Below are 57,479 nucleotides of genomic sequence, written 5' to 3' on the forward strand. Positions count from 1 at the left end.
GGGGTGGCCGAGGACCAGGACCGGCGCTACTACGCGATCACGGTCAGGCCGCAGGTGTTCATCAACCTGGTGCCCGACCACGTCATCTTCCACCGTATGTACCCGGTGGCGCACGATCGTACGGTCGTGGAGTGCGACTGGCTGTACCTGCCGCACGTCGTGGAGAGCGGCAAGGACGTGACCCGGTCCGTGGAGCTGTTCGACCGCGTCAACCGCCAGGATTTCGACGCCTGCGAGCGCACCCAGCCGGGCATGAGTTCCCGGGCGTACGCCAAGGGCGGTGTTCTGGTGCCCAGCGAGCACCACATCGGCGCCTTCCACGCCTGGCTGCAGCAGAAGCTCGAAGGGAGCCCCACCGGCTGACCCCGCACCCCGGTACCGCCCGTCCACCTGCCGCCGGCGGCCCCTCCGGCAGGTGGACGGGCGATCACGCAGCCCGCCTGCTGTCCGCCCGGCCCGACCCGAGCCCATCCTCAGCGAACTGGTCACCGACGCCATCCGCTCCGGCTCCGACCTCATCCGGCTACGGCTGCTGTACGACCGGAACAGCCTGATCCGCGAGGCGGCCGACGGCAGCAGCACCTCCCCGCACTGCGCCGGGCGGCCACCACCGACGAAGGTGATCTGGTGCCTGTTGTGCCATGCGCAACCTTATGCGTATGTCGAATCCGTTCCGGCGTCATCCCTTGACAAGCCATCGGCGCGACGAAAGCATGTTGCGTATAACGCGTCTCGTTGTGCGATGCGAGACAGGCTGTTCCGACTCCCCGAACCCGGAGGCTGCCCATGTGCCGTCCCGCTGCCGCACACGTCCATTCCCGGCCGGAGGGCTTGCTCGTCGCATGCACCGCGGACACGGCCTCGTCCGGACTGACCACCGAAGGGGGAGCGGCATGAGGAGCATCACCGTCGTCGGAGCCTCGCTCGCGGGCCTGAGCACCGTCCGCGCCCTGCGCACCGCGGGCTACGACGGCGAACTCATCGTCGTGGGCGAGGAGTTGCACACCCCCTACGATCGGCCGCCGCTGTCCAAGGACTTCCTCAAGGGCGACGTCGACGCCGACGCGCTCGCCCTCGGCGACCCCGCCGAGTACGCGGAGCTGGACGTGCAATGGCTCCTCGGCGAGCGCGCCCGGGGGCTCGACACCGCGAGCCGCTCCGTCGTCCTCACGGGCGGACGGCAGGTGCGCACCCACGGCGTCGTCATCGCGACCGGCGCCAGCCCCCGCACGCTGCCCGGCACCAAGGGACTGGCCGGCGTCCACACCCTGCGCACCCTCGACGACGCCCGCGCCCTGCGCACCGAACTCCTCGACGGCCTGCCCCGCGTCGTCGTGATCGGCGCCGGCTTCATCGGCGCCGAGGTCGCGTCCACCGCCCACCGTCTCGGGCTGCAGGTCACCGTCGTCGAGGCGGCCGACCTCCCGCTGGAACGCCAGCTCGGCCGCCAGATGGCCCGAGTCTGCTCCTCGCTGCACACCGACCACGGGGTGCGCCTGTTGTGCGGGACCGGCGTCGCCGGACTCGAGGGCAATGGCCGCGTGACCGGCGTACGACTGACGGACGGGCGCGTCCTGCCCGCCGACATCGTCGTGGTCGGAGTGGGCGTCCGGCCCGCCACCGACTGGCTGGCCGGTTCCGGGGTCCCCGTGGACGACGGAGTGGTGTGCGACGCCGGATGCGCCACCGGCGTCCCCGGCGTGGTGGCCGTCGGTGACGTGGCCCGCTGCCCCAACCCCTTCACCGGACGGCACGCCCGCATCGAACACTGGAGCAACGCCACCGAGCAGGCCAAGACCGCCGCCCGCACACTCCTCGACGGAGTCCCGGCACCCGCCCCGCTCACCGCCCCCTACTTCTGGTCCGACCAGTACCAGGTGCGCATCCAGCTCGCCGGCCATGTCGTTCCCGGCGCCGAGCCGGAGGTCGTCGACGGCGACCTCGACAGCCGCACCTTCACCGCCGTCTACCGGCGCGGAGACACCCCGGTCGCCGTGCTCTCCCTGAACCAGCCCAAGCAGTTCAACCGGCTGCGCCGCACCCTCACTCCCGCAGCCGCGGTCGCCGCGCCATGAGCATCCCCGGTCACCTGCGCCACCTGGGACCACGCATGGCTCGCCGTGGACAAGGGCGACGCCACGGTCGGCATCACGGCGTACGCCGCCGAGTCCTCCGGTGACGTCGTCGACCTCAGGTTGCCCGAGGCCGGCAGCTGGGTGGAGGCCGGGGAGGCGCGCGGACGGATCAGCTCCCCGACCGCCGTCAGCGAGCTGTACGCCCCCGCCTTCGGCAGGGTCCTGGAGGTCGACACCGCCCTGGCCCGCGACCCCGGTGCGATCAGCGCCGCACCCTGCACCGGCGGCCGGCTGTTCCGGCTGCGCGCCGAGAACACCGCCGGTGCGCTCTCCGCCGACGCCTACGCCGCGCACATCCGCGGAGCCCGCCGGTGACCCGGCGCACCCACTGAACGACGACACCTCCCGCGGAGGCGTGACCCTCACGCCTCTCCTGTCCCACGGAGTATGGCGTGGCAATCAGCGTCTTCGACCTGTTCTCCATCGGCATCGGCCCGTCCAGCTCGCACACCGTCGGCCCCATGCGCGCCGCCCGCATGTTCGCCGTCCGGCTCAAGCAGGACGGCCTGCTCGCCCAGACCGCCGCGGTACGGGCGGAGCTGTTCGGCTCCCTCGGCGCCACCGGCCACGGCCACGGCACACCGAAGGCGGTACTGCTGGGCCTCGAGGGCAACGAGCCGCACACGGTCGACGTCGCCCAGGCCGACCTCGACGTCGGACGCATCCGCGAGACCGGGCACCTCCGCCTCCTCGGCGCCGAGATCGGCCCCGACCACGAGATCGACTTCGACGCCTCCACCCAGCTGGTCCTGCACCGCAGGCGCTCCCTGCCGTACCACGCCAACGGCATGATCCTCTTCGCGTACGACGCCGACGGACTGCCCCTGCTGGAGAAGACGTACTACTCCGTCGGTGGCGGGTTCGTCGTCGACGAGGACGCCGTGGGCGCGGACCGCATCAAGCCCGACGACACGGCGCTGCCGTACCCCTTCAGCACCGGCGACGAGCTGCTGCGTCTGACGAAGGAGACCGGCCTGTCGATCTCCGCGCTCATGCTGGAGAACGAGAAGGCCTGGCGCACCGAGGACCAGATCCGCGCCGGTCTGCTGGAGATCTGGCGGGTGATGGAGGCCTGCGTCTCCCGGGGCCTGGGCCGCGAGGGCATCCTCCCCGGCGGCCTGAAAGTCCGCCGCCGGGCCGCGGCGGCGGCCCGGGCACTGCGCAGCGAGGGCGACCCGGCCGGCCGCGCGATGGAGTGGGTGACCCTGTACGCGATGGCGGTGAACGAGGAGAACGCGGCCGGCGGACGGGTCGTCACGGCTCCGACGAACGGCGCGGCCGGCATCATCCCGGCGGTGCTCCACTACTACCTGTTTTTTGTGCCCGGCGCCGACGAGGAGGGCGTGGTCCGCTTCCTGCTGGCGGCGGGCGCGATCGGTCTGCTCTTCAAGGAGAACGCGTCGATCTCCGGCGCGGAGGTCGGCTGCCAGGGCGAGGTCGGCTCCGCCTGCTCGATGGCAGCCGGGGGCCTCGCCGAGGTGCTGGGCGGCACCCCGGAGCAGGTGGAGAACGCCGCCGAGATCGGCATGGAGCACAACCTGGGCCTGACCTGCGACCCGGTCGGCGGCCTCGTCCAGATCCCGTGCATCGAGCGCAACGGCATGGCCGCGGTGAAGGCGGTCACGGCCGCGCGGATGGCCCTGCGCGGCGACGGACGCCACCACGTCTCCCTGGACAAGGTCATCAAGACCATGAAGGAGACGGGCGCCGACATGAAGGTCAAGTACAAGGAGACCGCGCGCGGCGGACTCGCCGTCAACGTCATCGAGTGCTGAGAGAGCGAGGCACCCATGGGACGGGTCACGGAGCGACGCCGTGTGCTGCGCGTCCGGGACGGAGCGGCCGCCGTCCGTCCGGACACCCTGGTGGCCGAGGAACCGCTGGAGATCAGGCTCGGCGGCAGGCCGCTGGCGATCACCATGCGCACACCCGGCGACGACTTCGCGCTCGCCGCCGGATTCCTGGTGAGCGAGGGCGTGGTGAGCCGGGCCGAGGACGTGGCGAACATCGTGTACTGCGCCGGGACGAGAGAAGACGGTTCCCACACCTACAACGTCGTCGATGTCCGGCTCGCGCCCGGGGTGCCGCTGCCCGACATCACGCTCGAACGGAACGTGTACACCACCTCCTCCTGCGGGCTGTGCGGAAAGGCGAGCCTGGACGCCGTACGCACCACCGCCCGCTGGCCCATCGCCGACACTCCACCGGTTCGTGTCACACCTGAGCTGCTGGCCGCCCTGCCCGACCGGCTGCGGGCCGCGCAGAAGGTGTTCGACCGCACCGGGGGCCTGCACGCCGCCGCACTGTTCTCGCCCGCGGCAGAGCTGCTGGACCTGCGGGAGGACGTCGGCCGGCACAACGCCGTCGACAAGCTGATCGGCCGCGCGCTGCGGGCCGGTGAACTGCCGTTGTCCGGAAGGATTCTGCTGGTCTCCGGGCGGGCGTCCTTCGAGCTCGCGCAGAAGGCGGTCATGGCGGGTATCCCGCTGCTCGCGGCGGTCTCCGCGCCGTCCTGTCTCGCGGTGGACCTGGCGGCGGAGACCGGCCTCACGCTCGTCGGTTTCCTGCGCGGCGATTCCATGAACGTGTACGCGGGCGGGCAGCGCCTCGTCCTGCGCACCGCGAAGGGAGCTGAGCACCTGTGACGCGGCCCGCACGGGCCCGCCCCCGCCACCTCGCCATGCTCAGCGTGCACACCTCGCCCCTGCACCAGCCCGGACCCGTGACGCCGGCGGGATGAACGTCTACATCGTCGAGCTGGCCAGGCGCCTCGCCGACATCGGCATCGAGGTGGAGATCTTCACCCGGGCCACCTCCGCCGCGCTCCCGCCCTGTGGCCGCCGGCGAGCTGTTCAACCAGCGCGCCCTCGAACTCCTCCAGAACGTCGTCGTCGTACTGGCCGGCCCGCCTGGACGTCGGCGCGGAGCGGGGCCGGCCGAGTGGTCACGAGGTGGAAGTGTCTGGCCCGAAGACCGAATCCTGAAAGCACTTCGGATCACCTTCGGTGTACTGCTCGTACCAGTTGTGAGTATTGATCTCGGGGCACTTGTCCGGGTGGAACTCGGCGTACAGGAAGTGCTGCGACCAGCGCCACCGGTCACTGAACCGCTCCATGTAGGAGTAGCTCCACTCTGACGATCCCGGCGCCGATTCGGCCAATTCAGCCCACTGCCCCTTGACCACTACCTTCGCCAGGCGGATGGAGCCCGCCTCTTTAAAGGTGGAATCGTTGGTACTGCCGAACACCTCGCCGACCGACTGCGCGCACGTCCCTGTCGCCCGGTCCTCTAGCCCCTTGCGGAATTCCGGGGTCATAAGCGCGCAGACGCTCTTGCCACTGCGCAGGCGAAAGGCCATGGCTGTCGCCTGCCAGGTATCACGCACGCCGGCTTCGCCCTCAGCGGCGCCGACGTCGGAGAGCGAGACCGAGTTGGCTTCAGTGACCCAGTACGCGGTGCCTCCGGCACCGGAAAGCAGGACCGCAGCCGCGATTCCCCAAAAGTTGATCTTTGTCTTGTTCCGGTTGTGGGTGAGCTGACCAATGCTGCCGGCAGCGATGCTGCCGCGGTTGGCGGTGATGGTTGTGTTTCCGGCAGGGTCGTGCGGTGTGGCTTTCGGGCCTGCAGCAGCGCCGGGTACGGTCAGCCCTGATGCGGACCCGGCTGCTGAGGGTTTGGGGCTGACCCGAGCGTCACGTTTCCCATCCTCAACGAGGCCGCTGAGCCGCCGTTGGCGCGGATGTCCACGTTCCCGCCGACGGCCTGGCCGTCATTCGACGCGGACACCCCGCCTGTGGATCCGATGCCTGCTCCGGCTTGAAGTTCCTCGACCAGCTTCTCCAGTGCCTCGGCAAAAGCCCCGTCCCGCTCAGCCGCGTCCGCCAGGGAGTCCGCCAGTCGCCGTCGTGTCCGCTCCGAGGGCTCTGTCTGCCCGGTTTCGGCTTCCTCACGGGCACGTTCCAGCGCAGGGTCCTGCCCGAGTTTGCGGCTGACCAGGTCGTGCAGTCGGTCCATTCCGGTGTCCAGGCCGCGGTCGATCTCCGCGTCGGCGCGACCTGCCACCCGGCGTCCCTTGGCCACCAGCCAGGCGAACACATACCCGACCGCGATTTCCACACCCGTCACCGCAACCTCCTGAAAGCCGCTGTGTCACTCTCGATACGCCTGTTCCTACGGCCCGCACTGCCGCAAGCCCGCCACGGCATGACAAACACCGCCAACTCCTTTACGGCCACCCTGTTGTGCCCCTTTCAAAGACGATCTCGCGAGCACGATCCGGTGGGGCACGGAAGCGGGAAGCAGCGCATCGGCCCCCGTCGCTCGCCGAGGACGAGGACTGCTCCTGACCCCCAGTCAGACGTTCGACCGATATGGGAGACGCCAACGTCGCGCCTAGGTTCAAACCCTCCTGCGCCGCGCGTTCCGCGAGCCGACCGACAATCGTGCTATCAGCTGCCGAGTCCGAAGTGGTCCGTGACTCACTGATGAACGTGGTCCCCCCTGAGATGGCCACCATGACCCCATCCCCGTGCTCGGCATCCGACGGATTCGTGGCGTCCCTCGTCCTTGTACCCATGCCCCGTGGTCTCCGTCTCCTACGCGTGAGGGTTCTCTGCGGACAGCCCGGCGGCCGTCATCCGTACATGCCTCCGCCGGCCCCCCGGGCCGGGCCGGTGGAGCAGCCGCATGACGGCAGCGCGCGACAACTCCGACGCCGCCGACCTCGGCCTCCGCTGCTCAGCGGAGCGATTGACCTTGAGCATCGGAGACGGCGACGGTTGTTCGCCACTCTGCAAGAGCAGCCATAATCAACCAATCAATCTGAACATCCGGGGAGGGGGACAGAGTTGGCGGGCAGGCCAGGGCGTCGGGAACAGCCGCTCGATCCACAGGCGGGTCCGCTGGAACGCTTCGCGCTAGGGCTGCGCTCACTCCGTGAAAGGGCCGGACTCACCTACGCGCAGATGGCCGATTCGGCCCGTTTCTCTCCCAGTACCCTGTCTCAGGCCGCCGCTGGGCAGCGGCTGCCCACTCGAGAAGTACTCCGTGCCTACGTCCGTGCCTGCGGCGGGGATCCACACTCGTGGGACGAGCGCTGGGAGCAGGTGCGGCGTGACCTGCACGGGCCTGAGACGCATGGGAATGCCGCCCATGTCATCCCGCATGACTTCGGTGATGTGGAAGCCACCAGTTTCGTGGGCCGCGAATCCGAGCTGACCGCCGGGGGCGACCTGTTAGAGCGATGCCGGCTGGTCACGCTGGTCGGGGTCGGCGGTGTGGGTAAGACGCGGTTGGCCAAGCGAATCGTCCGTGAGGTAGCCGAGCGGTTCGCGGATGGTACGTACTGTGCGGAGCTGGCCGACCTCGGCAGCGATCACGCCGTCGCCGAGGCGGTCGCCTCCGCCGTTGGCGTGGTTGCCGGGGCGAGGCAGGACCCCTTGTCCGCACTTGCCGGGGCGCTACGGGGACGTAGTGTCCTCCTCCTGCTCGACAACTGTGAGCATGTGCTGGACGGATGCGTGCGCACCGTCCGTGACCTGCTCGCGCTCCTGCCGGACCTACGCATCCTCGCCACCAGTCGGCAGCCCCTCGATATCGGTGCCGAGCATGTGCTGCAGGTGAAACCGTTGGGCCTGCCTACCTGGGTGAATGGTCGCCTGCACGAGACAGGCGCCATGGACGAGGGTCCCGTGACCTCACTGGCCATGAAGCTCTTCGTGGACCGCGCCGAGGCTGCCGTCCCCGGATTCCAGAGCACCGAGGCGAACCGGCACACCATTGCGCGTGTGTGCCAGAGACTGGACGGCCTGCCCCTCGCCTTGGAAATCGCCGCACGACGGCTGCGCACCCTGACCATCGACGACCTTCTGGAGCGACTCGACCAGCGGTTCCTCCTGCTCGGCCACCGCGGCGGCGACCGCACAGCACACCCTCGTCACCAGGCGCTGCGCGCACTCTTCGACTGGAGTTACGAGTTGTGCACCGAAGCCGAGCGAACGGCCTGGCAGCAGCTGTCGCTGTGTTCCGGCGGTGTGCTGCTCACCGATGCCGAGCAACTCTGCGCACGTGCCGAAGAAGGCGAAGTCCCCGATGCCGCCGCAACCGATGACGCGTTCGAAGCCCTGGCCGGGCTCGTGGACAAATCACTCCTCACCAGTGTCGAGACAGACGGTCGCACCCGCCTGCATATGCTCGAAACGGTCCGGGCATACGGGCAGGAGCGCCTGGCGGAAAGCGGCCGAGCACAGCTCGCCGTGCGTCGCCATCGTGCGTGGTATCTCCATCTTGCCGCGCAGGCGGGCATCGCTTACGGCTCCTCCGAACAGGTCGAGTGGCTGCGTCGCCTGCGCGCCGAGCACCCCAACCTGCGGCAGATCGTCACCGCACCGCCACCGACCGGTGAGCCCGCGGAGGCCGTGCTACGCGCGTCCCTCGGCTTCTGGCTGCACTGTCTGACCTCGGCCAATGTGGGCGAGGGCGCACACTGGATGCGAACGATCCTTGACCGGCACCCGCAGCCTCCCTCCCCCGAGACCACTGACACGTGGTGCCAAGCCGCATGGGTGGCCGGATTTTTGCTCCTTCTCCATGGAGACCACAAGAGCACCCACGAGGTGATCAGCCGCAGCGAACAGGTCCTGGCCGAGATGCCCACCGCTTCCGGCACTGAAGACCCCCCAGCGCGCTGGGCGTCCAGAGCCGAACTCACCGCCGCTTTTCTCCAGCTGCGGAGCTTGGCGGCATTGGTCACCGGGGACACGGAGAACGCAACACGGCACGCGAACTCCTCCCTGGCAACTGGGTGCTGGTCCGCCCAGCTATTGACACAGCAGCAGTGCATCGCCCAACTTGGCTTCGCCGCAGTTCTTCAAGGTGACCGCGCTCGCTCCACCCCGCTGCTCGAACAGGCCCTGGCGATGTCCGAGGCCCAAGGAAACACGTGGCACCAGTGCTACCTGCTGTGGGCCCTCGCCGTCGACCGCGGTGAAGCCGGGCAGCCGGAGGTCGCCCTGCAACTCCTTGAACGTGCGCTTCGGCATACCAGGGAGATCGACGAACACCTCGGGGAAGCAACCCTCAGCGAGACTTTGGCCTGGGTGCTCTCCTCCTACGGCGATGCACGCTCGGCGGCGGTCCTGCTGGGAGCCGTGGACCGCGTGTGGCACCCGTCCGGCACTCCCCGGCTCTTCGGTTTCGCCCTATTGACCGCCCACCGGGAACGCGGTCTCGAAAATGCCCGTAGGTCGCTCGGTGAGACCGAGTACACGCGTGCGTACCGGGAAGGACAACGCCTCGGTCTACGCCACGCACTGGAGAAAGCGATCCGAGAAAATAAGCATTTCCACCACGACGCTACTCCAGGGACGGCGCATGACTTGAGAACAGAGCAGGGCACACAACGGTGGGGCGACGGTGATGCGCCCTGAGGGGCGAAGGCGACGCCCGTCGGCCCGACTCCGACCTAGAGCCTGACTCTTTGATGGGCTCATCAGTTGATCGGTTGTGACTGTCCGATGAGTGATCACTGATGCGATGTCGGAACGGATCGCGCCGTTGATGCCGGCCGATCCGGCCCGGGGGCGGCGGTGGGCCGACCACCGCCGCAGGCTCCGGCTCACGCGCGTACTGCCTTCGGGCCTCGTGCAGGACCCGCTCAGTCCCCGCAGCGCGTCCTTGGCGCACCCGGGTCCTCGTCCTCCAGCGTGCTCATGGTCCGGGCATGCCGTTCTGCGAGGTCGGGGCGGCGGGCGAACTCGATGCCCGTCTTCGCGCTGTGGTGCCCGAGTTCGAGGTAGCCCGGCTTCCTGCCCGAGGCCGGCAGGCACCCAGCTCCGCCACACTCAGCGACTGCCACTTCAGTGCCTTTGTGATCGCCTCGTCCTTCGTCCGCCGTATCTCCGCCGGCCGATCGGGGTCGACCACGGCGAGGGCCCCCGCAGCGTCCGAGTGCGAGGCCCTGGGAAGGCTGTGGACGGTCCGGTCCGGCTCACGGCGACTGTTCGGGCGTCTCGGACTGCCGCAGTGCCGAGGTCTTGTCGTCCAGTGGCCAGCGGTGGCAGACCGCCACGTGCAGGATCACGCCGAACGCCAATGCGTTGATGCATGCATGTCCTACCCACGCCTCAGCGTTGGAGGTCGACCAGGCGAGCGTGTTGGCATAGGCGAGCAGCCCGGTACAGAGCCCGGCACCCACCGCCGCGGTGACGGCAAGGGTGGCCACCCGTTCCCAGGCGGCGGACAGGTACGGGCGCAGCGCTCCTTCGAAGAGCATGCCGACAAGCACACCGGCAGCACTGAAGCTGGTGGCGGCCGCCAGGATGGCGGGAGGCTCCACCCCGCCCGCGCCGTACGCGAGCGCGTAGGTGAGCGCCGCGCCACCGAGCACCAGCCCGTTCCCCACGACGATCCGAAGCCATCGCTTCCGCAATGCGTTCATGGGCCAACCACGCCAGACGATGAACAGCCACACCTGCCACGAACCGCACACGGCGAGCACAACGGAGATGTGCTCCCGGGAGAACGGCCCGCTCCGGCTGAACAGGCCGGAGCCCGGCGGGGCGGGAAAGTCGAGGGCGACGTAGTGCACCAGGAGAGCGACGGCCCAGGAGAGCGCCAGGGCCGCGATCCCGCCGGCGAGCCGCGGCAGGCGTTTGAGCGGCCAGCCCTCGAAGGCGAGGGTCAGTTGCAGGATCGCCGTGAAGGCGGTCAGTCCCAGGGGCAACGAGGCGGGATACAACGGCGAGTGACCAGGCCCCGGAGTCGGATCGAAGATACCGGCGGCGTCGACGTGACCGATCACCCGCTGCCCCGCCACCGCCAGGGCGATGCCCGCTGCCGCGATCAGGAGTGCGTCCACGCATGCTGACCACTTGGGACGCAGGCTGGAACCCGGCCAGTCCTCCCACCAGAAGGCGATCACTGTCAGGGGCGGCAGCGCGAACGTGACGAGGGGCGAGAGGACGACAACCGAGTCCTCCGCGCCGCCCAGCCCGAACGCGAACAGCAAGGCGACCGGAACGACCACCAGGAGGCCGGCCACGCCGAGGCCGGGCTGCGTGGCTATGCGGGCACGCTCAGCATCGAGAAACGCTTTGGCGTGCCGGTGCGTCGGAGTCGTCACTGTCGGCTGGTCCGGCAGCTTGCCGAACTGAGTACGGGACGTGGACGTCGGTTGTTTGTGGGGCATGGCCCTCCCTTTCATGAATGCGGTGGCACTCCCGCAACCATGGCGCGGATCAGCCCTCGGGACATCAGTCATGTGACCAGATGTGCAAAGCCCGACAAGTCAGTCTGTTTCACCGTGCGGCCCACGGGGTCTGTCACATGACGGACCATGAGACAGCCGAGGTGTCATGGTGAATGCGCGCGTGCCCGTCCTTGTCAGGGGCGGCCCCGAGCCGCAGTGGCGATCGGCGAAGAGCTCGGCGACGATCGACGGCACCGCCTCCTCAGATGGGCGCGCGTCGAGGTCAAGGCCGATCGGTGAACGAAGTGCTGGTCACAGCCACTCGTTGATGGCTGCGACCAGCACTGTCGCTTCGTAGCGGACGGCGAGTTCGTCATACCGAGTGGCGACGGCCCGGTGGCGCTTGAGCCGGTTGATCCCGCACTCGACCGCGTGCCGCTGCTTGTGGTCGTCCTTGTCGAACGCCGGTGGACGCCCGCCGCGCGAGCCGCGCTTGAGGCGGTTGCGGACGCGGTCCGCAGGGACAGGGATGGTGGCTTTGATCCCGTGTCTGCGCAGGACAAGGGCTTTTCCCCTGCTCGACCGCGAGGTGGATGTTGCTGGTCAGTCCGCCGCGGGAGCGTCCGAGGCCGTGGTCGGCCGGCTCGACGAAGATACCGCCGGGTGGTTCCTTCTGGAGATCCCCCTTTTCGCTGCGCCAGCAGCGTGCTGATGAGCCCGGCAGACGGTGGAGTCGACGTTCACGTCCCAGGTGATCAGGCCCTCCGCGTCCGCCTCGGCCTGGAGCTGGGTGAGGATCCTCGCCCAGGTGCCGTCCCGCTGCCAGCACCGGAACAGGTCATAAACCCGGTCCCACGGCCCGTAACGTTCGGGCACGTCACGCCATGGGGCACCGGTCCGGGTCCGCCCCCGTATGCCGTCCATCAGCTGCCGCCGCGTCCACACCTGCGGACGACCCGGCTTGCCGACACCCGCCTGGTAGTGGCATCCGCCCGGCCGGCCCCGGTAACAAGGCGGATGCGCATGTCTGGCGGGAGTCCAACCCGCCCGCCCTCGCGGCAGGCACGATGGTGATCGCGGACGGCGCTTACCTGGGCACCGGGCTGATCGTCCCGCACCGCAGGAGAGCCGGGCGCCCCCTCCTGCGCGGCCAGGAGGAGGACAACGCTGAACACCGGCGCGCGGCTGACGACCACGATGCGGGCAGAGCCCGCGTCACGCAGCGTAGCGTGCAGCGCGCCGGCCAGGGCGAAGTGCCCGAGGAAGGTGGTGGCGAGCTGCATCTCCCAGTCCGCGTCCGTGACGGTCCGCTCTGGAAGCGCCATGATCCCCGCGTTGGCCACGAGGATGTCGAACAGCCCGCGCGGGGACGGCGTGAACGCGTCCACCGACGCCAGGTCTTCCGGTCCAGCGTCGCGGTCGGCACGAGGCCTGCGGCGGGGACGTCGGCGAGTTCGCGTGTTCGTCACCCGCTCCCGCATCCGGGCAATGGCCGAGTCCAAGGTCTTTATGACTGGGGTCACTGCGTTGCTGTCCTGTACCCGATCAGCGGGGTGGACGGACACGTTGCTGGCGGCAGCGAAGGTTGCCGCCGGGCCGTCGGGCGTAATGCCGAGTGCAGTGGCCCTCTCGGTGACAGCGTAGGAGAACTCCCGGGCGCCCGTCCCGACCTCGTCGAGCGGGAGGTGAAGAGAGTGAAAGCGTCGCCCGGACCCGTCAGCGACAGATCCAGCAGGTTCACCAGGGCGCCCTGTAAGCCCTCGGCGAAGACCTTGCGGTCGGCTTCCAGCAACGGGCTCGTCATGACAAACATCGCATGTTCTCCGCTGTCAGGGGAGGGCTTCGTCCTTTTCAGGTGCTTTGCCGGAGGGGTGCAAGAGTTCGGAGGTGCGATGTGCGAGCCGGTGCCGGAAATCGGCGTCGAGGGTCAGGGGGTTCGGCCGTGCCGGTCGTCTCTCGTCCAGGTACTGGCCGGCCCACCTCCCGGTGGACAGGGCGGCATTCACCACGTTGTGAGCTCCGTGCACGACCGAGTCACCGCCGATATCGAACATGGCGTGCAGAAGCTCGGTGCTGATGACTCCCGGGTGGAGACTTACCGTGTCCGGCTGCGGCGGGGCCGCTTGTTCAACCAGCCACCGAGCGTGCGCCACCAAGGCCAGCTTGGAGCGTGCGTACGCAGTCGTCGCGCTGTAGTGGGAGCGCTCGAGATTGAGGTCGTCCGGGTCGAGCGAAGCGGACAGATGGGTCGCCGAAGCGACATGTACTACTCGGCCGCTGGATGCAACGAGCAACGGGGTGAGACATTCCGTGAGCAGCACGGCCGCCAGGTAGTTCGTTTGGAGAGTCGCTTCGTTGCCGTCGTGACTGAGCCTGCGTCGCGGTGCTCCCGGGCGGCCGGCGTTGTTGATGAGCAGGTCGACCCGATCCGTGATCTTCGAGATCTCTGAGGCGAGTGCGCGCACCATGGCCAGGCTGTCGAAGTCAGCGTGCACGTAATGCACCTCCGCTGGGCCGGCAGCGCGGAGCTCCTCCAGCTGTCCAGTAACTTCTTGTGGCCTTTGCGGACCATGGAGGATCAATCGGGTCACCTGCGGCGCCAGCAGACGCGCGGCGGCTTGCCCGATGCCGCTGGTCGCGCCGGTGAGCACCACAGTCATGTCATGTGTTCTCACTCGAATCTCCGGTCGTTGTCGGTTCTCTCATGCGATCTGTTCGCCGTCGGGATAGTCGGTGGACTTCGACAGCTCGCTCCACGCGGCTGTCTCGGCGTCGAAGGCGGAGCGGGCGTCGGCGACGAGCCGGAGCGCGTCGCTGCCGAGGATGAGGTGGGTCGGCGGGTTCTCGGCCTCGACGACAGCGAGCAGGGCGCGGCCGGCTTGGGCGGGGTTGCCGAGCTGGTGGCCGCTCATGGCGAGGCGGCGTTCGCGGGTCGCGGAGAAGATCTTGTCGTAGTCGGCGATGGTGCTCTCGACGCGGTGCATCGAGCGGCCGGCCCAGTCGGTGCGGAAGGAGCCGGGCTCGATGGCGGTGACATGAATGCCGAGCGGGGCAACTTCCTGGGCGAGCGTGGCGGCGATGCCCTCGACGGCGAACTTGGAGCCGTGATAGGCGGCCAGGCCGGGGAAGGCGCGTAGACCGCCCATGGAGGTCACGAACAGGATGTGACCCGTACGGCGCTCCCGCATGCGGGGCAGGACGGCTTGGGTGACCGCAACGACGCCGAAGACGTTGACGTCGAACTGGCGGCGGAAGGTGTCGAGGGAGGTCTCTTCGAAAGTGCCCTCGACCCCGTAGCCGGCGTTGTTGACGAGCACGTCTATGGGGCCTGTCTCGTCCTCGATCGCCGCGACGGTCGGCGCGATGGCATCGGTGTCGGTGACGTCGAGCACGCGGGCATGGGCGCGTCCCGGGGCGAGCTGCTCGAAGGCGGCGGCGTGGTCCGGGGCACGAACCGTGCCGACGACGGTGTGACCCGCCTCGAGGGCGGCGGTGGCGAAGGCGCGGCCGAGGCCGCTGCTCACGCCGGTGATGAGGAACGTGCGGGGCATCTTCTCTCCGTTGGCGGTAGGGGCGGGTGAGTTTCAGTTCGCGGCGGCGAGCGCCTCGAAGTCCTCATCGGACAGCTGGACGGTCGCGGCCGCGATGTTGTCCTCCAGGTGCGCGACCGATGAGGTGCCGGGGATGGGCAGCATGACGGGCGAGCGCTTCAACAGCCAGGCGAGAGCGAGCCGGCCGGGGGTGTGTCCGGTGCGCTCGGCGATCTTCGCGAGGGGGCCGCCGCGCACCGCGAGGGCGCCGGTCGCGAGCGGGTACCACGGGATGAACCCGATGCCGTTGGCCGTCGCATGGTCGAGCAGTTCCTCCGCCGAGCGGTTGGCCACGTTGTACATGTTCTGCACGGTCGCGATCGGCGCGACCTTCTGCGCCGCTCGGAGGTCGGCGATGCTGACCTCGGACAGTCCGATGTGGCGTATCTTGCCCTCGTCCTGCAGCTTCTTCAGCTCGCCCACCTGGTCCTCGAGCGGCACGGTGGGGTCGATGCGGTGCAGCTGGAAGAGATCGATGCGCTCGACCCCCAAGTGCCGCAGGCTGAGCTCGGCCTGCTGACGCAGGTACTCGGGGCGGCCGAGCGGGGTCCAGAGGTCCGGGCCCTGCCGGCTCAGTCCCGCCTTCGTGGCGATGACGAGGTCGTCCCTGTACGGGTGCAGCGCCTTCTTGATGAGCTGCTCGGCCACGAACGGCCCATAGCTGTCGGCGGTGTCGAAGAAGTTCACGCCCAGCTCAACGGCGCGGCGCAGCACACGCACCGCCTCGTCCGGGTCCTTCGGGTCGCCCCATACCCCCTTGCCGGTGAGCCGCATGGAACCGAATCCCAGACGGTTCACCGTGAGGTCGGTGCCGATCGTGAACGATCCCGACGCCGCGGCGGTCACTGTCGTCATGTCGAACTCCAGATTCAGAAGGTGCTTGGGGGTGCTCAGGCATCGCCGAGCAGACGCTCCACGAACAGGTCCCAGTCGAACCCGTCCAGTTCCGTACCGGGGGGCACAAGGTCGTAGGTATTCAGCAGCCAGGTCTCCAGCGTGGACAGGCTCACCTCGAACAGTGCCGTCATGCCGCGCGACTCAAGCTGCATGTACATCACGGACTGGGGCTGAGTCGGCGAGGGCCACAGTCTTACGTCGCCCATGCCGGTGTGCCCCTGTGTGCCCTCGAAGAGCAGATCACGCGAGATGACCCAGGTGACGGTAGGGCCGTGGGGAGGACGCAGACACACGTCCACCATCAGAGGATCGCCCGGGTCGTAATGGAAAGCGACCCGCATGGGGATACGGATCGACGGCCTCAGGATCCGATGGACACGCATCGGCAACGAGCTGATGGGATCGAGAGCCGGTCGGCCGGCCGTGCTCTCCGGTTGTTTGTCGGGCATGGCCCCTTTCTCTTTTCGTCGGTGTGTTTCCCCATGCGACCCACCGCATCTGTCACATGACACCGCAGGAGACAGGCCCGAGCCGCCGGGCCGGTATGAAGTCGGTTGGGGGTGCTCCTCCTGCTCCTCCTGCTCCTCCTGGGCCGTCCTCAACGGTTCTCCGCCCGCATCATCCAGGCGTGCTTTTCCAGGTCGTCGATGATCGCGTGCAGGAGGTCGGCGGTCGGTGGATCTTCCGCGTCCACCTCGTCACGTGCCTGCCTGAGCGTCCCGGCTGTGGCACGGAGGCGCGTGTCGAGCAGGGAGGCCACGGTTGCCGTGTCCTGCTCTCCTGCGGGAACCTGGCCGTGTCGACGATGTCGTCGAGTCGCAGATGCAGGTCACGGAAGTTGCGACCTACGACATTCCAGTGTGCCTGCTTGCCCTGCAGGTGCAGCTCGATGAGATCGACGAGCACCTGCTGAAGGGCGCCGGTCAAGGCCGGTGACGCGGTGATCAACGGAACGTCCTCGTTCCGCCTTTTCGTCACGGTCGAGCCTATGGTTGTCACACTCTCTCCGTTCAACAGCCGAGGAAGCGCACGGAAGTGCCCCTGCCAGGACATCAGGCGGGACGGCATGAGGGCCTTCCGGTCACCGCTGCGGATGTGTCATCCGCACCCCGCCAGAAGGCCCTCAGCCATTCAAGGCGCTCGGAGGAGATCCGCGTCAGGCGATCTCCGTGGAAGGAACACCTAGATGGTGATGTCCCAGGCCTCGGTCTGGCTCTTCTTGAGCATGTCTTCGACGAAGCCCGGCACCACGTTGCGGAACTTGCCCGTGTCGCTGGGCACGATGCGCACCATCGCGTCGATCATCTCCTGGGGGTCGAGGCGACCTTCGTCGGTGCCGAGCAGCGAGTCGAACCCGGCCTGCACGTCGGCACGCTTGTTGAAGTTCTTGTCGTCGTCGAGCCACCTGAAGGCCGTCTCGGCCATGGTCTCGTTGAAACCGGTCAGGTAGGCGCCGGGGTTGACGGTCTGCACCTTGATGTTGTGCGGGCGCAGCTCGTCCCGGAGCGCCTCCGCGAGGGCCTCGAGCGCGTGCTTGGTCGACACGTAGGGGCCGAAGCCGGTCGGGGTGAACAGACCGCCCATGGAGGAGGTGAAGACCACCTTGCCCGGCCGGCCCTGGTCGATCCACTTGCGGGCGAACTTCTGAGCGAGCTCAAGGGGGGCGAACACGTTCGTCTCGAAGTTCTTCCGCAGCAGCCCGACGGGGATCTCGCTGACCGGACCGGCCTCACCGATACCGGCGTTGCTGAAGAGGACGTCGATGTCCCACTTCAGCGCGGCCGCGACGTCGTACGGGTCCAGGACGTCCAGCTTCTCGACGCGCAGGTTGTGCAGACCGAGCTCGCGGGCCTTCAGCCGGAGCGCCGAGACCTGGGGGTAGACCTGGGCCGTGGCGATGACGTCGTGGCCCTCCTTCGCCAGGCCGATGGCCGCACCCTCACCGAAACCCGATCCGGCACCCGTGATCAGAATCCGCTTACCGCTCATGATGATGTAATTCCTTTACTTGGTTTTTGTGCGTTGTGATTTTTCAGAAACCGATCGGCAGGACCGGTTCAGGGCCCGCCCCAGCCGGGGCGGAAAGCTCAGGCCGACGCGGCAGCGAGCGCGGCAGCCGCCGCCTGGGCGATCTCGGCATCCTGGGCGACCGACCCCCCGGACACACCCACGGCCCCGACGACGACGCCCTCGGCGTTGCGAATCGGCTTGCCGCCGGCGAAGACCACCAGTCCGCCGTTGCTGTTCTCCAGACCGAACGACGTACCGCCCGGCTTGCAGTATTCGAAGAGCGCTTCGGAGTCCAGCTGGAACAGCGCCGACGTGCGCGCCTTCCCCATCGCGATGTCGGCCGAACCCAGCAGGGCACCGTCCATACGAACGAAGGTCTTGAGGTTCGCGCCGGTATCGAACACCGCGATGTTCACGGGCAGCGCCATTTCCGCTGCCCGTCGCACACCGGCCGAGAGAACCCGCTGGGCCTCTCCGGTCGAAATGTCAGGCACTGCGACCAGCTCCTTACATGCTGTATTCATTGCCGACCGCTTTCGCCATTCAGGTGCGTGCCGTGAATTGCTGCCAACCGGTCGGCGTTCCCTTTCGAAATCCATCTTTGGCCATGTCGGGCTTGGGCGTAATCCGTCATCCGACCATGCCGGAACAGGCGGTCAGCGATTCCCATAGGTAAGGTGCTCATGGCGGGGCAGGCAGACCTGCCCCCCACATAGGTATCGATGGGCACAACCGGCACGCGGTTACCGGAAGGTGACCGCTTCCGGGCCAGGTCGGGCGATCCGACGCCCGTTGACAAGCGCGCCTGGCTGCCGACTCGGCCGGGAGCAGGGCTGGGACGATGGCACAAACGCCCCGTGCCGCCGGGTCACCGGTCCGCCGTTTGACGCCGCCTCGTGGACAGGCGGGGTCCCCCCGGCTCGCACCCGGTCGGCACGCCGATCTCACGAAGAGACGATCAGTTAACCTGGATGCCGCCGACTGCCAGGAGGCCTTTGCCCTCAGCCACGGCGAGCAGGGTCAGGCGCGAGATGTGGCGTTTCTGCCGTCCTTCAATCGCAGGATCCGCCACCGGGCGCCTCGACGGACGGCTGTCCGCTCGTACCGATGAGGGAAAGCGAACCGCTTGTGAGAAGAACCGAACGGACTGGCATCTCTCTCGTTCCCAGACGGCTGTGGATTTCAGAGAGAACCCAGGGCCGGGTGACGCCGACCGAACTCTTTTTTGACTTGGTGTTCGTCTCCGTCGTCACTCAGGTCACCCACGCGGTGGAAACCCATCCTGGGTGGGAAGGCCTCCTCAAGGGGCTGTTCCCGATGGTCATCATGTGGTGGATGTTCAGCGGGTTCGGATGGCTCACCAATGCGGTGAGACCTGACGCGGTGCAGGTGCGCCTCCTGCTGATGCTCGCGATGACGGGCTTCTTCGTCATGGGGCTGGATGTGCCGTACGCCTTCGATGCCGAGGGCTGGGCCTTCCCCTTGGCGTACCTGGCCGTCGTCGCCATCCACGGGCTCGTCTACCTGACAACCGATGCCCCGTCGGCGCGGCAGGCCATCCGTCGCAACATGCCGTTCAACGCCGCCGCCGGCGTACTCATACTCGTCGCCCCGCACCTTCCGGAAGCATGGGGTTGGGTGTGCTGGGCCACCGCTGTGCCCGTCCTCTACCTCTCGCCCTTGCTGGGTCGCATTCGCGGCTTCGTCCTCGAACCGCATCACTTCGTGGAGCGGCATGCGCTGCTCCTGCTGGTCGTACTGGGCGAGTCGGTGGTCGCTATCGGAATCGGCGCCCAAGGGTCGGCCATTCACCCGGTGAACGCCCCCTTGGCGCTGGGCGTGGCGTTGGGGATCGCCGTGGCCTCGGGCCTGTGGTGGGTGTACTTCGACGGGGACGAAGAGCGAGCCGACGCGGAGTTCGAGAAGGCCACCGAGGACCGTCGCCAGACACTCGCCTACTACGCGTTCACCAGCGCGCACCTGGTGATGATCATCGGCATTGTTCTCGTCGCGGCCGGGATCAGCGACGCCATCCACCACTTTGACGGGCATGCCCACCGGTGGTGGCTGGGCTGTGGCACAGCGGTGTTCCTCCTGGGTCACGCGATCTACCGGGGCCTGCTCGGAAGCGGACGTATCGCCGACCGCCTGATCGGGGCGGTGTGCGCGGTACCGCTGGGCGCGACAGCGTCCATCGCCGGCTGGATCGGCATGACCATGGTCGCGATCGTCCTGACAGGTATCGCCACGGTGGACCACCGCCTGGCGTCGACGGACCGGAGGCCTCTTGAGGACCCCGGGCTTCTTGAGGACTCCGCGTCCGGCTGACACCTCGACCGCGGCGACGGCAGACCTCACCGTCAGGAGCGCCGCGACGGGATCTGCTCACCGCGCGGGCCGAAGCGGCCTCGCGTGAGAGCGCATGGCGTGAAGGCAAGCCGTCGGCCCGATACGTGCCGTTGTGGCCGACGGTACAGGGACGCCGCGTGCCGAGCGGACAGGACGAGGGGTGGACCTGTCCCTACGTGCCCGGACACGGCCGGCCGCCCGCAGGCCTTCGCCCCGGTTCTTCGCTGATCATTCGCAGACCGTGTACAGCCACGCCGCACGACTTACCGGGATGGCAGCCCCGCGGACGACGTGATCTCGCTGACCTTTCTCGAGTCCTGGCGACTGCGCGAGAAACTGCTGCCCGACGCCGAGTTCCAGGACGGCACCGGCGGTGGACAGCGACCCTGGCTGTCGGGCATCACCACGAACGTGCTCCGCGGCACCCAGCGAACCGCCCGGCGGCGTCGGGCGGCACTCGCCCGGCTGCCGGAAAGGCACACGGACCGCGAGACGGTGCCCGACTTCGCCGACGAGCCGGCCGCCCGTTTGGACGATTCCTAACCACTCGCCGCCGCCCGCGCAGCCCTCGGTCCGCCGCGCAAACACGAGCGGAATGCCTTCGCGCTGTGCGTCTGGTCAGGGGTGATATACGCAGACGCGGCCGAGACCCTGGGCGTGCCGGTGAGCACGGCCGCTGGCCACCTCCGCAGCCGTCCTCGCTGCGGTCCTCACCAGCGGGCCGGTCAGCGGGCCACCGACCAGGAGGCCGTGGGGCTGCCGACCGCATCGCCACGATCGCGGCGGCCGAGGACGCCGTGCCCGTGCGCAAGACCAGTACGTGTACACCAAGGTCCAGGGCCCCCAGCAGATCAGGGACGAGGGCAACGACATCTTCCGGCGCTCGGACTTGGCAGGCGACCGATAGACGCTCCGGATTCTAGGGTCCGCAGAGGTGGCCCGGCTGAACGTCGGCGTCGTCGACAAGATCGGCGAGATCCCGGGCGAATGACGAAGCCGACCACCGGGGCCGCGTTGGGACCGCTCCGTCGGGGGAGCGGAGTCCGTGGGCGGCTCGGCCAGGTGGCCCGGCCACCAGGTGGGTGACGGGCGCTCAACTGCTCCGGTGCAGGCGCACGTAGCCGTCAACGCTCGTCCTGCAGTGCGGCTCACTTGATTGAACATAGCGTTGGACAGTATGTCCAATCAACCTTTAAGGTCCTCCATGCGGGCCGCCGGGCGCCTGACTTCTGACCGATCTGAAAGTGGGCTCTTTTCGTGGCTGATGGGGTTTCCCGTCCGACTCTGCTCCTGGCGCAGGGGGCATGGCACGGCGCGTGGTGCTCGGAGAAACTCAGGTCGGTCGAGCGGCTGGTGCCGCAGAGCACGAAGTCGCTCTCAACGTCCTGACCAAGGCGGGGTGGCGCACGGCCCCGTCGGCGTACGCCATCTGCGAGGACGACCAGGCCCTGCCCGCACAGGCCCAGCAGGTGTTGGGAAAGGCCGGGCGCAGTCCACCGAATCGCGGGCGACCACTCGCCCTTCCTGTTGAAGCCGGCGGAACTCGCAGCGCTCCTGGCGAAGATCGCATTCGGGGCTGCCCGAGCCCGACCTCGACCTGGGCCTCGCATGCCCTGGACAGGCATTCACGGCGGGATGCCCTGCCTGACAGAAAACCACACAAAAGGAGAATCATCTGTGAACACCAACAGCCGCCAGGACGACGCCGGTGCGCCGTCCAGGGAAGGCATCGGGGCCGAGCTGGTGGCGCGGGCCGTCGCCCTGCAGCCACTGCTGCGGGACCAGGCAGCCCGAGGTGAGTCGGACCGCGTCCTGCCGGTGGAGGTCGTCGACGCCCTGACCGATGCGGGCGTCTTCCGGCTGCTGACCCCCCGGCGGTACGGCGGCTACGAGACCGACCTGCGGACCTTGACGGACGTGTCCGAGGCCCTCGGGGAGGGCGACGGTTCGGCGGCCTGGGTCGGCATGATCATCGCGGTGACCAACTGGATGGCGTGCCTCTTCCCGGACAAGGCCCAGGAGGAGGTCTTCGGCGCCGATGCCGATGCTCGTGTGACCGGTGTGGCGGCTCCGACGGGCGTGGGCGAGCGCGTGCCGGGCGGCTGGCGCGTCAGCGGCAGGTGGTCGTACAACTCCGGAGCCCCGTATGCCACGTGGGCTGCGGTCGGTGCTCTGCTCAAGGACGGGAGCGGAGCAGTGGTGGACCAGGCACTCGTACTGATCCCCGCCTCCGAGCTGGCCATCGAGGACACCTGGCGCACCGCGGGCATGAAGGCGACCGCCAGCAACACCCTGATCGGGCAGGACGTGTTCGTTCCCGAGCACCGAGTGCTGTCGGTCCCCGCAGCCGCGGAAGGCGTCTATCCCCGCACGTCCCTGGACGAGACGCTGTACGCCTCGACGTTCGGCTCGATGCTGTTGTTGTGCCTGGTCGGGCCGCTGCTCGGCCTGGGGAAGGCGGCGCTAAAGGTGGCGGTGGACGCTGCCGCGGACAAGCCGCTGTCGTTCACCGTCCACAGCCGTCAGGCCGACTCGGTGGGCGTCCAGACAAAGCTGGCGGAGGCGGCGCTGATGCTGGAGACGGCCCGCCTGCACACCTACCGGGCTGTGGCCGAGGTGGATCAGGCCGCCGCCTCCGGCGGTCCCCTGGACTACGCCGCACGCGCGCACGTCAGAGCCCGGGCCGGCTTCGCCGCGCAGCACGTACTCGACGCGATCAGCACGCTCCTGAACGTGCATGGCGCGTCCTCGTTCGCCGATGCCGCCCCTCTCCAGCGCATTTGGCGTGACGCAAACGTCGCGGCGCGCCACGCCGGTCTGGTCCCGGAGATCGGCCTGGAGGTCTACGGCAAGTCTCTCCTCGGCATCAGCGACCGAGTGAGCCTGATGCTCTGAGCCCGACCCGCGGTCACGCCGTACGGCGACCTCGCAGCACTCCGTACGGTGTGACCCTTCTGTTCGGTTCTTCAGGACGCCGGATCGACGACGTGCCGTCGGGGCGCGTGACGACGGGTCCGGGATGACCGGCACTCGAGGGGGAGCAGCGCTGGGAGACGGGGTCGTAGATCAGACAGAGGCACGCCGCGCCAGCCTCGTTTCCGTCAGTGAACCTCCGCGCCTCCTGCGTCGGCCGGGAGTGGCCCGTCCCCCGTTCCGGCCGTTGTCGCTCTGGAACCGTCGCGTCAAGTCGTCGAGCCGGGCGAGCAGTTCATCCGGTTCCAGGCCCAGACCCGAGCGGGGGTGCACCGCCGCGCGCAGCCGCCCTGCGTCCTCGGCGGTCGGAAGGCCGTGGCCGGGCACAAGGCCGGCGACGAGGGCCACCGGGCCCCGGAGAGCGGCACGGCGTCGACCCAGTCGCCGCCCGAGCCCGCGTGCACGTACGCCTCGTCGAATCGCTCAACGTTGGGGAGCAGGGTGTCGCACACCCTGCTCCCCAACTTTTCGGACTGCCATGCCGTCCCGCTGATGCGCTACGCCCCGTCCTTGGATTCCCCTGCCCAGGTGCTGCTCCGGGCAGCCGGGGCGATCCTGCCGCCTCCGTCGGCCGGGCGGGGAGCTCGGTGGCGGCCCAGCCCGTCAGGAAGGTGAGGGCCTTTTCCTGGGCAGCCGTCCCTAGGAAGGGCAGTACCAGGCAGACGAGCGGGCTGCTCCAGGGCTACCCGCCGAGCCTCCCCGGTTTCCGCAGCTCCTGGCGCAGCACCGGGGTCAGCGCCTCGGCGTAGGACTCCGCCACATGACTTGCGTCGCGGTAGACGAACCTGTCGCCTATGACCAGGGGGGGCACCTGCCCGTCCCGTGCCATAACCCGCTGGCCGTGCTCCCTTTCCCACTGGGGGTAGGCCGTAGAATTCCGCGTCATGCTCGTGAGCTGTCCACCGAGTGGGGTGAGTTTCGGGTCGGCAGCGCAGGGCGCCCTCGGGACCGCACAGCGGGCGATGTCACTCACCCGACAGTCACATGCCCGATCAACAGGCCTCAGTGCCCAGTCATGCGACTGATGCGCCCCGGGCCGCATCCGGGTTTCCCTTGGAGTTGATCTTTCGCCTGCTCCGAACCCGGCCGCGCCTCCACGGCCGCGCGGCGCAGGCGCACCTGGTGTTGAGCTGCACTGCACGACGCCACCGCCGCCAAGGAGAACGTGATGTCCGACCCATCCTCCAACCCTGCGGAACCGGTGCTCGAACCGGCCGCCCGCGCGTTCGTGGAGGCCACCGCAGAGCCGCCGTACCTCACGGACCTGGGCCCGGTGGAAGGCCGCGAGGCCATGCAGGCGATACAGAGAGCGGGAACAGCGGAAGCGGCACGAGCCGCCGGGGCGGCACTTCCCGCGCATGTGGTGTCCGGCGGGCAGGAAGGACGCCTGGGGCAGGGCGGTATGCCCGAAGTCGACGAACGGTGGATCGCGGTCTCGGGCGGACCGAACGGCAGTGTCGCGGTGCGCATCGTCCGTCCCAAGGGGGTCGTCGGGGCATTGCCCGCCATCCTGTACATCCACGGCCCGGGCTGGGTCTTCGGCAGCGCGTTCACCCATGACCGGCTGGTCCGTGACCTGGTGGTGGGCGCACAGGCGGTCGCGGTCTTCCCCGAGTACACGCTCTCCCCGGAGGCCCGTTACCCCGTCGCCCTGGAGGAGTGTTACGCGGTGGCCCGGTGGGTCGCGCGTCGAGGAGCCGACCACGGCATCGACCCGACGCGGCTGGCCGTCGCGGGGGACTCCGCGGGCGGCAATCTGAGCGCGGCCCTGACGCTGCTGGCCAAGGAGCGCGGGGACGTCGGTTTCGTCCAGCAGGTACTGTTCTATCCGGTCACCGATGCGAACTTCGACACCGGCTCGTACCGCCGTTTCGCTGACGGCTACTTCCTACGGCGGGATGCGATGCGCTGGTTCTGGGACCAGTACGCGCCCGATGAGTCGCAGCGGACGCAGATCACCGCAAGCCCGCTGCGAGCGACCGAGGAGGAGCTCGTCGGACTGCCGCCGACGCTCATCATCACCGCGGAGGCGGACGTCGTACGGGACGAGGGCGAGGCGTACGCGGCCAAGCTGCGTGCGGCAGGAGTAGAGGTCACCGCTACGCGGTACGAGGGCGTCATCCACGATTTCGTCGTGCTTACCCCACTGTCGTCGACGACCGCGGCACGCGGGGCTGTAGCCCAGGCCGTCCTGGCTCTGCGCCAAGCGCTGGGTAGGCCCGAATGACGCGGTGGTTGTCCCGCTTTGTGGCGTTGGACAGACTGTCCAACGTTATGTCGTGCATACTGGGTGAGGTCCACCGTCGTTCGCAGTCGCGCACAGAGTCCTCTCCCCAGGTCGAAGGGCGACTCCGACGGACCACGACCAGGCCGCGTCGGCAAGCAAGGGAGCAGTTTTGATCGGTGGGGGTGTCACATTCACGTACGGACAGACGAACACGCTGATCGGCCGGGAGAGCGACCTTCGGCGGGTCCGTGATCTGCTGGGCATCAAGGCCGGCGGCGGGTCACTCCTGCTGGCCGGCGACGCCGGGGTCGGGAAGACGGCGGTGCTGGACGCACTCGCAAGGACCGCGGACGAGGAAGGCGTCCGGGTCCTCCGCGCCGCCGGCGTCGAGTTCGAGGCGGACTGCAGCTACTCCTGCCTCAACCAGATCCTCTTCCCGCTCCTGGACTCCCTTGACGACCTCGAAGCGCCCTTCCGTGAAGCCCTCCGGGTGGCGCTCGGTTTCGACAGCGGCAGGCCGCCGGAGCGGCTCGTCGTGTCCAATGCCGTGCTGCGCCTGCTCCAGCAGGTCGCCGCAGCGGGTCCGCTTCTGGTCGTCATCGACGACCTGCCCTGGGTCGACCGGGCGAGCACCGCCGTCCTGGGCTTCGTCGCCCGGCGGGTGACCGGCCTCGGGGTGAGCTTCCTCGCCGCAGCGCGTTCCGGAGCTCGGAACCTCCTCCTCGAGGGGGGCGCGCTGCCCACGTACGAGTTGCCGCCGCTCGACGAGGAGTCGTCGGCCCGGCTGGTCGGCATCACGTTCCCAGGTATGGCGCGCAGCGTACGCCAGCACCTCCTGTCCGTTGCGGGCGGCAATCCCCTCGCTCTGCTGGAACTGCCGACAGCGCTGCATCCGGCATCGGCTGACCCGCCCGCCGTGCTGCCGCTCAGCCGACGCCTTGAGACGCTGTTCGACTCCCGCGTGACCGGGCTGCCCATGCCGTCCCGGCGTCTGCTGCTGCTCGCGGCGCTTGACGGCACCGGCGACCTGGGCGTGCTCCAGGCAGCATCCCGGCAGGCGAACGACGGGTACGACCTGGCCGATCTCGCAGCCGCCGAGCGTGATGAGCTGGTGCGCATCGAGGGGAGCACGCGGCGGCTGAGGTTCCGCCATCCACTCATCCGGTCCGCGGTGGTGGGAAACTCCACCAGCGGCGAGCAGCGCGCGGCGCACTGGGCACTCGCACAGGTCCTCGTCGACCAGCCCGAGCGCCGCGCCTGGCACCTGGGCGAGGCCACCGTGGAGCCCGACGAGGAGGTTGCCGCCCTGCTGGAGAACGCGGCACGCCTCACCCTGCACCGCGGTGACGCGGCCGGGGGAATGCGGACGCTGATCCGGTCCGCCCACCTCACCCCCCAGAGCCAGAACCGCAGCCGCCGCCTCGCGGAAGCGGCCTACCTCGGCGCCGAGGCCACCGGTGCACTGTCCAGCGCCCGCACGCTCCTGGACGACGCCAGGCACGCCGCCCCGAATCCGGAGAACTGTCTGCACTCCGCCACAGCAACCGCGCTTCTCTTCCTCAACAGCGACGGTGACGTCGACACCACCCACCGGTTGCTCGTAGCCGCAATCGAGTCCACCGCCGAAACTCATGGATACGACGCGGGCGACAAGGCGCTCGTCGACGCGCTCCACATGCTCGCGCTCATCTGCTTCTTCGGCGCGCGGGCCGAGCTGTGGCAGCCCTACCACCGGGCCCTGGAACGGCTGAAGCCGAAGCCGCCGCTCTTCCTGTCCGCGCTGGGGAGGACCTTCTCCGACCCGGCACGCACCGGCGCGGTGGCCGGCGCGGAACTCGACCTGCTCGTCGCGAGCCTGCCCGGGGAGACCGACCCCCTTCAGATCACCCGTACCGGAACGGCGGCCCTCTACCTCGACCGGCTCGGCGAAGTCCGTGAAGCGGCGTGGCGTGTGGTGCGTATGGGGCGCGACGGTGGCCCGGCCCGGCGGCACCTGTCCGCACTGATCCACCTGTGCCTGGACGACTACCTCAGCGGAAGGTGGGACGAGGCACTGGACCTCGCCGACGAGGGGCTCCAGATCTGCGAAGAGCTCGGATACACCGTCTTCGCCTGGTACTACCTGTACATCAAGTCCATCATCTCCGGCGCCCGCGGAAACGCGGACGACAGCCTTGCGACGGCCGACCGCATCATCGCCTGGGCCTCGGCCCGCGGAGCACACTGCGCGGGACACTATGCGCACCATGCGGCCGCAGTGGCATCCCTGGGACGTGGTGACTTCGCGGGGGCCTACGAGCACGCGGCCGCCGTCAGCCCGGCGGGAAGCCTCGCGTCGCACGCCCCGCACGCCCTGTGGGTGGCGACGGACCTGGTGGAGGCCGGTGTCCGGAGCAACAGGGACCAGGAGGCCGCTGATCACGTACGTGCGATGCGGGAGGCAGGCACGGCCGCCCTCTCCCCCCGGCACGCCCTGCTGTTGGACGGGGCGGCCGCCTTGTGCACCACCGACGACGAGGAGGCACTGCGGCTGTTCGAACGGGCGTTGGCGACTCCCGGAGCCGAACGCTGGCGTTTCGAGTACGCACGCATACAGCTCGCCCATGGGGAGCGTTTGCGGCGGATCAGGGCGACGGCCGAGTCCCGCAAGCCGCTCGGCGCCGCGCTGGCGACGTTCCAACACCTGGGAGCCCGGCCGTGGGTCGAACGCGCGGAGCAGGAACTACGAGCCGCAGGCTGGAACAGGCGAAGTCCCGGTGAGCCGAAGAAGCGGACGCTCCTCACGCCCCAGGAGCGGGAGATCGCCCGACTGGCGGCCTCCGGCCTGACCAACAAGCAGATCGCCGAGCGCTTGTTCCTCTCCCACCGGACCGTGGGCGCGCATCTGTACCAGATATACCCGAAGCTGGGCATCACGTCGCGCGGCATGTTGCGCGACGCGCTCGACTCCGAGGCCACCAGCCGACGCACCGGCGCCGCCGACGACAGTCCTGCGGCTGATGCCTCTGCCCGCTGAACCCACGTCGAGCCCCCATGAAGATCGAAGTGATCCAACGGGCTGTCGACGTGCTGTTCGACGTTGCGGACGGCGCGTACTACAGCTCCGCCGTCTCTCCATCGATCTGTGAAGAGGCTGAGCTGCCGAAAGGAACCCGCACAGGCACCGCCCCAAGCCGCAACCATCATGTGAGCAAACCCCGTCGGCGAGGAATCAGGTCCGCGAAAGCGAGGCCGGTTCCGGCACAATGCGGTGCGTCAGCCCGTGGTAGCGCTGGGGCGTCGCCGTACACGGACGGGCGGCCCTGAGCGGGGCTGAAGATCGACTGCTCGACCTTGGCGAAGATGTTCTCCGGGTTGCGGTTCAGCTCCAGCTTGCCGATATCGATGACCGGGTAGTCCTCGTGCGGATGTTGGTCAGCCGAACGGGCTGAAGCAGTACGTCGCCGCGTCCGCCGCCGGCATGATCTGCACCTGCACGGCCCAGGCCGGGAACTCACCGCGCTCGATCGCCTCGCGCAGGTCGCGGTGGTGCGAGTCGGGGGGCCCTGCCCGCGGGACTCTCGGCCTCCTCGGCGGTGAGGTTCTTGATCCCCTGGTCGGTCTTGAAGGGGCATGTGACCCAGAAGAGCTCGCCGGCCGCGTTGTTCCGCTGGAAGCCGTGCGAACCGAAGCCGTCCGTGCGGCGGTAGGACGCCGGGATACCACGGTCGTAGAAGAGCCAGGTCACCTGGTGGGTGCTCTCCGGGCTGAGGTCCCGGAAGTCCCAGACGCTGTCCGCCTCCTGGCTGTCCGTGCACGGGTCGCGCTCAGCTCGTAGTTGCCGTCCTCGGTGCAGGACTCCAGCGCGAAGCCGCGCGGTCGCGGACGGCGTCCCGTCAGCGTTGGCATTTCAGTCTCGCCGTTTCCCGATGGGATCCCGCGTCGGTCAGCAGCGGCCCAGCACGACCTTGGTCTCCAGGTATTCCTGCATGCCCGCGGGGCCCCATTCGCGGCCGTTGCCGGACTCCTTGCACCCGCCCAAGGGTGCGGTCCAGTCGAAGTCGGGGTTGTTGACGATCACGTAGCCGGCTTCGATATGGGAACCGACGTCCGCGGCCTTCGCCGGATCGCCGCCGGTGACGTAACCGGCAAGGCCGTACCGGATGTCGTTGGCGATCTCGACAGCCTCATCCACCGTGTCGTAAGTGCTGATCGACATCACCGGCCCGAGAATCTCTTCCTGGGCGATGGTCATGTCGTTGGTGACCCCGATGAAGACAGTCGGCTTGACGAAGTGCCCCTGCTCCAGGCCATGTGGCTTGCCGAGGCCACCGGTGACCAGGTGGGCTCCCTCATCCAGGCCGGCCTGGATGGAGTGCTGGACGGTCTGCCACTGCTCGTCGGAGATCAGCGGGCCCATGTCGATGTCGTCTGCGCGCGGGTCGCCGATCCTGATGGACTCGATCCGCGGGAGCAGCACGGACAGGAACTCCTCCAGCCGCTCGCGCGGCACCAGGGTCCGGCTCGGCGCACTGCAGATCTGGCCGGTGTTGGCTACCAGCCAGGTGAGTGCTGTGCCGGCCGCGACGTCCATGTCCGCATCGGGCATGATCACCTGCGGAGACCTGCCGCCGAGTTCGGTGGCCACGCGCTTGGCGCTCTGGCCGGCAGCGGCATTCACCTGGAGCGCGGTCTCACCCGAGCCGGTGAAGGACACCAGGGCGACGTCGGGATGCGACGCGAGCGCGTTTCCGATCACCGAGCCGCGACCAGTGACGAGGTTGAAGACGCCCGCGGGGACTCCGGCAGCCTCCAGGACCTCGGCCAGGACGACAGCGGAGTACGGCGCCAGCCGGGCCGGCTTGAGGACGACGGTGCAGCCCGCAGCGAGGGCCGAGGCGGTCTTGCCCGCCGGCTGGAGGGCGGGGAAGTTCCAAGGAGTGATCAGAGCGGCCACGCCGATGGGTTCCTTGCGGACGTGGGTGGTGCTGCGCTCTTCGGTGAACGCAAACGTCTTGAGCTGCTGGGCGGCTGCCCGGAACTGGAAGATTCCGGCGGCGACGTGCCTGGAGCGGGACAGCGGCAGCGGGCAGCCCAGCTCTGCGGTGACAGCCTGGGCCATGTCCTCGGCGCGCTGCTCGTACTCGTCGGCGATCCGCTCCAGCAGATCTATGCGCTCCTGGCGGGTGGTCCGCGAGAAAGCGGGGAATGCGCGGCTGGCCGCGGCGACCGCCAGGTCGACGTCGGCCTCGCCACCGAGTGCCACCCGTCCGGACACCTCGCCGGTGGCAGGGTCGGTCACATCGATGACCGTGCCGTCGAGGGGCTCGCGCCAGGCGCCGTCGATGTACAGCTCGGTGTACTCACGCATGGTGTCTCCGTTGGATCCGCAGTTCTTCGCCACACAGACGACCATGTGGCGGAGGCGGCCTTCGTGTGCGAAGGCGCCTTGCGGAATCCATCGTCGTGAGGGAGAGACCTGGCATACAGGGAGATCCCTTCCTGGGAAGCCGTCCCTAGGAAAGCCAGTACCAGGCATGCACGGACCGCGTCCGAGCAGCTTCGGAGGGCTTCGTGGCCGCCTCGGCCTCGGTGATGGGCGCACAGGCTGCCGAACGCGATGCACGCGAGGTTGATAACGGCTCGTCTGTGAGGCGGGGCAGCGCTGGTCCGGGGGCGCTCAGGCATCGCCGAGCAGATGCTGCGACACCTCTACAGGTCACATAACACCGTCCAGCCCGGTGTCCGCCGGCGACTGATCGAGGGCCGTCGCCCGAATCTCGGGGAACGAGCCGGTCATATCCGTCCCCTGCCGGGAGCGCAACAGCACCCGGGGGTGGGGTCAGGCGCCGTCGGGCAGCGGGGCGGCCGGGGCTGAACCTCCCCCCACGCCGCGATCCAGGAGAACGACCGCGGGCCTCCACGTCAGCCGTATCGTGCCCGCCTCACCCGGCAAGGTCCGGAGCCTCATCTGCGGCTTCGACGCCCTGCCCGACTGGCTCCCCTGCATCCCCGAGAGCACCGCGCTCGCAGGCGGCCGGGTGCGCCGGCTGAAGAACCCCGGACGGCGCCACCGAGAACGAGGCCGTCGACCTGTTCACCGGCGTCTACCGCGACGGCCTCGACGCCCTTCACCAGACCCTTACCGGGCACCGCGGCCATCACGGCGCCCGGCCGCGCAGCCGGTTTCAGCGACGGGGCCGACGGCTCGGGGCCTCCGCGTCCTGCGGAGCTGATCAGGGAGGGCACCGTGGTGGACAGACCGAGGCCGGGCACCATCCAGCCGATCAGGGCGGCCGGGGGGAAGGCGATGAGAAGTCCGGTGCGTTCGAGATCAAGAACACGACCGTACGACAAGACGCGCACCGCACGAGGTGAGCGGCCGTCTGGCGCGGTGGGCGATCGAGCTGGTCGCCGGTGAGTCCGGTCGGCGCCTGCTGGTCGCCACCGCCGCAGCAGACACCGGCATCCTGCGCTTCTACCAGCGGCAGGGTTCCGCTTGCGGTCCGTCGAACGAGAGGCCTTCACTCGACACTGGTTACGAGTCGGGCGTCCTCATCGGCGGTGTCGGGCTTCCGGGACCGGGCGTGGCTCGACCATCCTGCTCGATCCTGCCGTAGGTGACTCCGCCGTCCGTCCCTCGCGCCGCCCGGCGTCCTGAGCCCCGCCGCGCGGACGCGTGCGGGGCTCAGGCTGCGGTCGGGGTGACGTGTCGTCAGACCGGATCGAACAGTCCCGAGGTGCGGGGGTCGGGGAGCGGGTCGGCCGCGGCGGGGACGGCGGGGACGAAGACGGGGGCGTCGTTCTGGTAGAAGATGTCGATGTCCGCTTCCTCGCCGCCGACGATCAGCGTGTCCCACGCACCGCTCTCCTGAAGTGTCCGCAGCGTCGCCGGGGCCAGCGCGGAGAGGTGGGCGCGCAGTTCCTCGTCGTCGGGCAGGCCCGGAAGGCGGGGCGCGAGGCGGTCGCGGATCGCCCGCATGCGGTCCAGGAGGATCTCAAGGTCCGCCTCCGCGGAACTCGACGGCACCGGGCTGCCGGCAACGTCCGGGGCGGACGCGGACGATACGGCGAGTGCGGCTGCCGCCGGTCCCCCCGCACTCTCCATGCTGCTGTGGATGATGTCCTTGATCGCGCGGGTCACGCCCCGCTCGTCCGTCGTGACCATCGCGTTCCACGCGCGGCTCTTGTGGCGGTACTGCAGCATCGACATCGCCGCCTCGTGCCGGATGAAGTCCGCGTCGCGCAGCGGCCGGCCCCGCCAGACGCGGCTGAGGGAGCGGGCGAGGGAAACGGCCGAGGCCAGGCCGCTGTTGAGGCCGCGGCCGGGCCAGAAGTGGATCGCGTTGGCCGCATCGCCCAGGAGGAACCCGTACGTCCCCGGACGGTCGGCGGTCGGACGGGTGAGCTGTGCCGTGAACCGCGGGCGCTGCACCATGTCCAGTCGGAACGACGTGATCGCGCTGAGGTCCTCCTCGGCGACGCCGAACAGCCGTAGTCCTTCGAGGATCCGCTTCCACAGCGGCGAACCCCGCAGCAGCGCGGGCAGGAACAGGGTTCCGTGGGTCGGGCAGACGAACTCGTTGTCCTCGTGGCGGCTCATGACGCAGGGCCGGGCCGCGATGCACTCCTCGAAAACCTGCCGCACCGGGTCGATGCCGATGACGTTGCGCGCCTCCTCGCGGGTGAGCCGCATGTTGAGGAAGCCCTCGCCACGAAGCGAGTTCAGCAGGAACCGGTTCTGCGCCACCGTCAGCAGCACGCTCATGGGGTCCGAGAGCCGGGACTTGACCCGCAGCCCGAGCACCACGTCCTGGATGTGCTCGCCGTCGAGGGAGTAGATGGAGGCGTCGGCCGTGCCGAAGCGGTCCGCGTAGTGCTCGCGGGTGCGGGAACGGCCGCCTTCGCAGATCACCAGCACGTGGTCTCGGGCGATCAGTTGCTCCTGCTCGGCAGGATCGAACCGCTTGGGCACCAGCCGGATCGCGGACTTGCGGTTGGCCAGCTCCAGCAGCCGGTCCTCGATGTAGGCGATGCGGATGTTGCGGGGCGGCTGCCCGTCCACGGAGTCGGGCCCCAGCGGCCACATCTCGGAGAACTGCCCGTCTGCGAACAGCGCCGACTGCATCTCCTGCGTCAGCGCCAGGTATTGCCGGCTCTGCACGGTGACGACCTGCTGGCGGCGGACGTTGCCCTGGGTCTCGTCCTTCCAGACCACGGAGGTGCCGCTGCGAACCCAGCGGCCGTCGTAGACGGTGACCGCGACCCGTCCCGGCAGCGCCTCCTCCAGCAGCAGCGCGAAGGCGAGACCCACCGGGCCGCCGCCGGTCACGGTGACCCGGAGCACCCCCGGGTCCACGGTCGCGTCGGCGCGGGGCAGGGCGAGCTGGGAGAGGTCCATGACCGTCTCCACGGCCTCCTGCGTCTCGAACAGGAACGACTCGTCGCCGATGCGTATGACGTCACCGGGAACCAACTCGTGCCGGGTGACGCGCTGTTCGTTGACGTACGTGCCGTTCCGGCTGCCGCGGTCATGGAGGACGTACGTGCCGTTCTCCGTGACGATCTCGGCGTGCAACCGGGAGGCGCTGACACTGACGATGACGACATCGTTATCACTCTTGCGTCCGAACGTCAGCGGAGCGTCGCCGAGGACCACGCTCTGACCGGTGAATGGACCGGTCCGTCCCACGATGACCGACAACACAGAAACTCCCTTGAGAAAAGCCAGATTGGTCAAAGTATGAACGACGTGTTGTCGTGTCACTCGCCGTGGGCACGGCAGGTGATCGAAAAGGCGACCGTGTTGGACTTGGCGTCGAACGGCGACTTGATCTCCACCGCCATCGCGCTTCTCAGCGTCCCCTCCTGTGCGTACGTCGACAGGCGTACGGTTTCCTTCTTGCTGGCGGGGTCGCCTTCCCGGAACGACAGGGTGCGCCACTGCCGGTCCACCACAGAGCCGTTCTCCGAGACCCATCGATAGGAGAACTGGACCGGAGCCCGGTCGGTCGTGAACGTCGCCGTGAACCACGGCGCTTGCCCGTCTCCCGGCGGGCAGCTCCCGTCGTACGTCGTGGCGCTGCCGGTCACGGTCACCGAAACGGGTTGCGAGGCGCTTCCGCCGGTCTCTGCTCCGCCGTCCTTGCCCTTGTCGCCGTCCTGGGTCACGAGCGCGTAGGCGAGGCCTCCACCGAGCAGGACCAGCACGGCCGCCGCCGCCCCGATCAAGTATCCGGTACGGCGGCTGCGGCGCGCAGGAGCGGGCGCGGGGCCGGTGTCATGCCCGAAGGCGGGGCCGGGCTCGGTGATCACGGGCCCCAATCCCACACCGCCGACAGGAGGCCCGAACGTTCCCAACGGCGCGGACGCGGCCTGAGGCACCGGCGCTGCCGAGTCCGCGTCGACCGCGGCCGGTGCGGTCTCCGTGAACGCGACCGCAGCCGTGGGCACCTCCTCAGCGGTGGTGACCGCCGCGGTCACGGCCGCGGTGATGCCGCCCGTGGCGGAGGTCGTGGCGGCGGCAGGGGTCGTGGCGGCGGTGGCATCGGTGGAGGTCTCGGCCTGCGAGGAGACTGCCGCGTCACCAGCCGCCAGGCGCAGTCGACGCCCGGCCTCGTCGGCCGTCATCCGCTCCTCGGGGTCCTTGAGCAACAGTCCCTCGATGACCGGCGCAAGCGGCCCGGCCCGGTGCGCCGGCGGCAGTTCGTCGTCCACGATGGCGCGCAGTGTCGCCAGGGCCGTCGTCCTGCGGAACGGCGAACGGCCCTGCACGGCCGTGTAGAGGAGCGCGCCCAGCGACCAGAGGTCGGACGCGGTGCCCGGCGTCCGGCCCAACGCCCGCTCCGGCGCCAGGTATTCGGGCGATCCGACGACCTCACCGGTCATCGTCAGCGCCGTGTCGCCCTCCACGGTGGCTATCCCGAAGTCGGTCAGTACGACGCGGCCCTCGTCGGCGAGCAGGACGTTGGCGGGCTTCACGTCGCGGTGCAGCACCCCGGCGGCGTGCGCCGCGCGCAGCGCCGCGAGCACCTCGGTCCCGATGCGCGCGACTTCCTTCGGCGGCAGGGCGCCCTCCGCGGCGATCACGTCGGCGAGCGACCGGCCGCGGACGAGTTCCATGACGATCCACGGGCGGTCGTCGAAGGTGACGACGTCGTAAACGGTCACGACGGCACGGGCGTTGACCCTTGCCGCGGCCCAGGCCTCCCGCTCCAGTCGGACGTGCATGCGCTTGCTGCGCTCCGCCGGCAGGTCCAGGGAGACGCGGACCTCCTTGACCGCCACCTCGCGGTGCAGGATCTCGTCGTGGGCGCGCCACACGGTGCCCATGCCGCCCTCGCCGAGTACGGACAGCAGCCGGTACCGGCCGGCGACCAGCCGCTCACCACCAGCGTCCGGTGAGGCCGCGTCCTGGTTGTGCATGAGGGTCATCTCCCATTCTCCGCCAAGTGCCGGGGACAGTATGATGAATACGTCGACGATCACTAAACGCGCAGGCTGACAGCCGGCTGCGAGACCCGTCCGCCCCATCCTCGCGTTGCTGATCCATCGATGTCGTCCGTGCGGCACACGAAGCGGGCGGCACGGCCTGTCATCTCGTGGGGGAAGGCGCGGGCGTCCTCGACCGTCTCAAGGGCTCGGAGTCCGCCTCGCCGTTCGCTGGGAACGACGCCTCGACCTCCACAACGCCTTCGTCTCACTCGCCTGTGGACTCGTCTGCTGGCGGCGTCTCAACAAGCAGGTAGCGTGATCATCGATGTTCCCGTGTCTACCGCAGCAGTCCGGGTACAACAAGCGGCTGCGGGCCGCGTTGCCGATGGTCAAGGCCCTCGTCCGGGCCGGAGGCCGCTTCGAACGCGGCCGGCTCGTCGAACGGCCCGAGGCGCGGCATGATCGAGGCCAGTCGATGAGCTGGGGGCCGACGTGGCATGGTCTGAACACGTGGTGGTGCGAGACGGCGTCCGGCTCGCCTGCCGGGACTGGGGCGGGTCGGGATCGCCCATCGTGCTGCTGCACGGCCTGGCCGGTCACGCGGGTGAATGGGACGTGCTGGCACAGCGCCTGAGCTCCAGATACCGGGTCGTCGCGGTCGACCAGCGCGGGCACGGCGCCAGCGAGCGCCACCCGCGGGACGTCTCCCGGGCCGCCTACGTCGCCGATGTCATCGCCGTTGTCGATCAGCTGGCGCGGCAGCGGCCCGTCCTGGCCGGCCAGTCGCTGGGCGGGCACACGGCCATGCTCACCGCCGCCGCACATCCCGGACTCGTCCGCGCACTCGTGCTCGTCGAGGCCGGCCCCGGCGGTGCAGACCCGAACGGCCCCGTGGACATGGGTGGATGGCTCGACTCATGGCCGACACCGTTCCCCTCACGTGAAGCGGCAGCCGCGTTCCTCGGCGGCGGACCGGTTGGTGCAGGCTGGGCGGCCGGGCTGGAGGAACGCGAGGGCGGATGGTGGCCTCGCTTCGACCGGGACGTGATGGTCCGCTCGCTGGAGGAGAACGCCCGGCGTTCCTTTTGGCGCGAGTGGGGGCAGGTCGCGTGCCCCACCCTGCTCGTCCTGGCCCAATCCAGCTTCATCCCTGCGCGGGAAGCCGAGGAGATGCTCCGGCAGCGACCCGCCACCATGGCCATGAGCATCCCCGGCACCGGTCACGATCTGCACCTGGAACAGCCCGAGATCCTGCACGCCGCGGTCTTGGACTTCCTCAAGGGACTGTGTGGTGCCTTCTCGGTGGTGTGTTGGTGACCGGAGGTCTGTGATCGGCCGCCTGGACCGTTTGCGGTGCGGCAAGGTCCGGGCGTGTCAGGTCGTCAAGCAGGCCGGGACGGGTCAGGCGTTGTCCGGCCATGTCAGGCGGCGGGCGTAGTGGGTCCATACAGCGATGACCATGAGGGTGGCTGTCATGCCGCCGAGGGTCATGACCGTCGAGGGCGAGCCGGCGTCGACGACGAGTCCACCGGTCAGAGCGCCGAGGGAGATCGTGGCTTGGAACGAAGCGGTGAACATGACGGAAGCGGCTTCGGGAGTGTCGGGGCTCGCCTTGGTGAACCATGTCTGGGAACAGACGGGGACTGCCCCGTATGCCACGCCCCAGACGATGAGCAGGGCGATCGCTCCGACTGGCCCATGCCCCAGGACGGGCAGGAGCAAGGTCGCGGCAGCAATCATGCCGGCGGCGGTGCCGAAGGTGGCCCGAGGGTGCCGTGTAGCCAGGGAGCCGCCGAGGAAGTTGCCGAGGATGCCCGCTGCTCCGTAGATGAGCAGGAAGACGGTGATGAGCCCGGAGCTGACGTCGGTGACCTGCTGGAGGAACGGCGTGACGTAGGTGTACGTGCCGAAGTGCGCCAACACAACCAGAACGGTCAGGAGCAGTGCGGATCGGGTGGCAACGCTGTTGAGCATGCCGCGTAGTACGCGCAGGCGGGTGGTCTGGTGAGGTGGCAGTGGCGGCGTGACGATCAACAGCATGATCAGTACGGCGACGGTGAAGTCGCCCATGGCGATGAACGCGGTGCGCCATCCGGCCAGGTCGCCGATGAGTGTGCCGGCCGGCACGCCCAGTACGGAGCCTAAGGGTACTGCGGAGAAGATCACTGCCGTGGCTCGGCCGACGGATGCGGCGGGTACCAGGCGTTCGGCCAGTGAGGCGCCGATGGACCAGAAGCCGCCGATGACGATGCCGACGATGATGCGGGAGACCAGGACCAGCCAGTAGTCGGGGGCTGCTGCTGCCAGGAAGTTCGCTGCGGCGAGCAGGACCATGAAGACGCTCAGCATCAGGCGGCGGTCGATCCGCGCGGTCACGACGGTGACGACGGGGGCGGCGATCGCAGCGAGGAAGCCGGGCATGGTCATCATCATTCCGGCCATGCCATCGGAGATGGTGAAGCTGGCACCGACCTTGGTCAGAAGTCCGACAGGGAGGATTTCGGTGGTGACGATGGAGAAGATGCCCAGCATCACCGCGACGGCGGCCAGCCATCCGATCACCGGGGAGCGGGGCGGTGAATCGGCCCCGCCAGGGTCGCGCGTGGTGGCGGTGGTTGATGCAGCCATGAATTCCGTCCTGTGATGTGTGTGCTGTTGCGTGATCAGTTCAGCAGGCGGAGCGCGGCAAGGGCTGGCAGATATGCGACATCAGTGCTGTCTCGAAGGGTGGTGTCGTAATTCTGCTCGTGCGCGTCCTCACGGTCGTTGCTGATGCACTTGCATTTCCATTCGTGCATGAGACGTGAGCGTTCTCATGTGCGGCTTCGGCAAGGGTGTTAATCCGTGGCTTTACTTGCTGGGCTGGACATCTCAGCAGCCCGTGAGATTTTCGGCGTCGACCGGTCCTATCCGGTCGACCCTTGGTACGAATTCGCCTGCTGGGCCCCGAGCGACGCTCGGGGGCTGCGATGCCTGCCGTGTGGAGCGGCTGCGGAGCACAGATCAGTTGCCGGAGGCTCACGCCATCGTGGTGCCAGCCTGGACGGACGTGCCTCAGGAGCCGCCGGCTGCTCTTGTCCAGGCGCTGCCGACAGCACATGGCGCAAGGTCCCGTGTCGTCGCCGCGTCGACGGGGTGTTCGCTTTCACAGCGGCCGGGCTCCTGGATGGCCAGCGAGCGAGTGTGCACTGGGCGCTGCGTGACTGTCCGCGTCCCTCAGTCGCGAGGGGCGGGGTGTGCCCAACCAAACTCGCGGCAACCGTCACGGGTCCAGGCGACGTCGCTGATGACATGACTGCCACCATGCCTACTGAGCCCCCCAACTATCCCCATTGCGGTCGCGGCGCAGGCGATCGAGATCCTGTGGGGTGCCGGGGCCGTCGTGTTGAGCGGCGGACCGGCGAGACCGGCGACAGCCAGCCGGAACTGTATGCCGCGTGCCTGACCCACCTTGCCGACGAGGACCGCGATACCTATCTGGCTTCCCTCGGCCCTGGCAGCCGTCTTGACCACCGTGGCACCACCATCGGCGGGACTGTGCTGGATCGCCTGTTGGGAGCGGTACGCGACCCTGACACTGGTCGGCCCCGTCTGGGCACCTCCCAGTTCAGCGGGGCGGTCTTCGAAAGCGACGCCGCATTCGATGGGGCGATCTTCGAGGGCCACGCCCAGTTCAGCAATGCCACCTTCAACAGGTCTGTCTCATTCGCCTGGGGGATCTTCCAGGGCGAAGCCAGGTTTAGCGGAGCGATCTTTGCAAGCGAGGCCGCTTTCATCGAGGCGGCATTCAAGGACGATGTGTGGTTCAGCAATGCGTTCTTCAAGGCCAATGCCTGGTTCGGTGGGGCGACCTTCGAGCAGGCCTCGAAGATCGGACCGTTGGTATGCCATGGGCAAGCGGACTTCCAGACGGCGGTGTTCTCCACTGCTGTGACTCTGGAGATCGCGGCCAAAAAGGTCGATTGCCTTCGCGTACGCTGGGCCTCCACGGCCGCACTGCGGCTGCGGCACGCAACAGTTGATCTCAGCGACGCCGTGCTGGAGTACCCAGTGAGCGTTGCCGCTTCCTCTACCCCCTTCACCGTTGTACGGCAGGAGCTTGACGGGTCTTGGGCACGGCAGGAACTTGATGAGTCCGGGCTCACCCGCTCCCCGGTGCGGGTGCTGTCACTGCGGGGTGTGGACGCCTCGCATCTGGTGCTGGCGGATGTCGATCTGGCGCTGTGCCGTTTCGCCGGCACCATCCATCTCGACCAGCTGCGCCTGCAGGGCCGCTGCACTCTCGCCACCACCCCTGCCGGTCTGCGCCGTCGCGGTGTGGTACCGGTGCGCTGCACGGTGCGGCAGACTCTGGCTGAAGAGCAGCACTGGCGGGCGGCGCAAGGACGCGCTGGAGAGGGCTGGACCCCCGACCCCGACGGCGGCGAACCACTGACACCGACCACGCTGGCACCCGTGTACCGGGAGTTACGCAAGGCCTTCGAGGACGGCAAGAATGAGCCGGGGGCAGCTGACTTCTATTACGGCGAGATGGAGATGCGCCGCCACGACCCGCATACCTCCTGGAGCGAGCGCTTCCTGCTTCAGGTTTACTGGACGGTCTCCGGCTATGGCCTGCGCGCTGCACGGGCACTGAGCTGGCTGCTCGCAGCCATGGCCGCCACCGTGCTGTTGATGATGCTGTGGGGCCTGCCACAGGAGTCCCCGAAATCAGTGAACACGGGAATCATCGAAGGCCGCAGAATTACCGTGATCACCGACACCCCCACTCCGATGAATCCCCACGGACCCTACCTCGACCGGCTCTCAAGCGAACGGTTCGAGCCAGCCCTGCGCGTGGTGATCAACTCCGTGGTGTTCCGTTCCAGCGGCCAGAACCTGACCACCTTCGGCACCTACACCGAGATGGCCTCTCGGTTCACCGAGCCCCTCCTGCTCGCCCTTGCTGTCCTCGCCATCCGTAGCCGCGTGAAACGGTAGTTGCGCGACGTGGCTCGATGACAGGCGAGGAGTACCCGTGCAGAAACGACGTGGCCAACTGTGGTTCGCAACTCGCTAACTGAAGTGCTCAGTCGCAGTCCCCGGCATCGCATCGACGCCGTTGGCGAATTTCCCGTGCCGACGGAGGTTGGTGATCACTAGGTTTGTGCCATCAGGGTTGAACGGCCTGCTCGGAGGGGTGAAGGTGGAGGACTCGCAGGTCACCTTCCGCTTGGAGCGGGGTGTAACCGGGTTCCGCGACTGGAGTGACCCGCTCCTGCCGAGTACTGATCCCAGGACCTGCCGTGCCGCCTGGTATGCCGCGGGGCGGGCTGCGGGCGCGCAGGTCGAGGACTTCACAGAGCAGGAGTACCCGCAGAACTTCCACAGTGCCACGATCAGCGATCGGGACGGCACACACATCGCGCTGTTCCACGCTCACTACCCGCTGATTGCCTTCGTCGGAGACCGGCGCTACTGGTACACCGACGAGTTCCAGGAACCTCCCACTTGGGCCACCGTCCTCACCGACGTCGGCTTTGTCGTCTTGAGCGCAGCACAGCTCCTGTCACCGCTGACGGAGTCGGACACCTCTGCCCTGTCTGCGACGGAGTGGCGTCAGATCAAGCACTGGCGGCCGGAGACTCTTGGCGCAACACTCTTCAACTCATGGGACTGATGGCCAGTCCGTGTTGGACGCAGGCCTGCCGCGTCTGGTGGGCAGGCTGGAGGGCTGCCAGATGGGATGTGCGGGTCCGGGCTCTTGGGGTGTCGGTCCATCACGCGTTGAGGCGGTGGAAGTTCATCGCGGTGGCGGTGAGCTGGTCCTGTAGCCGCGTCTCGGCCAGGCCGTGATACCGGCATCGCCGCAGGCCGAAGGCTGGTGTCCACCAGATCGACCTTGTGGTCCCGGCGTGCGGTGACCCCCCTGGCCGTCGCGTAGCCCGCGTCGACCAGGTGCCGACCAGGCAGGAGGTGCCGATCGGCGAGATACGCGTGGATCGGGGCGACCAGACGCACGTCCTGGATGATGGAGTCGGTTGTCGCGACGTGCGTGATCAGGTTCGGGCTGTCCGGCTCGCATGTCTCGGTGAGGTGGACCTTGTAGCCGTCCCAGATGACGGCACGCTTCATGCTCCCTCGCGCAGCGGTGTCGTAGGGCGTGACCAACCGCTCCGCGCCAGGCGGGCGGTCCTTGAGGTCCCGGCGGCGGACCTGCCCGTCGTCGACGAAGTACTGCTGGATCCACATCCGCCGCAGGTCTGGACCAGGTCGAGTAGCCGCAGGGACGCAGGGGCGTCGGGTGCGTGCAGGGCGGCCAGCAGCTCCAGCCCGTCGGCACCGATCTGCTCGATCAGCTCGGTCCGTTCAGTCTTCCCCTTGGGCAGGCGGGTGTCCTCGAACCGGATCGCGTACCGGTCGAACCAGTCGGACGGAACCCAGTCGGCCAGCCACTACGGCTCGTGGGCGGCCACGCAGTTCGGTGCGGCCCGCAGGGTCTCACCGAGCCGCCGGGCGGTCGACTGCTGGTCGGTTGAGACCCGCTTGTAGATCAGGTTCGCCATCGGCCCTTCCGCACGGAGGAATGGACCCGCTAAACCCTGTCATCAATCACCATCGGATCCGATGGGACCGGCGGGCGCCCGGCGTCCCGGCATGTCCGGGTTCATTGGATGCGCGCGGCACCTGTCGGCAAACGATCCTTTGCCGACAGAAGCGGCGGCTGATCGGGAGCAGTCAGTCACGTGGCTGAAAGGCGTTGAGCCAGCAGTCCCCGAGTCGAGGTCATCCGGGATCATGAAGCATGCTCCCGGATGACTGGCACCTCACCCAAGACGTCGACGACTTCCTCGCGCGAGCCGGGGACTTCCTGTCCTCGCGCGCCGCCCTGCACAACACGCCGCTGACGGACATCGCGAAGCTGCGGATGCGTGGGGCGGCCGATCACGACGCCGAAGCCGCCGTTTTCGGCCGACTGGAGGCACAGGGCGAGGTCCGCGCGATCTTCTATCTCACTCCGCGCGGACGCCTGGGCCTCACGCCTCTCTCTGTCGAGCAGACCGACACCCTCGCTGCACACCTGGCCGGCCTCGGCCACTCACCCGCCAACGTCATCGCGGACCGCGACACCGCTGGCGCTTTCGCCGAGTCATGGCAGCAGCACACGGGCGCGACTCCGGAACCTTTCTGGCGGACGCATCTCTACCGTCTCGGCGCGCTCACCCCACCGCAGCCGCGCCCGGAAGGCCAGGGGCGCCTAACGGGCGGCAAGGACAGTGAGCAAGTCGTGCGCTGGTGCCGTGAGTTCTGTGTCGACGTCGGGGAGCAGTCCTCCATCGACCTGATCGACGCCGGCTCCTGGGAGGACTCGCGTTTCGGCGACAGGCACTTCACGTTCTGGGAGACCCCGGACGGCACCCCCGTCTCGATGGCGGCCGCGACCTCGGTCATCGGCGGCATGGTCCGGGTGGACCCCGTCTACACCCCGGCCCACCTCCGCGGCCGCGGCTACGCCGGAGCCGTAACGGTGGAGGTGAGCAGGGCCGCGCTGGCCGCGGGGGCGACGGACGTTGTCCTGTTCACGGACCCGGACAACCCCACCAGCAACGCCCTCTACCAGCGCATTGGGTATGTCCACGTCGCCGACTTCGCCGGATACAAGTTCTCCTACGGCGCACCACAAGCCGGGTGAGGGTCTTGACCGACCCGCACAAACCTGCCACCAGTACCGGCTGGACCCGCCGCGAAGCGGCTGACGAAAGCGGCGGCGCGCACGCTGATCAGCCTTCTGTGGTGAAACTCAGTCCAGTTGGCGGGTGCCGCCGCCCTGGGCTGCCGCACCGGCGGGCCGGACCGGATCGGCGGCGAGACGGCGTACCGGGTGCGTGCGCCGATACCGTTCGGGCGCCGACGCCGCGGACCGGCCGGCCGCGGCGCTGACGGCGGTCGCCCGGGCCACCCGGCCCTGGTTCCGGCGGCCGGGACGTCGTCCTCGATCTCATCGCCCACGGACGGGAGTTGCCGCTCGCGGACGGCTGGGACCCGGCCCGCGCCGTGGGCTCCTACACCACCAGCCACCCGCTCCGCCTCCCCTTCGCCGACGACCCCGGCCGCCACCTGCGGCAGGTCGACCGCGCCCTGGACGCCGTACCGGACGGTGGCAAGGGCTATCTGGCGCTGCGATGGTCCGCCGATCCCGAGGTGCGCCGCGAGGCCGCCGGCTGGGGACGGGCCGAGCTGTCCTTCAACTACCTGGGTACGTCGCTCGCGGGCGCGGAGAACGGGCGGTTGTTCACCGTCGGCGAGCAGATCGGACCTTCGGGGAACGACGACGCCACGCGCTACCACGCCGTAGCCGTCCTCTTGGAATCCGACGGCGAGGAAGCGGTGTTCACCTGGAAGTTCGACCCGGACGACGTCGAAGGGGCGGCCGTGCGGGCCGTGGCGGCCGGCGCCGCCGAGGAGTTCACTCGGCCGACCCGGCAGCACGGCGCCCAACCGCCCTCGACGACGGGCATGTCCCTGCACGAAGTGAACCGCATGCTCGCCGAACTGACCCGAGAGAAGAAGAGCCCCTCCGCATGACATCGACGACCACCCGTGACAGGCGCCCCCTCACCGCGCTGGTGACGGCGAACTACCTGTCCTGGATCGGCAACACCATGACCTTGGTCGCGGTGCCGCTCTACGTGCTCCAGATCTCGTCCAGCGCCACCGAGGCGGGCGCGGCGGGGTTCGCCAACGCGCTGCCCATGATCGTGGCCGGCCTCGCCGGGGGCCTGATCGCCGACCGGGTCGGCCCCAAGCGCACCAGTGTGGTCGCCGACCTGGCCGCCGGGGCGTGCATGACCGCGGTGCCGTTGCTGCACGGCACAGTCGGTCTGGCGCTGCCGGCACTGATGGCGCTGCTGTTCCTGCGCACCCTCGCCGACGCGCCGGGCGCCGCGGCCCGGCTGGCGCTGCTGCCCCGGGTGACCGCCCGCGGGCAGGTGCGCTCGGAGACCGCCAACTCGCTGTTCGCCTCGGCCCAGCGGGTGGCGTTCGTGGTCGGCCCGCCGCTCGCCGCGGTGATGGCGGGCCTGACCGGCCCGACCACCGTGCTCTACGTGGACGCGGGCACGTTCCTCGCGTCGGCCCTACTGATCATGGCGGTGCCGGGAGGGAAGCCGGCCTCGCGGTCCCAGGAGGCGGAACCGGGCGACGCGGCGGAGCCCGCCGGGGCCCGTCCGGGCCTGCTGCGGGAGGTCACCGAGGGCGCGCGCCACATCCTGCGCACCCCGGTGCTGGCGGCCGTCATCAGCGTGGTGGTGTGCACCAACTTCCTGGACGACGCGCTGACCCCAGTGGTGCTGCCGGTCTACAGCCGCGAACTGCTGGGCGGCGAGCGGGCGGTGGGGCTGCTGCTGGCGGCCAACGGCATCGGCGCGGTCGTCGGATCGTTCGCCTACGCCCCGGCGAGCCGCAGGCTGCTGGCCAACCGGTGGGCGACCTTCGTAGGCTGCTTCGCGCTGATCTGCGCCGCCCGGCTGGCCATGGTCGCCGAACCCGGGCTGTGGATCATGCTGGCGATCACCTTCGCCATCGGACTGGCCAGCGGACCGGTCAACCCCCTCGTCACCGGCGTGGTGGAGCGCTCCACCCCGCCGGACGCGCTGGGCCGGGTCTGGGGCGCGGTGATGGCCCTGGCCTTCGCCGCCGCGCCGGTCGGCATCTTCGCCACGGGCTGGCTCGCGCAGAACATCGGCCTGCGCCCCACCCTCGGGCTGTTCGGCGGTCTGTACGTGCTGCTCATCTGCTACGTGGTCAGGAACCGCCCGCTGCGCGGCCTCGCCGGGCCCGCGGAGACGCGGACACCGGTCTCCGAGGACGCGACGACGGCGGGCTGACGCCGTGCCCGAGCCGGACGGGACGGTCTGCACTGACCGCTGTCACCAAGGACGGGCTCGCGACACATCACGCACCGCTCAGCCAAGAGCCGGTTCAGCGCTGTGACCGTGTGACGGCGGCGCCCCGTGGATGTGACAGCCGGTGCGACGGTCAGCCCGCCTCGTCCCCGGCCCCGTCGGCGGGAACGGCCGGTCGGGTACGGCGCGCCGTCATCACACCGGCGGTCGCTGCGGTGGCGGCCAGGAGCACGGCGGCTGTGCCAAGCGCGTGTTCGGCCGCGGTGCGGGGGCCGCCGGTCGTGTCCAGGTAGATCCCGCCGATGAGAGCGACGCCGAGCGTTCCGCCGAATTGTTGGACGGCGTTGAGCAGTCCCGCCGCAGTGCCGGTCTCCTGCGGTCCGACGGCTCCCAGCGCGGTGGTGAAGAACGGTGGCGTGAACAGCCCTGAGCCCAGCCCTGCCAATGCGAGGGCGAACGGGAGGGCCGTCGGGTAGGCGTCGGGGGCGGCGGCGCGGTAGGCGAGCGCGGCGGCGGCCAGTCCACCGGCGAAGGTTGCGAGGCCGGCGTGCATGACGCGCCCGCCGTACGGGGGACGAGGTGGCTTCCGGCGGACCAGGAGCCGACGGCCAGTCCCGTGGACCAGGGCAGCAGGCTGAGTCCGGCGGTAAGCGGCCCGTCGTCGAGGCCGAGTTCGAGGTGGAGGACGACGGTGATCATGACGCCGTTCATCACGGCGACGACCGGGCCGACGAACCTGGTGGCGCACGCGCTGTGCCGGGACGCAGAGGCGCTCCACGCGTACCTCACGCGGCGCGTGGCACGGGAGGAGGTGGCACGCATGGAAACGGCCCCGGTACTGCGCACGTACCAGGCGGCGGTGGCTGTGCGGACACCCTGATCCCGCCCCGGTTCCGGTGCTCGCCCGAATGGTCGGTCACGACGGCGCCACTACCGCCCGCCTCGCCGAATGGGCTGGTGAACCTGGTGCCACGATGGCCTTGGGCGGGCCGTGGACAGCAGTCACCGGCTACGCTCAGAAAGCATCGCTGCTCATGACAGGTGACCCCAGGACCGCGCCTGCGGACCGCGCATCGACGCGCGGCAGGCGGGTGTACCACGCGCCAGGTGCGGTTCGGGCCCTTGGGCCGGTGCCGAGCGAGCTTGCCACCGACCCCGCCCGGGCCCCAGCCGTGGGTGACGGAGATGCGGTGGCCCGCGTCAAGGCCGACCAGAGCCACACGCCCGTTCGACGACCTTCACGTTCCGCCCGCCGGCCCGCCCTTTCCCCACCAGCCGCCCGTCGGCGCGTACCTGGGAATCCTTCGGGGCGTGCGGAAGAGCGATCACAGCATTGGTCGCTGCGGCGCATGGACGGTCATCTCCAACCGCCAGGGCGCGTTGTGCCACAGCACGCGCACCGCACCGTGCAGGGTGGGCGGCTGGCCCCGTGCAGGAGACGGAACCGGGATGCGGGCGCACCTCCCATGTCGCGTACCCCGGTGTGGTCGGGCAGGCGCCGAGGAGTTGGTGCGTCAGGGCGGCAGCACCCCAGTGGGCCAGCCGTGCGCCATGCTCGTGTTAACCGATCCCGTGCCCTTCGACGGCCGCAACTCCACTGCCACCTGGGCCGCCCGAACGGTGCGTCGGCGGGGCAGCGCCCACCTTCGGCACCCCGCGGGCCGAACACGGCAGTGCCCGTTCTCGCCGACGAAGTGGTCAGAACGGGCACTGATCAGGTACAGGGGTCAGGAGGCCTGGGCCATGATGTAGTCGCGGGAGGCGGCGATCTCGCCGCGCAGCGCCTCGACGTTGATGTCGAGCAGCTGGCCGTTCCACTTGCGGACCTGTCCGGCGACGAACACCGAGTCGATGTTGCGCGTGTCCGAGCCGAGGACCACGGTGCCCACCGCGTTGTTCAGCGGCATGTTGTTGATGTCCTCGGCACGGATGACCAGCAGATCGGCCTGCTTGCCCACAGTGATCGAGCCCGTCACGTCAGCCAGCCCATTGGTGCGGGCACCCTGGAGGGTGGCGAAGTCCAGCACGTCCTGCACGCCGATCCGCGACGGCTCCTGGCCGGTGCCGTAGACGGCGTTGACCGCCCGCATGCGCTGGATGGCGTGCAGGGCCCGCATCTGCGTGAACATGTCGCTGGCCAGAGCCACCTCCACGTCGATACTCAGGCCGGGGCGTACGCCGACCGCGAGGGCCTCGTCCACGGCCGGTACGGCACTCTCCAAGCCGATCTGCGCATCGGACGTGGGTGCCAGAGCGATCGTCGTGCCGGTAGCGCCGATCGCCTTCCACGCCTCACCGGTCAGACCGGTGGAGTGGATGAGCGTGACGTCGGGCCCCAGCAGTCCTGCCTGCTCCCAGGCCAGGATGGCCTGCGAGGAAGCCGTGCCGAAGACAGCGTCCACGCTCACCCCGACCCCCAGCTCCCGCGCACTGCGGGCGAGGTCGGGTCCGTACGCCAGGGCCGGCCCGGCGATCTCGTCGGTGGCCAGGCTGGCCAGCCGGAAGGTCAGCAGCTTGCTGCGGTACTGCTCCTGCAGACGAGCCACATCGGCCGGCCACTGCTTGTCCCAGTCCCCGAAGTGCGGGGCCATGGCGGCGTGGACCCCGCGGATGCCGGTGTCCAGCAGACCCTGCACCGCCGCGTCGGAGTGCTCGGCGGTACGGGAGTTGTGGGAGAAGTCCAGCATTGTAGTGATGCCGCTGTCCAGCGCCGTCAACGCCGCCAGCTTGGTGCCGATGTACATGTCGGCGGGCCGGTACACCGGCGCGATGCCCAGCAGCGTGCTGGTGACGTATCCGGCCAAGTCGTCGACGTCGGGCATGATCCGCCGCAACTGCGCCTCCCAGGCGTGCCGGTGGGTGTCGACGAAACCTGGGGTGATGATGCAGCCGGCCGCGTCGATGACGACCGCGTCGGCGATGGATCCCTGTGCTCTCAGATCCGGCCCGACGGCGGCGATCACGTCGCCCTCGATGAGCACGTCACCCTTGTCCAGGACACCGACGGCGGGGTCCATGGAAACCACCGTGGCACCGGTCAGCAGGACCCGGCGACCGGGGACATCGGCGTTCTTACGCAGCTGCGCGAGCAGCGACTGACGAGTGGTGTCGTTGAGGTACATGAGCGCGTCCAATTCTCATGAGGCGGGGGTGGCCGCCATCCGCGGGCCGGTGAGGATTCCAGATTCCATCGCTGCCGACTTGCCAACCAGGCCGCCGATTTCCTGGGTGTGCCGCACCCAGGAATCGCTCAAGCACCGCGTTGATCACCCGTGTACTGCGGTGGCTGTGCGGGGCACCGCTGAACGCGGACAGGTGAACTTCGCCAAGGCGCGGGCCAGCCGCATCCTGGCAGCCTGCTGTCGAAGTTGCCGACCCCCACGAGGCGGCTTTCCACGGGTCTACACGCGGCGGCAGCCCGACTTGGCAGAGCTCGCGCCGCCGGCAGAAAGACACCACTCTCGGCAGCACCCGGCGACGGCCGACCCACGTCTGCCGACGCCCTACTCCGCAGGAAGCGGGTGTGCACCGCGACTCACCAGCTCCGGCAGCGGCCAGTTGCGCAACGCCGCATCGTAGGGCTGCGCCGCGGCCACCAGCAGCGCCTGCCTCGCTGATGCGGTGAGCCCGTCCATCTGCCGGGCGCGATCGGGCGGTGCCGGCAGCGGCGAGGAGTCAGCAGCAGGCCAGGCGCAAGCCATCTCCGTCGGGGACAGGGCGGCCAGCACCGACAGCAGCGCTTGTGGCGCGCCGCTGGGGCCAGCAGCCCCTGCACGGAAAAGGGCAACCTCCAGCGAGGACGGCGGCGCAGAGGCGGACCGCAGCCCAGAAGGGCTCCACGCACAGCCACGACGTGCCATCCATGGCCCTCGTGCAGCCACAACCTCATGGTGAAGACGATGGCGTATCAAGGCGGCACGATCCATTATCGTCAACGCCCTCGCTTCCGGCCTCACCCACACCGCCATGACCCAGCCCTGGCTCGACGACCCCGTCAAGCGGGACATCGTCATGGCCGGCCCCCGGATGGGACGCGCAGCCGACCCGGAAGAGATCGTGGGCATGGTGCTGCACCTCGCCTCCCCGGCCGCTTCCTTCACCACCGGAGGCGTCTTCGTCGTCGACGGCGGCCAGACCACCCACTGAGGCAAGCACCCGGGCCAGGTGGCGTGCCGAGTTCGGCACGCCACCTGGCCACCCCAACGGCACCCCAGACGGCGCACGCGAGCGGAATCCGCCAGAAAATCGCTCCGGCACCGGGCACACCCACACCTATAGACCTCATGCGGAGTTGGACATGACAACACCCGGCCGGAGCAGGCAACACAGCCTCAACCGTCCGGCGAGGTCGCCGCTCATCGCCCGCGAGTCGATCCCGGATACGCAGGCGTGTGGACCACCGCTGGACACACGTCGGGGCGGCTCAGATGGCCTGGGCGGTGGGGAGGATGGTGATCTCGGTGAGGTTGACGTGGCGGGGGAGGGCGGCCATGAAGGCGATGGTCTCGGCGATGTCGGCGCCCTGGAGGACGTCGATGTCGTGGATGAGGTCGGCCATGAGCTTGGAGGCGTCGGGGTCGGTGACGTGGTCGGGGAGTTCGGTGTCGACCATGCCGGGCTCGATGGTGGCGACGCGGACCATCTTTCGGCCCAGTTCGACGCGGAGCAGTCGGGTGAGGTGGCTGATGTAGGCCTTGGTGCCTGAGTAGATCGAGAACTTTTCCAGGATGCGGGTTGCGGCGATGGAGGAGGTGTTGATCAGGTCCGCTGGCTTGCCTCGGGTGGCTGCCTCGGTGAGGTGGGGGAGGAAGGCGGCGATGACGTTCATCAGGCCGGTGATGTTGAGGTCGATCTGGCGCTGCCAGTCGTCGACCTTGAGTTCCTCGATGCCCGAGATGAGCTGGACGCCGGCGTTGTTGAACACCAGGTCGGCCGTGCCGAACCGGTCGGCGACCTGAGCCGCAGCCGCCTGGACGGCGTCGCGGTCGGTGACGTCGACGGCGATGGCGAGGGCGGTGCCGCCGCCGGCCTCGATGTTCTTCACGACGCCGTCCAGGCGCTCCTTGCGCCGGGCGAGGACCACCACGGTGGCGCCGAGCTCAGCCAGGCGTTCGGCGGTGACGGCGCCCATGCCGCTGGAGGCTCCGGAGACGACGGCGACACGACCGGCCAGGGGGGTTCCGGTAAGCAGAGCAGACATTACGAAGACCTCTTCGGTGCGAAAGCATCGTGGGATTCGAGAGGGTGGGGGCCCGGCCGGCCGGATCCGAGGGGGATGCCCGCCGACCGGCCGGGCTGCTGTGGTGGCCGCTGCCGTCTTCGAGAGGGAGGTAGCCGGCCTCAGACAGATCAGACGTCGTCGTGGGCGGTGGCGGCGGACTTCTGGCGCCAGGGCTCCAGGTCGTCGCGGATCTGCTGGATCTTGACCTCCAGGCGCTCGAGCGTGTCGCGGCCGAGGTAGAGGTGGGTGGGGAGCTTCTCGGTCGAGGTGACCTCGACGATCAGAGCGGCGCCCTTGACCGGGTCGCCGAGCTGGGCGTGGTTGGCCTGGTCGATCCAGTCCAGGGTCACGTGGGCGGGAGTGCCGTCGTAGTCCGGGATGCGGTTGGCGGCGACGGACAGGGAGCTGGAGTCGAGGAAGTCGGTGCGGAACACGCCGGGTTCGACCACCATCGACTGGATGCCGAAGGGTGCCATCTCGACCGACAGGGCCTCGCTGATGCCGGCGACGGCGAACTTGGAGGCCGAGTAGAGGCTGACGCCGGGTTCGCCTTCGAAGCCGGAGCGGGAACCGATGTGCACCAGCTTGCCCGAGCCCTGCTTGCGCATGACCGGCAGGACGGCGCGGGTGACGTTGATGAGGCCGAAGACGTTCAGGTCGAACAGGGAGCGGGCCTCGGCGTCAGTGATCTCCTCCAGCGCGCCCAGCAGCCCGCGGCCGGCGTTGTTCACCAGGACGTCGATTCCGCCGAACTTGGCGACAGCCGCCTCGACGGCCTGCGGGATGCCGTCGTTGTCCGTGACGTCTAGACCGACCGGGAAGACGTTGTCGGCCTTCTTCAGATCGTCCGGAATTCGCTCCGGGTTGCGCACGGCGACGACCACATTGTTTCCTGCCGCCAGAGCGGAGCGGGCGATTTCCGCGCCGATTCCGCGAGAGGCGCCGGTCACGAACCACGTAGCCATGAGAGAAAACCTTTCTCGTTGCTTCCCCGTCGCCGGGGATTTCTTGCTTACGGATTCGAGTGTGCCCCTGGGCCAAGGCCGTATGAAGGCCGCGCTCTTCCTGGGTGTTCCATTCCTAGGAAGAGTCGACCGCTTGTTCGGTGACGTGTCAACAATCCGGTAGGATGGGTGACGTGTCCGAACCGCGATGGCTCACTCCCGACGAGGCTGAGGTCTGGGCGAAGTACCGGCTGTTGCGCCGTGAGTTGCAACGGGCCCAGGACCAGCAGCTTCAGCAGGATTCGGGTCTTTCGGCGGCGGACTATGCGCTGCTCGCGCCACTGTCGGAGTCAAGCGGTGGAGTACTGCGCGCCCGGGACCTCGGCAACGAGGTCGGGTGGGAGCGCAGTCGCCTGTCCCACCAGATCAGGCGCATGGAGAAGCGCGGGCTGGTGGTGCGAGAGGCTTGCGCCGACGATGCGCGAGGCTCGATGGTGCGCCTGACCGAGCAAGGCAGGTCTGTCATAAAGGCGGCTGCGCCAGGGCACGCGGAAACGGTGAAGAGGCTTTTCTTCGACCCTCTCGCGCCCGCCGAATCCGAATCCCTGGGACAGATATTCGACAAAATTCTCGGCGCCATTCGATCGAGCGCCCGAGACGGATCCGGACAATAGACGGGCTCTGGAATGGGTATCTCCCGGCGGAGTGGAGCCCTTGGTTGCCACAGCGCGTCGAGGTCCCCAGCCTGTCCAGAAGGTGCCGCCGCCTGGCGGCGGCACCGCCGAGCCGCCTGCAGCGAGCGACGCAGGTCGTTTCGCTTCTCCGTGCGGACGGGCCCAACCGATTTCCTGGCCGGCTGCGCGGGGGCCCAGGGCGCCGCACAGCTGTGACGGAACCTGTAGATGCCCCTTCCCGCACCGGTGGACGGCGGGGGAGGGGGGCATCTTGCAGCTCTTGTCTGCCGCGACCGCGGCCGTCGATGCCACTGCGACCTGCTGGCAGCATGGCTCGACACGCACGCTGGCGGATCACAGGTCGCCTCCCCCGGGGCAGCCGGAGCACGTCAGTTGTCCGAAGCCGGTTCTTGCTGCTGCGGCACGGTCGACGCGGTGATGGATCCCAGCAGCGCCAAGGCGTCCGCCGAGGGGGACTGCGGCTCGGCCTGCAGAATGATTAGCTGCTGGCCGGGGGCGCTGCGGATGGTGAGGGCCTCGTGCCGCAGCTCAAGGTCTCCGACCGCGGAGTGGTGTATCTGCTTGACCTCGTACGGGGGCACCCGTGTGTATTCCCGCGCCCATAGAGTGCGGAACTCGCTGTTGCGTACGGAAAGTTCCCCGACGAGTTCGAGGATGCGGGGATCGTCAGGCGTGCTCGCGGCAGTCTGCTGCAGATCTGCGACGGCTCGGTGCTTGGCCCTTTCAGGGCTGCGGTAGAAGGCTCCGGCTGCCGGATCAAGAAACAGCATCCGCAGGACGTTGTCCTGTTGCGCGAAGTCGGAGTAGAGGGCGTCGGCAAGGGGATTGGTCGCCAGGATGTCCTGGGCGTGGCCGATGATGAATGCTGGCGTCCTGTTCCAACTTTCGATCAGCTGCCGTAGGTGCGGCTGAACGCGCTCGACACGGACGGGAGGCTTCGTCCGCCGGGTCGCGGGCTGCGCCAGCCGGTACAGCTGGAGGACGTCCTCGTCGTCCAACCGCAGCACCCGCGCCACGGCGTCCAGGACGCGCCGCGAGGGGGCGAGTTCGCGGCCCTGTTCGAGCCGCATGTAGTAGCTCGGACTGACGCCTGCGAGAGCGGCCACCTCGTCGCGCCGCAAGCCGGGCACCCGTCGTCGGCCGGTGCCGGGCAGGCCCGCGTCCGTGGGGCTGAGGCGTTCCCGGCGGGCGCGGAGGAACTGACCCAGCCCTTCGACTGTGTCAGGGTGCGTGTCCTTGTGCATGCCTTCGAGGCTAGGGCGAAAAGTCCTCAGAAGGATCAGCGGACGGTGGGTGCATTACACCCAGGACCGAAGGTCCCCCCACCGGATGGGCGGCAGCAGCATGCGGCCGACGTGTGGTTCCGCCGTATGCCGCAACGGCTCCTGCGGCCCCCAGACGGCCCTCACGCCGAGCAGTGGAAGCAGAGCGCGGGGAAAATCTCAAAAATCAAGACCGGTGATCGCCTTCCGTAAGGGACAGAGCACCAAATGCTATATTACATGGGAGACACCTATAAAAGGCCGGAAACCGTCTAGTCTTACTGGCATGAGCAATGGGACGCCGTTGGGTGATTTTCTCAGAGCCCGCCGAGAGGACCTGAAACCGCACGATGTCGGTCTTCCCGAGCACGGGCGCCGTCGAGTACGGGGGCTGCGCAGGGAAGAAGTCGCGCTGCTGGCCGGAGTCAGCTCCGACTACTACATCAGGCTCGAGCAGGGACGCGAGTGCAGTCCGTCGCCGCAGGTCGTCGAGGCCGTGGCGCACGCGCTGAAACTGAACGAGGAGGCCACTGACCACCTCAATCGACTCTGTCTGGCCGCCTCGCAGCGTCCGCGTAGCTGGGGTGTCCAAGGGGAAGTGAGCAAGCAGCTGCTGGAGTTGATGGACGGCTGGGAACACACCCCCGCCTTCGTCCTCGGCCCCGCCATGGACGTACTGGCGGGCAACAGCCTGGCCACCGCGCTGCACGATGGCTTCGGCGAGTTCGACAACCTCGCCTACATGGTGTTCGTCGATCCGGCCGGCCGGGAGTTCTACCAGGAATGGGAACGGGCCGCACACTCGTGCGTCGCCGAGCTCCGCGCCGCCTACGGCTACGACCCCGGCTCCGAGCGGATCGCCGAGGTGGTCAAGGAACTGTCCGTGCTCAGCGAGGAGTTCGCCGACATCTGGGGGATGCACGAGGTCAAGAGCAAGTCCCAGGAAGGCAAGCACCTGAAGCATCCTCAAGTGGGCGACCTCCACATCAAGTTCGCGGCATTCACCGTGAACGGCGCCCCGCATCAGCAACTGGTCGTCTACCAGGCCGAACCGGCCAGTCAGACCGCCGCGGCCTTCGAGGCGCTGCGCGCCATGGCCACCGCCCCCAAGCAGGCCCAGGCGGCCGAGGTCATCCCCGACCTCGCAGTCAACGAACTCAAGTCGTGACCTGGCGGCCGGTTTCGCCTTGCACCGCCGAGAGCGGCCGCCGGCAGATCAAAGCCTGGTCCTGCCGCACCCAGGAAAAGCGCGGCCTTCATCCCGGACAGCCCACCCGCCAAGACTTGTCGGGAGCAGGCGCCGCGGGCCGCCATCTGCGCCGGCCCGCGCATCCCACGCATTCCCGGAGCAGACATGATCACTGTGAATGACCCTCGACGTCGAAGAACTGCGCCTGTCACGCAAGGCCACGTTCGGACACATAGTCGAGGTCTAACGTCCACCACGAGAAAACCGACCTCCGCTCTGCACAATACGCAGTGATCACCGACGCGCAGCAGGCCGAGCATCTGCCAGCGTGATGACATCACTCCGTAGGGAGCGGCCGGTGCCGTCGGCACAGCCTGACCCCCTGGCGGTGACACGCGGTCAGGAAGTCGGGCGATCCCGGCTGCCTGCGCGGTGCTGGCCCGTGCCCCCGGCGGTGCCAGCACCCACCGCCGCGCACGCCGCACATGAGGCGACCGACCTGCTCGCCCACTGGCGGCGCCGGGCGATCGTGGCTACCGACCGTAGGACCGTCGACAACCTGCTCGCCACCGCACAGGCCGCCGCACGCGAACACGGCGCCGTCGCCGGCCTCGACATCACGGCAGCGGCCGAGGAAGTCCTGGCCGCGGTCGCCGAGCGCCGCACCACGTTCCGCCGCCGCCACGTGCCGGCCGAGGCGCGCCGCTACCTGATGCGGACCCTGGCGGGGGCCACCGCCGAGCCGCAGTGGCCGAGCAGATCACCGATTTAGTCCTCGCCCACGGCGACTGCCTGGACATCACCCGGCCCGAGATCACCCCCCACACCCCGACCCGGTGCGCGCGGACGGCACCAGCCTCTACCGGCCCAACGGCTCAGCCACCTACACCACGCACTCCCTGCTCGCCGCCGAGAACCGGCTCCTGGCCGCCGCCCGCACCAGCGTCATCCCACCCGTCGGCCGGGGCACCTTCGCCCGCGTCGCCGCCCTCAACCGCGCCCCGATGGACGCCGGCCAGCGCGCGCCCGCCTCCTCCTTCGTCCTGTCCGAGCAACTCCTGCCGGCAGGACTGGGACCCTGCGGGCGCCGGAAAGACCACGGCGATGAAGTTGGTGGCCCGCGCCGTCGACGCCGCCGGCGGACGGCTGATCCCGCTCGCACCGTCCTCCCGGGCGGCGAAAGTCCTCGGCAGCGACCTCCAGCGGCGCGCCCATACCCTGTACTGCCGGCTGCACCAGCGCGCCCGCGCCACCGACGGAAAGACGGTCGGCAAGGATTTCCAGCTACGCCCGGCGACGTCGTCCTCATCGACGAGGCGGGTATGGCCGGCACCCTCCTGCTCGATCGGGTCCTCGCCGACGCGTCCGCCGCCGGGGCGGTGGTGCGCCTGCTCGGCGACCCGCACCGGCTCGCCGAGGGCTGCCGGCACGCCCCGCCCCGGCCCCGTTGGGCGTTGGGAATGCGGATCCGGCGTGCCGAAGCTGTGTGGGCGGCACTTCGCGCGCATGACGATGGTGGCAGACAGCGGTCCTGTGACATCGGTGCGGGGCCAGCTGCGGCACGGACGGCCGCGGCGGGCGCGCCCTGCGGTTGGTCCTCCTCTTCCCTCTGTGCTGTCCCCTTCCTCCTGCGCTCTCCCCGGTACCGGCGTCGGCCTTCCTGGCCTCGGGTCGACGTGGCGAGTCCGCCACATTCCCTCATGCTCTGCCCGCCCCCGCCTCGCGCGGTCAGCCGGAGTGAGGCGGGGGCGGTGGTGTCAGCATGGTGCGGTGGCTGACGTCGCCGACGGCGCAGAACGAGCAGTCGGCGACGGCGGTAACGTGGCAGGAGGCGTCCGCGCTCAGAAGCCGCCGTTGATCAGAACGCAGCGTCGCCGTCCTTCCGGCCCGTTGCGCTGGCACCGATCCCGCATGGACGACCCGCTCGCGGGGAGAACGTGACGGCTCAGCACTGCCCACGCTTCATCAGCCAGCCGATGGTGCCCCCACCAACTAGAATGGATACGTGCGCGCCGTGTGCTGGACCGATATCCAGTGCTGTCGGGTGAGTTCATCCAGCAGAGCGTGAGTTCCGTAGCGGCCGAGCCCGGAATTCTTCTCACCGCCGAAGGGTGCGTTGGGCATGTCGACCACAGGTGAGTCGTTGATATGAGTCATGCCTGCCTCGACGCGGTGAGCGAAGGCCAGGGCACGCTCGCCGTCTCCGCTGAAGACGGCGCTCGACAGGCCGTACTCCGTGTCATTGGCGAGACGCAGAGCATCGTCTTCGTCGGTCGCCCGGAGGATGGGCGCCACGGGACCGAAGATCTCGTTGGACGCCACAGCCATGTCGTTGGTCACGTCGGTCAGGATGTGGGGCGGAAGCACGAGTCCCTCCGGACTGCCGCCGAGAAGCGTTGTGGCTCCCTGTGCCCGGCTGCGCGTGAGCAGGTCGAGGACGCCATCCAGTTGACGCCTGCTGATGAGGGGCCCCACCACTGTGTCCGCCTCGTTCGGGTCACCG

The 57,479-nt window shown here is 68.9% G+C and carries 47 protein-coding genes and 8 pseudogenes (1 of these 55 running past the window's edge); 29 read left to right on the forward strand and 26 right to left on the reverse strand.

Annotated elements, in window-relative coordinates; genetic code table 11:
- From AB0L21_RS16685 to AB0L21_RS16710, 6 genes and pseudogenes are all read left to right on the forward strand, one after another.
- On the forward strand, positions 1–363 hold a 363-nt coding region (locus AB0L21_RS16685; RefSeq protein ID WP_365784662.1), incomplete at its 5' end, for an SRPBCC family protein.
- A 530-nt stretch (positions 364–893) separates the two neighbouring features.
- The gene (locus AB0L21_RS16690; RefSeq protein ID WP_365784664.1) at positions 894–2,075 is read left to right on the forward strand and encodes an FAD-dependent oxidoreductase; all 1,182 of its coding nucleotides are present in this window, start codon (positions 894–896) and stop codon (positions 2,073–2,075) included.
- A 45-nt stretch (positions 2,076–2,120) separates the two neighbouring features.
- The gene (locus AB0L21_RS16695; RefSeq protein WP_365784666.1) at positions 2,121–2,450 is read left to right on the forward strand and encodes a glycine cleavage system protein H; all 330 of its coding nucleotides are present in this window, start codon (positions 2,121–2,123) and stop codon (positions 2,448–2,450) included.
- 77 nt (positions 2,451–2,527) lie between these two features.
- Entirely contained in the window at positions 2,528–3,910 is a 1,383-nt protein-coding gene (locus AB0L21_RS16700) for an L-serine ammonia-lyase (RefSeq protein WP_365784668.1), read from the forward strand.
- 15 nt (positions 3,911–3,925) lie between these two features.
- Complete coding sequence (fdhD, locus tag AB0L21_RS16705; RefSeq protein WP_365784670.1) at positions 3,926–4,780, forward strand: formate dehydrogenase accessory sulfurtransferase FdhD; 855 nt, start codon at positions 3,926–3,928, stop codon at positions 4,778–4,780.
- A 35-nt stretch (positions 4,781–4,815) separates the two neighbouring features.
- A pseudogene (locus AB0L21_RS16710) lies at positions 4,816–5,171 on the forward strand (glycosyltransferase).
- Here the strand turns inward: AB0L21_RS16710 and AB0L21_RS16715 are convergent.
- Both AB0L21_RS16715 and AB0L21_RS16720 read right to left on the reverse strand, forming a co-directional pair.
- Positions 5,080–5,520, reverse strand: a complete 441-nt coding sequence (locus tag AB0L21_RS16715; protein WP_365784856.1) for a hypothetical protein — start codon at positions 5,518–5,520, stop codon at positions 5,080–5,082. The pseudogene AB0L21_RS16710 and the gene AB0L21_RS16715 overlap by 92 nt on opposite strands.
- 257 nt (positions 5,521–5,777) lie before the next feature.
- Positions 5,778–6,260, reverse strand: coding sequence for a hypothetical protein (locus tag AB0L21_RS16720; protein WP_365710426.1), 483 nt, complete (start codon positions 6,258–6,260; stop codon positions 5,778–5,780).
- 722 nt (positions 6,261–6,982) lie between these two features.
- On the opposite strand from AB0L21_RS16720, the pseudogene AB0L21_RS16725 reads away from it, so the two are divergent.
- Both AB0L21_RS16725 and AB0L21_RS16730 read left to right on the forward strand, forming a co-directional pair.
- Positions 6,983–7,213 (forward strand): annotated as a pseudogene (locus AB0L21_RS16725) (helix-turn-helix transcriptional regulator); the annotation flags it as partial.
- A 27-nt stretch (positions 7,214–7,240) separates the two neighbouring features.
- Positions 7,241–9,562 (forward strand): AAA family ATPase, encoded by a 2,322-nt coding sequence (locus AB0L21_RS16730; RefSeq protein ID WP_365784842.1) that lies wholly within the window; start codon positions 7,241–7,243, stop codon positions 9,560–9,562.
- Between the two features lie 227 nt (positions 9,563–9,789).
- Here the strand turns inward: AB0L21_RS16730 and AB0L21_RS16735 are convergent, their stop codons facing one another.
- From AB0L21_RS16735 to AB0L21_RS16750, 4 genes and pseudogenes are all read right to left on the reverse strand, one after another.
- Positions 9,790–9,990 (reverse strand): hypothetical protein, encoded by a 201-nt coding sequence (locus AB0L21_RS16735; RefSeq protein WP_365784858.1) that lies wholly within the window; start codon positions 9,988–9,990, stop codon positions 9,790–9,792.
- Between the two features lie 132 nt (positions 9,991–10,122).
- Positions 10,123–11,394, reverse strand: coding sequence for a hypothetical protein (locus AB0L21_RS16740; RefSeq protein ID WP_365784672.1), 1,272 nt, complete (start codon positions 11,392–11,394; stop codon positions 10,123–10,125).
- A gap of 240 nt (positions 11,395–11,634) precedes the next feature.
- Positions 11,635–11,886, reverse strand: a pseudogene (locus AB0L21_RS16745) (IS5/IS1182 family transposase); the annotation flags it as partial.
- 39 nt (positions 11,887–11,925) lie between these two features.
- Positions 11,926–12,246: a transposase gene (locus AB0L21_RS16750; RefSeq protein WP_365784844.1), complete on the reverse strand. Its 321-nt coding sequence runs from the start codon at positions 12,244–12,246 to the stop codon at positions 11,926–11,928.
- Positions 12,247–12,285: 39 nt separating this feature from the next.
- On the opposite strand from AB0L21_RS16750, the pseudogene AB0L21_RS16755 reads away from it, so the two are divergent.
- Positions 12,286–12,503, forward strand: a pseudogene (locus AB0L21_RS16755) (IS5/IS1182 family transposase); the annotation flags it as partial.
- A 648-nt stretch (positions 12,504–13,151) separates the two neighbouring features.
- Here AB0L21_RS16755 and AB0L21_RS16760 read toward each other — a convergent pair.
- From AB0L21_RS16760 to AB0L21_RS16790, 7 genes and pseudogenes are all read right to left on the reverse strand, one after another.
- Entirely contained in the window at positions 13,152–13,982 is an 831-nt protein-coding gene (locus AB0L21_RS16760; protein ID WP_365784674.1) for an SDR family NAD(P)-dependent oxidoreductase, read from the reverse strand.
- A 42-nt stretch (positions 13,983–14,024) separates the two neighbouring features.
- On the reverse strand, positions 14,025–14,873 hold the full coding sequence (locus tag AB0L21_RS16765; protein WP_365784676.1) for an oxidoreductase: 849 nt from the start codon (positions 14,871–14,873) through the stop codon (positions 14,025–14,027).
- Positions 14,874–14,906: 33 nt separating this feature from the next.
- Positions 14,907–15,767, reverse strand: a complete 861-nt coding sequence (locus AB0L21_RS16770) for an aldo/keto reductase (protein ID WP_365784678.1) — start codon at positions 15,765–15,767, stop codon at positions 14,907–14,909.
- Between the two features lie 35 nt (positions 15,768–15,802).
- Positions 15,803–16,258 (reverse strand): SsgA family sporulation/cell division regulator, encoded by a 456-nt coding sequence (locus AB0L21_RS16775; protein ID WP_365784680.1) that lies wholly within the window; start codon positions 16,256–16,258, stop codon positions 15,803–15,805.
- Positions 16,259–16,407: 149 nt separating this feature from the next.
- Positions 16,408–16,757, reverse strand: a pseudogene (locus tag AB0L21_RS16780) (ferritin-like domain-containing protein).
- 234 nt (positions 16,758–16,991) lie between these two features.
- Positions 16,992–17,798: an SDR family oxidoreductase gene (locus tag AB0L21_RS16785; RefSeq protein WP_365710409.1), complete on the reverse strand. Its 807-nt coding sequence runs from the start codon at positions 17,796–17,798 to the stop codon at positions 16,992–16,994.
- 98 nt (positions 17,799–17,896) lie between these two features.
- A complete protein-coding gene (locus tag AB0L21_RS16790; protein ID WP_365710407.1) occupies positions 17,897–18,313 on the reverse strand; it encodes a heme-binding protein in 417 nt (138 codons plus the stop codon).
- A 709-nt stretch (positions 18,314–19,022) separates the two neighbouring features.
- Here AB0L21_RS16790 and AB0L21_RS16795 point away from each other — a divergent pair.
- From AB0L21_RS16795 to AB0L21_RS16805, 3 genes are all read left to right on the forward strand, one after another.
- Positions 19,023–20,147: a low temperature requirement protein A gene (locus AB0L21_RS16795; protein ID WP_365784681.1), complete on the forward strand. Its 1,125-nt coding sequence runs from the start codon at positions 19,023–19,025 to the stop codon at positions 20,145–20,147.
- 312 nt (positions 20,148–20,459) lie between these two features.
- A complete protein-coding gene (locus tag AB0L21_RS16800) occupies positions 20,460–20,711 on the forward strand; it encodes a hypothetical protein (RefSeq protein ID WP_365784683.1) in 252 nt (83 codons plus the stop codon).
- A 1,134-nt stretch (positions 20,712–21,845) separates the two neighbouring features.
- Positions 21,846–23,063 (forward strand): acyl-CoA dehydrogenase family protein, encoded by a 1,218-nt coding sequence (locus AB0L21_RS16805; protein ID WP_365784685.1) that lies wholly within the window; start codon positions 21,846–21,848, stop codon positions 23,061–23,063.
- Between the two features lie 13 nt (positions 23,064–23,076).
- On the opposite strand, the gene AB0L21_RS16810 is transcribed toward AB0L21_RS16805, so the two are convergent.
- Positions 23,077–23,238, reverse strand: a complete 162-nt coding sequence (locus tag AB0L21_RS16810; RefSeq protein ID WP_365784846.1) for a hypothetical protein — start codon at positions 23,236–23,238, stop codon at positions 23,077–23,079.
- Positions 23,239–23,823: 585 nt separating this feature from the next.
- The gene (locus AB0L21_RS16815) at positions 23,824–23,952 is read right to left on the reverse strand and encodes a hypothetical protein (protein ID WP_365784687.1); all 129 of its coding nucleotides are present in this window, start codon (positions 23,950–23,952) and stop codon (positions 23,824–23,826) included.
- A gap of 357 nt (positions 23,953–24,309) precedes the next feature.
- On the opposite strand from AB0L21_RS16815, the gene AB0L21_RS16820 reads away from it, so the two are divergent.
- Positions 24,310–25,368: an alpha/beta hydrolase gene (locus AB0L21_RS16820; protein WP_365710401.1), complete on the forward strand. Its 1,059-nt coding sequence runs from the start codon at positions 24,310–24,312 to the stop codon at positions 25,366–25,368.
- A gap of 169 nt (positions 25,369–25,537) precedes the next feature.
- The gene (locus AB0L21_RS16825; RefSeq protein WP_365784689.1) at positions 25,538–28,384 is read left to right on the forward strand and encodes an AAA family ATPase; all 2,847 of its coding nucleotides are present in this window, start codon (positions 25,538–25,540) and stop codon (positions 28,382–28,384) included.
- Positions 28,385–28,673: 289 nt separating this feature from the next.
- Here the strand turns inward: AB0L21_RS16825 and AB0L21_RS16830 are convergent.
- A pseudogene (locus tag AB0L21_RS16830) lies at positions 28,674–29,240 on the reverse strand (catalase); the annotation flags it as partial.
- A gap of 53 nt (positions 29,241–29,293) precedes the next feature.
- Complete coding sequence (locus AB0L21_RS16835) at positions 29,294–30,718, reverse strand: aldehyde dehydrogenase family protein (protein WP_365784691.1); 1,425 nt, start codon at positions 30,716–30,718, stop codon at positions 29,294–29,296.
- Positions 30,719–31,280: 562 nt separating this feature from the next.
- Here AB0L21_RS16835 and AB0L21_RS16840 point away from each other — a divergent pair.
- Both AB0L21_RS16840 and AB0L21_RS16845 read left to right on the forward strand, forming a co-directional pair.
- A pseudogene (locus AB0L21_RS16840) lies at positions 31,281–31,497 on the forward strand (SRPBCC family protein); the annotation flags it as partial.
- Between the two features lie 224 nt (positions 31,498–31,721).
- Positions 31,722–31,967 (forward strand): hypothetical protein, encoded by a 246-nt coding sequence (locus AB0L21_RS16845; RefSeq protein WP_365784693.1) that lies wholly within the window; start codon positions 31,722–31,724, stop codon positions 31,965–31,967.
- 95 nt (positions 31,968–32,062) lie between these two features.
- Here the strand turns inward: AB0L21_RS16845 and AB0L21_RS16850 are convergent, their stop codons facing one another.
- Positions 32,063–34,054, reverse strand: coding sequence for an FHA domain-containing protein (locus tag AB0L21_RS16850; RefSeq protein WP_365784695.1), 1,992 nt, complete (start codon positions 34,052–34,054; stop codon positions 32,063–32,065).
- Positions 34,055–34,110: 56 nt separating this feature from the next.
- The gene (locus AB0L21_RS16855; RefSeq protein WP_365784848.1) at positions 34,111–35,772 is read right to left on the reverse strand and encodes a serine/threonine-protein kinase; all 1,662 of its coding nucleotides are present in this window, start codon (positions 35,770–35,772) and stop codon (positions 34,111–34,113) included.
- Positions 35,773–36,273: 501 nt separating this feature from the next.
- Between AB0L21_RS16855 and AB0L21_RS16860 the strand changes: the two genes are divergently transcribed.
- The gene (locus AB0L21_RS16860; protein ID WP_365784697.1) at positions 36,274–37,098 is read left to right on the forward strand and encodes an alpha/beta hydrolase; all 825 of its coding nucleotides are present in this window, start codon (positions 36,274–36,276) and stop codon (positions 37,096–37,098) included.
- Between the two features lie 84 nt (positions 37,099–37,182).
- Here the strand turns inward: AB0L21_RS16860 and AB0L21_RS16865 are convergent, their stop codons facing one another.
- On the reverse strand, positions 37,183–38,313 hold the full coding sequence (locus AB0L21_RS16865) for an MFS transporter (RefSeq protein WP_365784850.1): 1,131 nt from the start codon (positions 38,311–38,313) through the stop codon (positions 37,183–37,185).
- 759 nt (positions 38,314–39,072) lie between these two features.
- Between AB0L21_RS16865 and AB0L21_RS16870 the strand changes: the two genes are divergently transcribed.
- From AB0L21_RS16870 to AB0L21_RS16890, 5 genes are all read left to right on the forward strand, one after another.
- On the forward strand, positions 39,073–40,761 hold the full coding sequence (locus AB0L21_RS16870; RefSeq protein ID WP_365784699.1) for a pentapeptide repeat-containing protein: 1,689 nt from the start codon (positions 39,073–39,075) through the stop codon (positions 40,759–40,761).
- Positions 40,762–40,966: 205 nt separating this feature from the next.
- A complete protein-coding gene (locus AB0L21_RS16875) occupies positions 40,967–41,440 on the forward strand; it encodes a hypothetical protein (RefSeq protein WP_365705127.1) in 474 nt (157 codons plus the stop codon).
- 1,125 nt (positions 41,441–42,565) lie between these two features.
- Positions 42,566–43,453 carry a GNAT family N-acetyltransferase gene (locus AB0L21_RS16880; RefSeq protein WP_365784700.1) on the forward strand — a complete coding sequence of 296 codons (888 nt, stop codon included), beginning with the start codon at positions 42,566–42,568 and terminating at the stop codon, positions 43,451–43,453.
- Positions 43,454–43,779: 326 nt separating this feature from the next.
- On the forward strand, positions 43,780–44,346 hold the full coding sequence (locus AB0L21_RS16885; protein WP_365784702.1) for a hypothetical protein: 567 nt from the start codon (positions 43,780–43,782) through the stop codon (positions 44,344–44,346).
- On the forward strand, positions 44,343–45,647 hold the full coding sequence (locus AB0L21_RS16890) for an MFS transporter (RefSeq protein ID WP_365784704.1): 1,305 nt from the start codon (positions 44,343–44,345) through the stop codon (positions 45,645–45,647). Before AB0L21_RS16885 ends, AB0L21_RS16890 begins: the two co-directional genes overlap by 4 nt.
- A 151-nt stretch (positions 45,648–45,798) precedes the next feature.
- Here the strand turns inward: AB0L21_RS16890 and AB0L21_RS16895 are convergent, their stop codons facing one another.
- Positions 45,799–46,218 carry a hypothetical protein gene (locus AB0L21_RS16895; protein WP_365784706.1) on the reverse strand — a complete coding sequence of 140 codons (420 nt, stop codon included), beginning with the start codon at positions 46,216–46,218 and terminating at the stop codon, positions 45,799–45,801.
- Positions 46,219–46,362: 144 nt separating this feature from the next.
- On the opposite strand from AB0L21_RS16895, the gene AB0L21_RS16900 reads away from it, so the two are divergent.
- Positions 46,363–46,545, forward strand: coding sequence for a hypothetical protein (locus AB0L21_RS16900; RefSeq protein WP_365784707.1), 183 nt, complete (start codon positions 46,363–46,365; stop codon positions 46,543–46,545).
- Between the two features lie 847 nt (positions 46,546–47,392).
- Here AB0L21_RS16900 and AB0L21_RS16905 read toward each other — a convergent pair.
- Positions 47,393–48,787 (reverse strand): amidohydrolase family protein, encoded by a 1,395-nt coding sequence (locus AB0L21_RS16905; RefSeq protein ID WP_365784709.1) that lies wholly within the window; start codon positions 48,785–48,787, stop codon positions 47,393–47,395.
- An 805-nt stretch (positions 48,788–49,592) separates the two neighbouring features.
- Here AB0L21_RS16905 and AB0L21_RS16910 point away from each other — a divergent pair.
- Entirely contained in the window at positions 49,593–49,811 is a 219-nt protein-coding gene (locus AB0L21_RS16910) for an SDR family oxidoreductase (RefSeq protein WP_365784852.1), read from the forward strand.
- 277 nt (positions 49,812–50,088) lie between these two features.
- Here the strand turns inward: AB0L21_RS16910 and AB0L21_RS16915 are convergent, their stop codons facing one another.
- Positions 50,089–50,865: an SDR family oxidoreductase gene (locus tag AB0L21_RS16915; protein WP_365705105.1), complete on the reverse strand. Its 777-nt coding sequence runs from the start codon at positions 50,863–50,865 to the stop codon at positions 50,089–50,091.
- A gap of 149 nt (positions 50,866–51,014) precedes the next feature.
- Positions 51,015–51,851, reverse strand: coding sequence for an SDR family NAD(P)-dependent oxidoreductase (locus AB0L21_RS16920; protein ID WP_365784711.1), 837 nt, complete (start codon positions 51,849–51,851; stop codon positions 51,015–51,017).
- A gap of 173 nt (positions 51,852–52,024) precedes the next feature.
- Between AB0L21_RS16920 and AB0L21_RS16925 the strand changes: the two genes are divergently transcribed.
- Positions 52,025–52,504 carry a MarR family transcriptional regulator gene (locus AB0L21_RS16925; RefSeq protein ID WP_365784713.1) on the forward strand — a complete coding sequence of 160 codons (480 nt, stop codon included), beginning with the start codon at positions 52,025–52,027 and terminating at the stop codon, positions 52,502–52,504.
- Between the two features lie 389 nt (positions 52,505–52,893).
- Here AB0L21_RS16925 and AB0L21_RS16930 read toward each other — a convergent pair whose 3' ends face one another.
- A complete protein-coding gene (locus AB0L21_RS16930) occupies positions 52,894–53,769 on the reverse strand; it encodes a helix-turn-helix transcriptional regulator (protein ID WP_365784715.1) in 876 nt (291 codons plus the stop codon).
- A gap of 304 nt (positions 53,770–54,073) precedes the next feature.
- Between AB0L21_RS16930 and AB0L21_RS16935 the strand changes: the two genes are divergently transcribed.
- The 4 genes and pseudogenes from AB0L21_RS16935 to AB0L21_RS16950 all read left to right on the forward strand — a co-directional run bounded on the left by AB0L21_RS16935 (position 54,074) and on the right by AB0L21_RS16950 (position 56,754).
- Positions 54,074–54,955: a helix-turn-helix transcriptional regulator gene (locus tag AB0L21_RS16935; RefSeq protein WP_365784717.1), complete on the forward strand. Its 882-nt coding sequence runs from the start codon at positions 54,074–54,076 to the stop codon at positions 54,953–54,955.
- Positions 54,956–55,430: 475 nt separating this feature from the next.
- Positions 55,431–55,748, forward strand: a complete 318-nt coding sequence (locus AB0L21_RS16940) for a hypothetical protein (RefSeq protein ID WP_365784719.1) — start codon at positions 55,431–55,433, stop codon at positions 55,746–55,748.
- A gap of 332 nt (positions 55,749–56,080) precedes the next feature.
- Positions 56,081–56,173 (forward strand): annotated as a pseudogene (locus tag AB0L21_RS16945) (hypothetical protein); the annotation flags it as partial.
- Between the two features lie 125 nt (positions 56,174–56,298).
- A complete protein-coding gene (locus AB0L21_RS16950; RefSeq protein ID WP_365784721.1) occupies positions 56,299–56,754 on the forward strand; it encodes a hypothetical protein in 456 nt (151 codons plus the stop codon).
- Positions 56,755–56,968: 214 nt separating this feature from the next.
- Here the strand turns inward: AB0L21_RS16950 and AB0L21_RS16955 are convergent, their stop codons facing one another.
- Positions 56,969–57,479: the 3' portion of an aldehyde dehydrogenase family protein gene (locus AB0L21_RS16955; RefSeq protein WP_365784723.1), read on the reverse strand. Its footprint extends 968 nt past the window's final position; 511 of the gene's 1,479 nt are visible here — the last part of the coding sequence; its start codon lies beyond the right edge, outside the window — the gene reads right to left on this strand; its stop codon occupies positions 56,969–56,971.

Source organism: Streptomyces sp. NPDC052721 (assembly GCF_040678315.1).
Lineage (GTDB): Bacteria > Actinomycetota > Actinomycetes > Streptomycetales > Streptomycetaceae > Streptomyces.

What these genes read in the sequence shown, in the direction of transcription:
- AB0L21_RS16880 (WP_365784700.1), top strand. Translation starts at nt 42,566, where the DNA reads ATGCTCCCGGATGACTGGCACCTCACCCAAGACGTCGACGACTTCCTC.
- AB0L21_RS16890 (WP_365784704.1), top strand. Translation starts at nt 44,343, where the DNA reads ATGACATCGACGACCACCCGTGACAGGCGCCCCCTCACCGCGCTGGTG.
- AB0L21_RS16690 (WP_365784664.1), top strand. Translation starts at nt 894, where the DNA reads ATGAGGAGCATCACCGTCGTCGGAGCCTCGCTCGCGGGCCTGAGCACC.
- AB0L21_RS16760 (WP_365784674.1), bottom strand. Translation starts at nt 13,982, where the DNA reads ATGACTGTGGTGCTCACCGGCGCGACCAGCGGCATCGGGCAAGCCGCC.
- fdhD (WP_365784670.1), top strand. Translation starts at nt 3,926, where the DNA reads ATGGGACGGGTCACGGAGCGACGCCGTGTGCTGCGCGTCCGGGACGGA.
- AB0L21_RS16835 (WP_365784691.1), bottom strand. Translation starts at nt 30,718, where the DNA reads ATGCGTGAGTACACCGAGCTGTACATCGACGGCGCCTGGCGCGAGCCC.
- AB0L21_RS16785 (WP_365710409.1), bottom strand. Translation starts at nt 17,798, where the DNA reads ATGAGCGGTAAGCGGATTCTGATCACGGGTGCCGGATCGGGTTTCGGT.
- AB0L21_RS16770 (WP_365784678.1), bottom strand. Translation starts at nt 15,767, where the DNA reads ATGACGACAGTGACCGCCGCGGCGTCGGGATCGTTCACGATCGGCACC.
- AB0L21_RS16750 (WP_365784844.1), bottom strand. Translation starts at nt 12,246, where the DNA reads ATGGACGGCATACGGGGGCGGACCCGGACCGGTGCCCCATGGCGTGAC.
- AB0L21_RS16895 (WP_365784706.1), bottom strand. Translation starts at nt 46,218, where the DNA reads ATGCACGCCGGCCTCGCAACCTTCGCCGGTGGACTGGCCGCCGCCGCG.
- AB0L21_RS16855 (WP_365784848.1), bottom strand. Translation starts at nt 35,772, where the DNA reads ATGCACAACCAGGACGCGGCCTCACCGGACGCTGGTGGTGAGCGGCTG.
- AB0L21_RS16865 (WP_365784850.1), bottom strand. Translation starts at nt 38,313, where the DNA reads ATGCTGGGCATCTTCTCCATCGTCACCACCGAAATCCTCCCTGTCGGA.
- AB0L21_RS16900 (WP_365784707.1), top strand. Translation starts at nt 46,363, where the DNA reads ATGACGCCGTTCATCACGGCGACGACCGGGCCGACGAACCTGGTGGCG.
- AB0L21_RS16820 (WP_365710401.1), top strand. Translation starts at nt 24,310, where the DNA reads ATGTCCGACCCATCCTCCAACCCTGCGGAACCGGTGCTCGAACCGGCC.
- AB0L21_RS16905 (WP_365784709.1), bottom strand. Translation starts at nt 48,787, where the DNA reads ATGTACCTCAACGACACCACTCGTCAGTCGCTGCTCGCGCAGCTGCGT.
- AB0L21_RS16950 (WP_365784721.1), top strand. Translation starts at nt 56,299, where the DNA reads ATGGCCGGCACCCTCCTGCTCGATCGGGTCCTCGCCGACGCGTCCGCC.
- AB0L21_RS16915 (WP_365705105.1), bottom strand. Translation starts at nt 50,865, where the DNA reads ATGTCTGCTCTGCTTACCGGAACCCCCCTGGCCGGTCGTGTCGCCGTC.
- AB0L21_RS16920 (WP_365784711.1), bottom strand. Translation starts at nt 51,851, where the DNA reads ATGGCTACGTGGTTCGTGACCGGCGCCTCTCGCGGAATCGGCGCGGAA.
- AB0L21_RS16935 (WP_365784717.1), top strand. Translation starts at nt 54,074, where the DNA reads ATGAGCAATGGGACGCCGTTGGGTGATTTTCTCAGAGCCCGCCGAGAG.
- AB0L21_RS16740 (WP_365784672.1), bottom strand. Translation starts at nt 11,394, where the DNA reads ATGACTGATGTCCCGAGGGCTGATCCGCGCCATGGTTGCGGGAGTGCC.
- AB0L21_RS16775 (WP_365784680.1), bottom strand. Translation starts at nt 16,258, where the DNA reads ATGCCCGACAAACAACCGGAGAGCACGGCCGGCCGACCGGCTCTCGAT.
- AB0L21_RS16870 (WP_365784699.1), top strand. Translation starts at nt 39,073, where the DNA reads ATGACTGCCACCATGCCTACTGAGCCCCCCAACTATCCCCATTGCGGT.
- AB0L21_RS16930 (WP_365784715.1), bottom strand. Translation starts at nt 53,769, where the DNA reads ATGCACAAGGACACGCACCCTGACACAGTCGAAGGGCTGGGTCAGTTC.
- AB0L21_RS16765 (WP_365784676.1), bottom strand. Translation starts at nt 14,873, where the DNA reads ATGCCCCGCACGTTCCTCATCACCGGCGTGAGCAGCGGCCTCGGCCGC.